This is a genomic window from Chryseomicrobium aureum (assembly GCF_043182735.1).
GTDB classification, from domain to species: Bacteria; Bacillota; Bacilli; order Bacillales_A; family Planococcaceae; genus Chryseomicrobium; species Chryseomicrobium aureum.
Genome location: NZ_CP171117.1, coordinates 340837 through 396432, shown reverse-complemented (window position 1 = coordinate 396432; position 55596 = coordinate 340837). Strand labels below are relative to the sequence as shown.

General features: G+C 39.4%; 67 protein-coding genes, 2 pseudogenes and 1 riboswitch (2 of these 70 cut by a window edge). Of the genes and pseudogenes, 23 read left to right on the top strand and 46 right to left on the bottom strand.

Translation table 11 applies throughout. The annotated features are described in order from the left end of the window. A protein-coding gene (locus tag ACF3OH_RS02235) for an SIR2 family protein (RefSeq protein WP_392455595.1) crosses the window boundary here: on the bottom strand, window positions 1–669 show its start. 684 nt of this gene lie to the left of the window's left edge; the window shows 669 of its 1353 coding nt (coding positions 1–669); the start codon lies at window positions 667–669; the stop codon falls past the left edge of the window. Between the two features lie 281 nt (window positions 670–950). Here ACF3OH_RS02235 and ACF3OH_RS02230 point away from each other — a divergent pair, with 281 nt between their 5' ends. From ACF3OH_RS02230 to cax, 5 genes and pseudogenes are all read left to right on the top strand, one after another. Further along, window positions 951–1847, top strand: a complete 897-nt coding sequence (locus ACF3OH_RS02230; RefSeq protein WP_392455594.1) for a GIY-YIG nuclease family protein — start codon at window positions 951–953, stop codon at window positions 1845–1847. A 100-nt stretch (window positions 1848–1947) separates the two neighbouring features. After that, a complete protein-coding gene (locus ACF3OH_RS02225) occupies window positions 1948–2136 on the top strand; it encodes a hypothetical protein (protein ID WP_204590446.1) in 189 nt (62 codons plus the stop codon). Between the two features lie 112 nt (window positions 2137–2248). Continuing rightward, window positions 2249–2800 (top strand): sigma-70 family RNA polymerase sigma factor, encoded by a 552-nt coding sequence (locus ACF3OH_RS02220; RefSeq protein ID WP_392455593.1) that lies wholly within the window; start codon window positions 2249–2251, stop codon window positions 2798–2800. Continuing rightward, entirely contained in the window at window positions 2785–3702 is a 918-nt protein-coding gene (locus ACF3OH_RS02215; protein ID WP_392455592.1) for a hypothetical protein, read from the top strand. The genes ACF3OH_RS02220 and ACF3OH_RS02215 overlap by 16 nt, the downstream gene beginning before the upstream one ends. A 164-nt stretch (window positions 3703–3866) precedes the next feature. Next, window positions 3867–4460 (top strand): annotated as a pseudogene (gene cax, locus ACF3OH_RS02210) (calcium/proton exchanger); the annotation flags it as partial. A gap of 579 nt (window positions 4461–5039) precedes the next feature. Here cax and ACF3OH_RS02205 read toward each other — a convergent pair. The 10 genes from ACF3OH_RS02205 to ACF3OH_RS02160 form a co-directional block, all read right to left on the bottom strand. After that, window positions 5040–5915, bottom strand: coding sequence for a fumarylacetoacetate hydrolase family protein (locus ACF3OH_RS02205; RefSeq protein WP_392455591.1), 876 nt, complete (start codon window positions 5913–5915; stop codon window positions 5040–5042). Between the two features lie 75 nt (window positions 5916–5990). Then, window positions 5991–7025, bottom strand: coding sequence for an Ldh family oxidoreductase (locus tag ACF3OH_RS02200; protein WP_392455590.1), 1035 nt, complete (start codon window positions 7023–7025; stop codon window positions 5991–5993). Next, window positions 7025–7774, bottom strand: coding sequence for a FadR/GntR family transcriptional regulator (locus ACF3OH_RS02195; protein ID WP_392455589.1), 750 nt, complete (start codon window positions 7772–7774; stop codon window positions 7025–7027). The genes ACF3OH_RS02200 and ACF3OH_RS02195 overlap by 1 nt, the downstream gene beginning before the upstream one ends. Window positions 7775–7827: 53 nt before the next feature. Then, window positions 7828–8982 (bottom strand): M20/M25/M40 family metallo-hydrolase, encoded by a 1155-nt coding sequence (locus ACF3OH_RS02190; protein ID WP_392455588.1) that lies wholly within the window; start codon window positions 8980–8982, stop codon window positions 7828–7830. Window positions 8983–9016: 34 nt separating this feature from the next. Further along, a complete protein-coding gene (locus ACF3OH_RS02185) occupies window positions 9017–10288 on the bottom strand; it encodes a TRAP transporter large permease (protein WP_392455587.1) in 1272 nt (423 codons plus the stop codon). After that, entirely contained in the window at window positions 10285–10773 is a 489-nt protein-coding gene (locus ACF3OH_RS02180) for a TRAP transporter small permease (RefSeq protein WP_392455586.1), read from the bottom strand. The genes ACF3OH_RS02185 and ACF3OH_RS02180 overlap by 4 nt, the downstream gene beginning before the upstream one ends. A 14-nt stretch (window positions 10774–10787) precedes the next feature. Further along, entirely contained in the window at window positions 10788–11783 is a 996-nt protein-coding gene (locus ACF3OH_RS02175) for a DctP family TRAP transporter solute-binding subunit (RefSeq protein WP_392455584.1), read from the bottom strand. Between the two features lie 12 nt (window positions 11784–11795). Continuing rightward, window positions 11796–12548, bottom strand: a complete 753-nt coding sequence (locus ACF3OH_RS02170) for an HpcH/HpaI aldolase/citrate lyase family protein (RefSeq protein WP_392455583.1) — start codon at window positions 12546–12548, stop codon at window positions 11796–11798. A 748-nt stretch (window positions 12549–13296) separates the two neighbouring features. Continuing rightward, window positions 13297–13674, bottom strand: coding sequence for a hypothetical protein (locus tag ACF3OH_RS02165; RefSeq protein ID WP_392455582.1), 378 nt, complete (start codon window positions 13672–13674; stop codon window positions 13297–13299). A gap of 20 nt (window positions 13675–13694) precedes the next feature. Further along, complete coding sequence (locus ACF3OH_RS02160) at window positions 13695–14156, bottom strand: hypothetical protein (RefSeq protein WP_392455581.1); 462 nt, start codon at window positions 14154–14156, stop codon at window positions 13695–13697. Between the two features lie 273 nt (window positions 14157–14429). Here ACF3OH_RS02160 and ACF3OH_RS02155 point away from each other — a divergent pair, with 273 nt between their 5' ends. Further along, window positions 14430–16103 (top strand): DUF2207 domain-containing protein, encoded by a 1674-nt coding sequence (locus tag ACF3OH_RS02155; RefSeq protein WP_392455580.1) that lies wholly within the window; start codon window positions 14430–14432, stop codon window positions 16101–16103. Window positions 16104–16490: 387 nt separating this feature from the next. Here the strand turns inward: ACF3OH_RS02155 and ACF3OH_RS02150 are convergent, their stop codons facing one another. Further along, a complete protein-coding gene (locus ACF3OH_RS02150; RefSeq protein WP_204590440.1) occupies window positions 16491–17483 on the bottom strand; it encodes a YcjF family protein in 993 nt (330 codons plus the stop codon). Window positions 17484–17734: 251 nt separating this feature from the next. On the opposite strand from ACF3OH_RS02150, the gene ACF3OH_RS02145 reads away from it, so the two are divergent. After that, entirely contained in the window at window positions 17735–18322 is a 588-nt protein-coding gene (locus ACF3OH_RS02145) for a peroxiredoxin family protein (RefSeq protein ID WP_392455578.1), read from the top strand. Window positions 18323–18388: 66 nt separating this feature from the next. On the opposite strand, the gene ACF3OH_RS02140 is transcribed toward ACF3OH_RS02145, so the two are convergent. The 8 genes from ACF3OH_RS02140 to ACF3OH_RS02105 form a co-directional block, all read right to left on the bottom strand. Beyond that, window positions 18389–18730, bottom strand: coding sequence for a hypothetical protein (locus ACF3OH_RS02140; protein WP_392455577.1), 342 nt, complete (start codon window positions 18728–18730; stop codon window positions 18389–18391). 281 nt (window positions 18731–19011) lie between these two features. Next, a complete protein-coding gene (locus tag ACF3OH_RS02135) occupies window positions 19012–20133 on the bottom strand; it encodes a hypothetical protein (RefSeq protein ID WP_392455576.1) in 1122 nt (373 codons plus the stop codon). Between the two features lie 125 nt (window positions 20134–20258). Then, entirely contained in the window at window positions 20259–20711 is a 453-nt protein-coding gene (locus ACF3OH_RS02130) for an NUDIX domain-containing protein (protein WP_392455575.1), read from the bottom strand. A 73-nt stretch (window positions 20712–20784) separates the two neighbouring features. Beyond that, window positions 20785–21258: a hypothetical protein gene (locus ACF3OH_RS02125; protein ID WP_392455574.1), complete on the bottom strand. Its 474-nt coding sequence runs from the start codon at window positions 21256–21258 to the stop codon at window positions 20785–20787. Window positions 21259–21282: 24 nt separating this feature from the next. Continuing rightward, entirely contained in the window at window positions 21283–22287 is a 1005-nt protein-coding gene (locus ACF3OH_RS02120) for a serine hydrolase domain-containing protein (RefSeq protein ID WP_392455572.1), read from the bottom strand. A 49-nt stretch (window positions 22288–22336) separates the two neighbouring features. Continuing rightward, window positions 22337–23044, bottom strand: a complete 708-nt coding sequence (locus tag ACF3OH_RS02115) for an alpha/beta fold hydrolase (protein WP_392455570.1) — start codon at window positions 23042–23044, stop codon at window positions 22337–22339. Then, window positions 23045–24319, bottom strand: coding sequence for a S41 family peptidase (locus ACF3OH_RS02110; RefSeq protein WP_392455568.1), 1275 nt, complete (start codon window positions 24317–24319; stop codon window positions 23045–23047). Between the two features lie 13 nt (window positions 24320–24332). Further along, window positions 24333–25076 carry an alpha/beta hydrolase gene (locus ACF3OH_RS02105; protein ID WP_392455566.1) on the bottom strand — a complete coding sequence of 248 codons (744 nt, stop codon included), beginning with the start codon at window positions 25074–25076 and terminating at the stop codon, window positions 24333–24335. Window positions 25077–25232: 156 nt separating this feature from the next. Between ACF3OH_RS02105 and ACF3OH_RS02100 the strand changes: the two genes are divergently transcribed. After that, on the top strand, window positions 25233–25763 hold the full coding sequence (locus ACF3OH_RS02100) for a GNAT family N-acetyltransferase (protein WP_392455565.1): 531 nt from the start codon (window positions 25233–25235) through the stop codon (window positions 25761–25763). Further along, a complete protein-coding gene (locus ACF3OH_RS02095; RefSeq protein ID WP_392455563.1) occupies window positions 25744–26454 on the top strand; it encodes an alpha/beta fold hydrolase in 711 nt (236 codons plus the stop codon). Before ACF3OH_RS02100 ends, ACF3OH_RS02095 begins: the two co-directional genes overlap by 20 nt. Window positions 26455–26627: 173 nt before the next feature. On the opposite strand, the gene ACF3OH_RS02090 is transcribed toward ACF3OH_RS02095, so the two are convergent. The 4 genes from ACF3OH_RS02090 to ACF3OH_RS02075 all read right to left on the bottom strand — a co-directional run bounded on the left by ACF3OH_RS02090 (window position 26628) and on the right by ACF3OH_RS02075 (window position 27762). Continuing rightward, window positions 26628–26840: a hypothetical protein gene (locus tag ACF3OH_RS02090; protein WP_392455562.1), complete on the bottom strand. Its 213-nt coding sequence runs from the start codon at window positions 26838–26840 to the stop codon at window positions 26628–26630. Between the two features lie 65 nt (window positions 26841–26905). After that, window positions 26906–27379, bottom strand: coding sequence for a hypothetical protein (locus ACF3OH_RS02085; RefSeq protein ID WP_392455560.1), 474 nt, complete (start codon window positions 27377–27379; stop codon window positions 26906–26908). A 24-nt stretch (window positions 27380–27403) separates the two neighbouring features. After that, entirely contained in the window at window positions 27404–27589 is a 186-nt protein-coding gene (locus ACF3OH_RS02080; RefSeq protein WP_392455558.1) for a hypothetical protein, read from the bottom strand. Beyond that, window positions 27586–27762: a hypothetical protein gene (locus ACF3OH_RS02075; protein ID WP_392455556.1), complete on the bottom strand. Its 177-nt coding sequence runs from the start codon at window positions 27760–27762 to the stop codon at window positions 27586–27588. The genes ACF3OH_RS02080 and ACF3OH_RS02075 overlap by 4 nt, the downstream gene beginning before the upstream one ends. 201 nt (window positions 27763–27963) lie before the next feature. On the opposite strand from ACF3OH_RS02075, the gene ACF3OH_RS02070 reads away from it, so the two are divergent. After that, complete coding sequence (locus ACF3OH_RS02070) at window positions 27964–28137, top strand: hypothetical protein (RefSeq protein WP_204590418.1); 174 nt, start codon at window positions 27964–27966, stop codon at window positions 28135–28137. Window positions 28138–28364: 227 nt separating this feature from the next. Here the strand turns inward: ACF3OH_RS02070 and ACF3OH_RS02065 are convergent, their stop codons facing one another. The 11 genes from ACF3OH_RS02065 to ACF3OH_RS02015 form a co-directional block, all read right to left on the bottom strand. Continuing rightward, window positions 28365–29072: an ABC transporter permease gene (locus tag ACF3OH_RS02065; RefSeq protein ID WP_392455555.1), complete on the bottom strand. Its 708-nt coding sequence runs from the start codon at window positions 29070–29072 to the stop codon at window positions 28365–28367. After that, window positions 29069–29920, bottom strand: coding sequence for an ATP-binding cassette domain-containing protein (locus tag ACF3OH_RS02060; protein ID WP_392455553.1), 852 nt, complete (start codon window positions 29918–29920; stop codon window positions 29069–29071). The genes ACF3OH_RS02065 and ACF3OH_RS02060 overlap by 4 nt, the downstream gene beginning before the upstream one ends. A 145-nt stretch (window positions 29921–30065) precedes the next feature. After that, entirely contained in the window at window positions 30066–30986 is a 921-nt protein-coding gene (locus tag ACF3OH_RS02055) for a LytTR family transcriptional regulator DNA-binding domain-containing protein (protein ID WP_392455552.1), read from the bottom strand. Between the two features lie 99 nt (window positions 30987–31085). Next, the gene (locus ACF3OH_RS02050) at window positions 31086–32396 is read right to left on the bottom strand and encodes a 2-hydroxycarboxylate transporter family protein (protein WP_392455551.1); all 1311 of its coding nucleotides are present in this window, start codon (window positions 32394–32396) and stop codon (window positions 31086–31088) included. A gap of 151 nt (window positions 32397–32547) precedes the next feature. Then, a complete protein-coding gene (locus tag ACF3OH_RS02045; RefSeq protein WP_392455550.1) occupies window positions 32548–33255 on the bottom strand; it encodes a response regulator in 708 nt (235 codons plus the stop codon). Next, window positions 33252–34850, bottom strand: coding sequence for a DcuS/MalK family sensor histidine kinase (dcuS, locus tag ACF3OH_RS02040; protein WP_392455548.1), 1599 nt, complete (start codon window positions 34848–34850; stop codon window positions 33252–33254). The genes ACF3OH_RS02045 and dcuS overlap by 4 nt, the downstream gene beginning before the upstream one ends. Before the next feature lie 40 nt (window positions 34851–34890). Further along, window positions 34891–35358, bottom strand: coding sequence for a 6,7-dimethyl-8-ribityllumazine synthase (ribE, locus tag ACF3OH_RS02035; RefSeq protein ID WP_392455546.1), 468 nt, complete (start codon window positions 35356–35358; stop codon window positions 34891–34893). Further along, the gene (gene ribB, locus ACF3OH_RS02030) at window positions 35355–35999 is read right to left on the bottom strand and encodes a 3,4-dihydroxy-2-butanone-4-phosphate synthase (protein ID WP_392455545.1); all 645 of its coding nucleotides are present in this window, start codon (window positions 35997–35999) and stop codon (window positions 35355–35357) included. The genes ribE (ACF3OH_RS02035) and ribB overlap by 4 nt, the downstream gene beginning before the upstream one ends. A gap of 12 nt (window positions 36000–36011) precedes the next feature. Beyond that, window positions 36012–36656, bottom strand: a complete 645-nt coding sequence (gene ribE / locus ACF3OH_RS02025) for a riboflavin synthase (RefSeq protein WP_392455543.1) — start codon at window positions 36654–36656, stop codon at window positions 36012–36014. A gap of 354 nt (window positions 36657–37010) precedes the next feature. Beyond that, a riboswitch (FMN riboswitch) is annotated at window positions 37011–37157 on the bottom strand. A 51-nt stretch (window positions 37158–37208) separates the two neighbouring features. Beyond that, window positions 37209–37496, bottom strand: a complete 288-nt coding sequence (locus ACF3OH_RS02020) for a hypothetical protein (RefSeq protein ID WP_392455542.1) — start codon at window positions 37494–37496, stop codon at window positions 37209–37211. A gap of 51 nt (window positions 37497–37547) precedes the next feature. Continuing rightward, window positions 37548–37937 carry an immunoglobulin-like domain-containing protein gene (locus tag ACF3OH_RS02015; protein WP_392455541.1) on the bottom strand — a complete coding sequence of 130 codons (390 nt, stop codon included), beginning with the start codon at window positions 37935–37937 and terminating at the stop codon, window positions 37548–37550. A 95-nt stretch (window positions 37938–38032) separates the two neighbouring features. On the opposite strand from ACF3OH_RS02015, the gene ACF3OH_RS02010 reads away from it, so the two are divergent. Then, window positions 38033–38275, top strand: coding sequence for a hypothetical protein (locus tag ACF3OH_RS02010; protein WP_392455540.1), 243 nt, complete (start codon window positions 38033–38035; stop codon window positions 38273–38275). On the opposite strand, the gene ACF3OH_RS02005 is transcribed toward ACF3OH_RS02010, so the two are convergent. Both ACF3OH_RS02005 and ACF3OH_RS02000 read right to left on the bottom strand, forming a co-directional pair. Beyond that, window positions 38267–38539 (bottom strand): hypothetical protein, encoded by a 273-nt coding sequence (locus ACF3OH_RS02005; RefSeq protein WP_392455538.1) that lies wholly within the window; start codon window positions 38537–38539, stop codon window positions 38267–38269. The genes ACF3OH_RS02010 and ACF3OH_RS02005 overlap by 9 nt on opposite strands. 10 nt (window positions 38540–38549) lie before the next feature. Beyond that, window positions 38550–38978 (bottom strand): hypothetical protein, encoded by a 429-nt coding sequence (locus ACF3OH_RS02000; RefSeq protein ID WP_392455537.1) that lies wholly within the window; start codon window positions 38976–38978, stop codon window positions 38550–38552. 145 nt (window positions 38979–39123) lie between these two features. Between ACF3OH_RS02000 and ACF3OH_RS01995 the strand changes: the two genes are divergently transcribed. Continuing rightward, complete coding sequence (locus ACF3OH_RS01995) at window positions 39124–39978, top strand: GNAT family N-acetyltransferase (RefSeq protein ID WP_392455535.1); 855 nt, start codon at window positions 39124–39126, stop codon at window positions 39976–39978. A gap of 76 nt (window positions 39979–40054) precedes the next feature. Continuing rightward, complete coding sequence (locus ACF3OH_RS01990) at window positions 40055–40372, top strand: hypothetical protein (RefSeq protein ID WP_392455534.1); 318 nt, start codon at window positions 40055–40057, stop codon at window positions 40370–40372. 23 nt (window positions 40373–40395) lie between these two features. Here ACF3OH_RS01990 and ACF3OH_RS01985 read toward each other — a convergent pair whose 3' ends face one another. After that, the gene (locus tag ACF3OH_RS01985) at window positions 40396–40839 is read right to left on the bottom strand and encodes a hypothetical protein (RefSeq protein WP_392455533.1); all 444 of its coding nucleotides are present in this window, start codon (window positions 40837–40839) and stop codon (window positions 40396–40398) included. Between the two features lie 321 nt (window positions 40840–41160). On the opposite strand from ACF3OH_RS01985, the gene ACF3OH_RS01980 reads away from it, so the two are divergent. Then, window positions 41161–41517, top strand: a complete 357-nt coding sequence (locus ACF3OH_RS01980; protein WP_392455532.1) for a hypothetical protein — start codon at window positions 41161–41163, stop codon at window positions 41515–41517. Beyond that, complete coding sequence (locus ACF3OH_RS01975) at window positions 41514–41699, top strand: hypothetical protein (protein ID WP_392455531.1); 186 nt, start codon at window positions 41514–41516, stop codon at window positions 41697–41699. The genes ACF3OH_RS01980 and ACF3OH_RS01975 overlap by 4 nt, the downstream gene beginning before the upstream one ends. A 515-nt stretch (window positions 41700–42214) precedes the next feature. Here ACF3OH_RS01975 and ACF3OH_RS01970 read toward each other — a convergent pair. Continuing rightward, window positions 42215–42616, bottom strand: coding sequence for a hypothetical protein (locus ACF3OH_RS01970; protein WP_392455530.1), 402 nt, complete (start codon window positions 42614–42616; stop codon window positions 42215–42217). Between the two features lie 141 nt (window positions 42617–42757). Here ACF3OH_RS01970 and ACF3OH_RS01965 point away from each other — a divergent pair, with 141 nt between their 5' ends. Both ACF3OH_RS01965 and ACF3OH_RS01960 read left to right on the top strand, forming a co-directional pair. After that, a complete protein-coding gene (locus ACF3OH_RS01965; RefSeq protein WP_239584909.1) occupies window positions 42758–44038 on the top strand; it encodes an RNA-binding domain-containing protein in 1281 nt (426 codons plus the stop codon). Between the two features lie 68 nt (window positions 44039–44106). Beyond that, a complete protein-coding gene (locus tag ACF3OH_RS01960) occupies window positions 44107–44406 on the top strand; it encodes a TIGR04104 family putative zinc finger protein (protein ID WP_392455528.1) in 300 nt (99 codons plus the stop codon). Window positions 44407–44418: 12 nt separating this feature from the next. On the opposite strand, the gene ACF3OH_RS01955 is transcribed toward ACF3OH_RS01960, so the two are convergent. Continuing rightward, window positions 44419–44946, bottom strand: a complete 528-nt coding sequence (locus ACF3OH_RS01955) for a DNA topology modulation protein (RefSeq protein WP_392455527.1) — start codon at window positions 44944–44946, stop codon at window positions 44419–44421. 288 nt (window positions 44947–45234) lie between these two features. Here ACF3OH_RS01955 and abc-f point away from each other — a divergent pair, with 288 nt between their 5' ends. Then, entirely contained in the window at window positions 45235–46683 is a 1449-nt protein-coding gene (abc-f, locus tag ACF3OH_RS01950; RefSeq protein ID WP_392455526.1) for a ribosomal protection-like ABC-F family protein, read from the top strand. Between the two features lie 345 nt (window positions 46684–47028). Here abc-f and ACF3OH_RS01945 read toward each other — a convergent pair whose 3' ends face one another. The 3 genes from ACF3OH_RS01945 to ACF3OH_RS01935 all read right to left on the bottom strand — a co-directional run bounded on the left by ACF3OH_RS01945 (window position 47029) and on the right by ACF3OH_RS01935 (window position 48588). After that, complete coding sequence (locus ACF3OH_RS01945; RefSeq protein ID WP_392455524.1) at window positions 47029–47538, bottom strand: hypothetical protein; 510 nt, start codon at window positions 47536–47538, stop codon at window positions 47029–47031. Window positions 47539–47605: 67 nt separating this feature from the next. Then, entirely contained in the window at window positions 47606–47932 is a 327-nt protein-coding gene (locus tag ACF3OH_RS01940; protein WP_392455523.1) for a GNAT family N-acetyltransferase, read from the bottom strand. Beyond that, window positions 47929–48588 carry a hypothetical protein gene (locus ACF3OH_RS01935; RefSeq protein WP_392455522.1) on the bottom strand — a complete coding sequence of 220 codons (660 nt, stop codon included), beginning with the start codon at window positions 48586–48588 and terminating at the stop codon, window positions 47929–47931. Before ACF3OH_RS01935 ends, ACF3OH_RS01940 begins: the two co-directional genes overlap by 4 nt. A gap of 178 nt (window positions 48589–48766) precedes the next feature. Here ACF3OH_RS01935 and ACF3OH_RS01930 point away from each other — a divergent pair, with 178 nt between their 5' ends. From ACF3OH_RS01930 to ACF3OH_RS01920, 3 genes are all read left to right on the top strand, one after another. Continuing rightward, window positions 48767–49429, top strand: a complete 663-nt coding sequence (locus ACF3OH_RS01930) for a phospholipid phosphatase (protein ID WP_392455521.1) — start codon at window positions 48767–48769, stop codon at window positions 49427–49429. 145 nt (window positions 49430–49574) lie between these two features. Further along, window positions 49575–49829 carry a DUF3221 domain-containing protein gene (locus ACF3OH_RS01925; protein ID WP_392455520.1) on the top strand — a complete coding sequence of 85 codons (255 nt, stop codon included), beginning with the start codon at window positions 49575–49577 and terminating at the stop codon, window positions 49827–49829. A gap of 17 nt (window positions 49830–49846) precedes the next feature. Then, window positions 49847–50272: a hypothetical protein gene (locus tag ACF3OH_RS01920; protein ID WP_392455519.1), complete on the top strand. Its 426-nt coding sequence runs from the start codon at window positions 49847–49849 to the stop codon at window positions 50270–50272. A 97-nt stretch (window positions 50273–50369) separates the two neighbouring features. Here the strand turns inward: ACF3OH_RS01920 and ACF3OH_RS01915 are convergent, their stop codons facing one another. Both ACF3OH_RS01915 and ACF3OH_RS01910 read right to left on the bottom strand, forming a co-directional pair. Beyond that, complete coding sequence (locus ACF3OH_RS01915) at window positions 50370–50519, bottom strand: hypothetical protein (protein WP_392455517.1); 150 nt, start codon at window positions 50517–50519, stop codon at window positions 50370–50372. A gap of 383 nt (window positions 50520–50902) precedes the next feature. Further along, window positions 50903–53404 (bottom strand): TIR domain-containing protein, encoded by a 2502-nt coding sequence (locus ACF3OH_RS01910; protein WP_392455516.1) that lies wholly within the window; start codon window positions 53402–53404, stop codon window positions 50903–50905. Between the two features lie 442 nt (window positions 53405–53846). Here ACF3OH_RS01910 and ACF3OH_RS01905 point away from each other — a divergent pair. Next, window positions 53847–54107 (top strand): annotated as a pseudogene (locus tag ACF3OH_RS01905) (DUF6431 domain-containing protein); the annotation flags it as partial. Between the two features lie 67 nt (window positions 54108–54174). On the opposite strand, the gene ACF3OH_RS01900 reads toward ACF3OH_RS01905, so the two are convergent. Then, the gene (locus ACF3OH_RS01900; protein ID WP_392453993.1) at window positions 54175–54357 is read right to left on the bottom strand and encodes a hypothetical protein; all 183 of its coding nucleotides are present in this window, start codon (window positions 54355–54357) and stop codon (window positions 54175–54177) included. A 39-nt stretch (window positions 54358–54396) separates the two neighbouring features. On the opposite strand from ACF3OH_RS01900, the gene ACF3OH_RS01895 reads away from it, so the two are divergent. Further along, on the top strand, window positions 54397–55596 hold the 5' portion of the coding sequence (locus ACF3OH_RS01895; protein ID WP_392454610.1) for a DDE-type integrase/transposase/recombinase. The gene runs 159 nt beyond the window's last position; only the first 1200 of its 1359 coding nucleotides appear in the window; its start codon is at window positions 54397–54399; its stop codon lies off the right edge, out of view.

The following is a 55596-nucleotide window of genomic DNA, read 5'->3' as shown; positions in this document are numbered from 1 at the left end:
TTCAGCAAAAAAAGTAAGTAATTTAGCGCTTAGGTATTTCTTTTTTTCAATAAACATCAAATAGTCATTTTCATTAAAAACTAAATCATTTGGTAATGTTATACATCCATGAATTTTAAAGATTTCACCTATAGACATAGTATCCGGCCTTAAGATTTGCTGACCAATAATAGGTTGATAGTCTAAAAAGATACTTTCAAGAAAAGTGTCGTAATTAGTTGTTATGACTGCATGTGGTTGGATATTTCTTAATAATGATAGTTCACTTTTCAATTCTACTCCGCTAACACTTTCAATATTATTAGGAGTTATTTCACTAAAGAACCTGCTAATCTCATATTTAATATACGCATCTTTTGGAATACCAGGTTGAAATAGATAATCAGGAAACTCTTGTTTATTATTCCAAGCCCATTTTCGGTAGTGTTCCGTGAAAATTGTACCGATTTGTTCTAAAGATTTTCCATCTTGTATATAATATCCAACCTCGTGTTCAATGTCCGAACATTTTTCTTTTAAATACTCTAATAGTTCAACCCAATTAGGAGCACTAAAATATCTCTTGGATAATCCTGAACCTACAAATAAGATAGGTTGTGTACCCATTTCGTCTAACACATTTTTAATGTCCTCAATGATTTCGTCCTGATATTTAATATAGTTTGTCAAACTGTTCCCTCCTAATAGATTGTATGTTTTAGAGATTTAATTGTATTAATAGAGTTATCCTTAAACTGATATCCTAAAATTTAAATCATATTTCAAATTTATGAATATCTATCCTTACGTCTATATCATTATATGGTTCCATATTTCAATCCATTTATTTTCATATTTAACCCTCACTGGAAAAAGTGTAAAGTTGTAAAAGAAAGTGAAACCCATTCGTTTCCTCGGTCGTTGTAGGAAGGATTAAAAAAATTTGTAGTAGAAATCACGGAGGTTAGGGAATGCAAAGTCGCGGGAAGAGTATCAATTTATATTTAATGGATGGCAATCCTACAGGACGAATCATCTGTACATTGGCCAACTGGACAGGGATTGCGTTTAAGATTCCACGAACAGAGCTGGAGAATTCGAAAGATCGTGCAGAACTTGCGCAGACAGGCGTGTACTTTTTATTTGGAACAAGTGAAGAGACCAATGAAGATGTGGTGTATGTCGGACAAGCTGGCGTGCGCAGAAATGGCGATGGTTTGCTGAGTCGTTTGATCGAACATAAGCGAAATGCAGATAAAGATTATTGGACAGAGGCTGTGATTTTCACGACTTCGAATAATTCGTTTGGTCCTACAGAAATCAGTTACTTGGAGAATCGCTTCTATCTTCTGGCAAAAGATGCCGGTCGCTACGTTGTGAAAAACGGCAACAATCCGACTCCTGGGAATATCACGGAGCAAAAAGAAAGTGAGCTTGAGGAATTCATTGATAATGCAAAACTGATGATGGGGGCACTTGGTCATAAATTGTTTGAGCCGTTGACAGAGAGACCTGTCGTGACGACGAAAACGGTCTTTTCTCATTCCGAAGAAGATTTGACGCTTTATTTATCGCGCACTATCCGAAAAAGTGGTGTGACGGTTCACGCGACGTGCAAGCAGACCAATGAAGGATTCGTCGTATTAAAAGGCAGCTTGATTGAAAAAGAAGACACGGAGAGTTTGCAACCGAATGTCATTGAGCGCCGTTTGAAGGCGAAGATTGATGAATCGGGAATTTTGCTTGAAGACGTCTTGTTCCCTAGCCCTTCCTTCGCGGCAGCATTTGTCATTGGCGGAAAAGCGAATGGTCTGACGGAATGGAAGACTAAAGATGGGGTTTCGTTGAAGCAAATGGAGATGGATTAAAGTAATTATTTACAGAATTCTCCTCTATGTATAAGATGGAAATAGTAGGCATATTGGTTAAAAAAGGTTTTCATCCTTATCCACTAAAGGGGACTGGCAAATGAACACGCACATTATCAACTGGGGACTCGCAACAATTTTTCTTCTATCTTGCATCAGTTTACTCATTATCTATTTTTCCGATTACACAACGGAGACTTTATCTGCACGCGCTTTACCAGTAGCCATCTTTGCTGGACTATTGGCGATAGCGACAGCAATTGCTTTCCGTAAACCACGAACAGCGTAGATTCACACGAGCGGCCTCCTTCATTTGCGAGGCCGTTTTTTTTTATAAAACTTTGGCGAAGTTGAAAGTATTTCTGCTTCTCAATCGTTATATATGTAAAGAGGTGGAATTCATGGAAGAACTGAGGCAAACGAAAGAAGCGACCCATCAGCAACATCTATGGCATGATGACCTGATGGATACATATGGATTAGAGATGACAAAGCTTGCTTACACTTATGTGAAGAACTGGTCGACCGCGCAAGACATCGTACAAGATGTGTTCGTCAAAGCGTATCATTACTATTCAAAGCGCGAAAAATTGCATTCCGTGCGAGGCTGGTTGATTCGCCTGACGATCAATCAATCGAAAGATTATTTGAAGTCTTCCTGGTTTCGCCGTGTGACTGGACTTGATTCCAAACACTCGACTGAGACAACTCAATCGGCGGAAGATACGCTCACGACGAATTCTTCCAACGCGCAGCTCAGCCAAGCTGTTTTGGCGCTGAAGCAAGATTATCGTGAAGTGATTTTCCTCTATTATTATGAGGAATTAACAGTCCGAGAAATGAGCGAAGTGCTGAAAGTAAAAGAAGCCACCCTCCATACACGATTGCGCCGAGCAAAAATGGAACTACACCACCAGTTGAAAGGAGAGGATTTTGTATGGGGAACGAATTAAACAACCTTAAAGAAGCTATGGATGAAACAGTTTTCGAACAGGCTAAATTTGATTCCACTTCCAAGCAAGCCGTTCGGGAAGCTCTTTATTCTCGTAAGGAAAAGCCCTTCTCCGCTTTCGCTGTTGTGGCTGCCGCTACACTTGTACTGGCGATTCTTTTAGGCACAACTACTTGGTTGCAGGCAACTCTCACATCGGAACAAGCGACAGTTCCGACAAAGCAATCTACCGCTTCTGTCATAGATGACGCTCACATCTTTGAAGGTATGATTTTTCGTGGACAAACGAATCCTGGCGACTCCTTCCAATTTATCAATGGAAACCTGGTCATTGTGACTGATCCTACAATGAGCGCTGTTCGTCCGTGGATCAATCCAGAAGACATGCCGACAGAAGGAGTATCAGAAGTTACCTATACAGATATTGATGTAGAACGGGACCAGTCACTATTTGTCATTTACAGTGCAGGAGAATTAATTTTTGAGCTCTATCAAACGGGACCACGACTGTATGAGGATAGCGAGGGCAATGTGTTTAGCACGGATCAGTATATCGAGGAAGCAGAGTTTTTAGTAGCCCGTGTAGAGGATTTTGAGTATGGATTTCAAATTGACGGTGGCCAGATTTTTGGAAACAATGCAAAAGGAATCATCATTTACATGGGGAATTTGGGAATGCGCGATGGGAATCTATCTGTACTAGATGAGTTCTTGCTTGAACAAGGATATAACAGTACAGATTCCATTTATTTAGAGTTTCCAAAAGCTCAAATCACTGTAGAAAACACCAAATACTTTATTCAATTAAATGACGAAGACTCATTAGAGTTTGAAAAGGTCGGAAAGCGTATCATCAAAGATGCGAATGGTCGAGAGTATTATTTAAATCAAATGCCGGAGTGAAAAAAGCTCCCAGGTAAGATTTCATAAGTGAAGTTAGCTTAATTAATGAGATAACCCCTGGGGTTGTCTCATTATAGAAGTTTACTCTTTATTGAAATCTTCCCTGGGAGCGTCTTTTATGAAGTATAGTCTTTATTGAAATCTTCCCTGGGAGCTTCTATTAATTGAGTGTCGGAATCTCCATTATTATGATTGTCCTTTACTTAGCGGGTCTCCTATTCAAACTCGTTACGCACCGCGGTGTCTATGCGCGCGAAGCTGGTGAAGAAGGCGAAGCACACAGCGAAGAAGAACAAGCCGAGTGGAGTAAATGGAAAGCACTCATTATCTTATTGATAGCCACACTTGCCGTCGCTTACGTATCGGAAAATTTGGTTCATACGTTTGAAGACGTGGGAGAAAGATTCGGTTGGAGTGAATTGTTTATCGGGGTGATCATCGTGGCGATTGTCGGAAATGCAGCCGAACATTCATCCGCCATTTTGATGGCTTGGAAAAACAAGATGGACATTGCGGTAGAAATCGCAATTGGTTCCACGTTGCAAATTGCGATGTTCGTGGCACCGATCTTAGTCATCGTGTCGCTCTTCATGGACACGCAAATGTCTCTTGTCTTTACAGTGCCGGAACTAGTCGCGATGGCGACCGCCGTCTTCTTAACCATTGCCGTCTCAAACGATGGCGAGTCGAACTGGTTTGAAGGGCTGACGTTACTTGCTGCCTATGTCATTATGGGTATTGGTTTTTATCTTCTGTAATCCTGTATATAAAAGGTAAATGGAGCGAGATCCTAGCTCATTTTTGAAGATTTCACTCTAACGTCAAACCTGCACCAAATAACCAAAAATCATCATCGGCCCCATCCCTAATGTACCTGCTGACTGACACAATTCTGCTTTCGTTTAGACTCAATTCGAGGCAGAGCCGAAGAATTGTGGCTGGTAAGAAAGCGCGGGAGAATTGTGGCGGACACAGGTATGTGGATTAGAGCGAAAATCCCAGCTCAATCTAAGATTAAGATATTGCTGCTTGTTACCAGCGATAAAACCAAAAACAGAGTGGCGGACCCTTTCAAAATGGGTCCGCCACTCTATTCTTCTTTTTACTGCCGATCAAGCACAATATCTTTCATTGAATCAAGCTAGTATTGCCACTCTTTTCATGCCGGAAGTAGTAGCCATAATCAGCACAAGCATTCGCTCTCGCCTCTACATGGTTTCTCATAAGACCAACAATCTCGCTATGACAAATGAAAGCGGGACTGCGCCTGCGCGAGGCCCGATTAAATAAATTATTAACCCGTCTATTAATATCAGTCACAGTTGCTAGTGTTCGATCTATTTCAGCGTATTAACCAAGCTTCCTAAACCGCTTATTGAAACTTCAACTTGATCACCTGATTTTAACCAAACTTGTTTTTCCTCTGAATAACCTAAAATTACACCTTCTGGGGTTCCAGTAAAAATGATGTCTCCTGGTTCTAAAGTCACAAACTTTGATATATAACTGATTAATGTTGCACAGCTAAATATCATATTTTTGGTATTACTTGATTGTCTTAATTCACCATTTACTTTACATTCTATATCAAGATTAGTAGGATCTACATCTTCTGCCATAAGCAAGTAAGGGCCTACAGGCGCAAAATCATTTAATGTTTTACCTAATAACCATTGACCACTTAACATTTGCAAATCTCGTGCTGACACATCATTTCCTATTGTATAACCTAGTACGTAATCAAGTGCATCTTCTTCAGAAATATCTTTACCTGATTTTCCCATAACAACTACAAGTTCTGCTTCATAGTCATATTTTTCTGCTACATTTGGAAGCTCAATAGTGTGCTTATGCCCAGTTAAGGTATTATTAAACTTACTAAAAACCACTGGGTATTCCGGAATCTTCATATTAGATTCTTTCACATGTGGAATATAATTTAATCCGATACAAATTATCTTTCCTGGAGAATCTATTACTGGACCAAACTCAATTTCATCCACGTTGAGTAAAGAAGAATTTGTTTCTTCAACATATTTGATTAATTTAATCAGTTGACTTCTTCCCTCATTAACATTCTCTAAAAGCTCACTAATAGTACTAGGAAAAGAAAATTCTGTTTTATTTTGAAATTGTTGAACATCTATTATTCCTTGATTAACTTTTATTCCTAATTTCATTTGATCATTATCTATAAATTGGAGCAATTTCACACGCATTCCATCCTTTACGTAATTTATTTGAATTGTTGTAGCAATCTGATCCAATTACTTTTTTAAGAAACATAATTAAAGTGCAATGCCATTTGTTTTTGAAATTTCTAGTAATTGGTTATACAAATTTTCTTCGATTGGTACACCTTTTTCTCTATTTGCTTTTTCACGTTTGAATTCTATCTCACCTGGCATAAATAATTCACTTGTATGCTCTGCTTTTTTAGAAGCTTTAACAAATGATGTTAAATCATTGACTCTTTGATTATATTCTTCTAAGTCCATAAAGAACGTAGGATCTATGGCCAACATAAAATGAGAGATTGATTGTTTATTTTCAGAATGGTACATAGATTCTATTGTTTTTGAATATTGTCCCCCAGAGATAATACCTGTAAGAACTTCAGTTAATACAGCTAATCCAAATCCTTTAGGACCAGCCATAGGTAATAAAAACCCACCATCAATTACATCATTAGGATTGCTGGTTTCTAGGCCATTTTTGTCTACTCCCCAATCCATTGGAATAGGTTCACCATTTGACTGATAGACCAAAATTTTACCAAGTGGAACATTACTTAAAGCCATGTCCAATAGAATAGGATCATTTCCCCCATTCGGGGCAGCAATAGATATAGGATTATTTCCAATGACTTTATCCGCACCTCCAACTGCAGGCATTAAAGGTTCAACATTGCTAATAACAATTCCAATTAAGTTTTCATTTGTAGCCAAAGTATTGTAATAAGCCGCTATTCCAAAGTGATTGCTATTTTTAACAACTGTAAGTCCTAAACCAGATTTTTTTGCATTTTTAATTGAATGTTGCATAGCTTTTGTTGCTACTACTTGACCCGGTCCAAAGTCACCATCTAGTAGTGAAAGAGCAGGACTGTCTTTTATAACTTCTATGTTCGCTTGTGCATTAATTAAACCCTTTTTAATTCTTTCAAGATAAATCGGTAGTCTTATGAATCCATGACTATGAATACCTCTATAATCTGCTATTAGCATTGTCTCAGTAACTAAAGCAGCATCTTCTTTGTTTAATCCCGCTTGAACTAAGCTCTCTACTGAAAAACTTGTAATTTTTGCTTCCTCAATATTCATTAGTAGTTCCCCTTTTCGTTTTTTAATACTTCCCTAATATAATTATCTTCTTTGTAAATTTTTTTGATTCGATTATCTACATCACTCAAGTGATTTGTTAAAGCTTCTCTAGCCATATTAGGATTTTGAGTTTCAATGGCATTAAGAATCATTTTATGAAATTGTAAAGACTCTTTCATTGCATTATCATCAATTGCCACTATTCTTTGTACTTTAATAATTAATTCCGAAATTGTACGATGTAGGAAGAGCATAACAGAATTGTTTGCAGCTAAAGCTATTTCATTATGAAAGGCTATATCAGCTTCAATATAAAGATTTCTATCTTTCATGCTTAGTGCATTTTCCATGACTTCAGTAAAACCATTTAACTTCATAATGTTTTCACGAGAACGATTCATAGTTGCCAGTGTTACAAGCTCCCTTTCAAGCATTAAACGTGTTTGATGGATATCTTTATAACTATTTTGGGAATTTAGGATTATCTGTAAAGTGAGTGATTCTTCAATGATTCCACCAAAGCTAGCTTGAACATAAGTGCCAGTCGTGTTTCTAATAAGCAAACCTTGAAGCTCTAAAACTCTTAAAGCTTCTCTAACAGACGTTCTACTAACATCAAACATTTGACATAGTTCACGTTCGTTTGGTAGTTTGTCACCTATCTCTAATTCTCTACGTACAATCATTTCTTTTAATTGTGCTACTACATGATCTGACAAATTTTTCTTCTTAACAGGTTGAACGTTCATAAAAATCATCTCACTTTAATTTATTCTCGAAACTCTATATTGATAAGTCGCTGTTATAACTCACGGATTAAATTTGCTGCTAATTTTGTTCTTTCGTAAAGTGAAGATACAATTATATGTTCTTCTACTGTATGAATATTAAACATGTAGGGTCCTAGACCATCGACAGTAGGCGTGCCAAAGTCTGCATAAAAATTACAATCTGCAGGCGATTTTGACATTTCTTCAGGTAATTCAATATTTAATTTTGCAGCAATATCTGAAATTTGTTTATGTAACAAAATATTTTGTTCGCTACGTTCCATTGGCGGAAATAACAAATTTAATTCTGTAATAATTTCACTTTCTGAATTTGCTTTTTGATTAGGTAAGTCTTCTAATATATATTTTTTAATTTGTTCATAAGCTGCAAACGATTTAAATGTTACCCAAAATTCACCTTCTGCCTTATCAGCAACTACACTTGGGCCTCTACCTCCGCTTATTGGAGATACATTATAATGAATTCCGTTAGAATCATCATCTTGTTTATTTAAATTAATAATTACATTAGCCAACTCTACTATTGCATTTACGCCTGGCCCATTATCCAAACATGCGTGGGCGCTTTTTCCACTCACAACAATTTTTCCTTCTGCCAAGCCATACCTACTAGTAAGGATGCCATTCCTTTTTCTTCCTGGCTCAAAAGATAAAACAGCCATTGCATTCGTAGCCTCTTTTTTAAATAATTCTTTAGAGGAGGGAGATCCGACTTCCTCATCACAATTAAAAATTATTACTATTTCTTTCTTTGGCATTAAATTGGCTTTTACTAAAGTTTTTAAAGCAGTTAAAATTGTCACTACGCCACCCTTACAATCTGCCACTCCAAGGCCGTAAGCGAATTCTCCATCAACTCGAAAAGGATGTTTTTTGGCATCGCCTTCCTTAAAAACAGTATCTAGGTGCGCAGCTAAGATCAATTTCTCTGAAAATATTCCCTTGTTAATTCTGGCTAGTATATGCGTACCGTAATACGGATTATATATTTCTTCAATTTCAGCACCAATCAACTGTAGTTGTTTCTTAATAATTTCTACCAGTTCTTTATTACCCTTAATATTTCCACTACCACTATCAATATTACAGAGTTCCTCTAGTAAATTTAATTGTGTAGACTTATTATTTTCTATTGTTTCACAAATCAACTTTGCATTAATATCCAACGTCATATTCACCTCTAATTTTTCAAAGAATCGATTACTCTAATGAATTAGGAATCCATAATGACAACCCTGGGAATAATACAATTACAACATAGCCAAATATCATTATTGCAAGTACATATAGTACATCTGGGAATGTCTTTTCAATAGAGATGTTTGCAATTCTAGCAGAAGTAAACAAACCAACAGCTAATGGTGGGGTAACTCCACCGATTGCTAAATTGACCATCATTAATACTCCAAAATGTATAGGATCTATACCCGCTTGTGTAGCTATAGGAAATAATATTGGAGTCATTATAATAATGGTTGCAATTGTCTCCATAAAGGTTCCCATAATCAATAAAATTAAGCTGATTAATATAAGAATGACTACATCATTTGAACTGAAATTTGTAATTATCTGCGCTAATTGGTTAGGTATTTGTTGGGTAGTTAATATCCAACCAAACGGCGTTGCTGCGGCTATAATAAAAAGTATTACTGCACTACTAATAGCAGAGTTTTTTAAAACTCTTAAAAAGTTTTTAAAGTTCAATTCTTTATACACCAACGAGGCTAAAATCCATGCATAAACCACTGCGACCACTGCAGATTCAGTAGGTGTAAAGATACCAGTCATTACTCCACCCAAAATAATTACTGGAAGTAAGAGGGGAAGTAAAGCACTGAAGAATGAATTGACTAACTCTTTAAAATCAAATTTAGCAGTATCCACTCCATAGCCTCTTTTCTTTGAGACAACAACACCAAATATCATTAATAACAATGCCATAAATAAACCTGGTAAAATTCCTGCTAAGAAAAGATCGCCAATAGATACACCAGCCCCAACTCCAAAAACCACCATTGCCATACTTGGAGGTATAACCATACCAAGTACTCCAGCTCCGGCAATTAATGAAGCAATAAACCCTCTTCCATAACCTTTTCGTATCATTTCGGGCGTTACAACCGAACCTATTGCTGCTACTGTCGCTACTCCTGATCCAGAAATAGCTCCGAAAAAGGCAGATGCTGCCACCGCCACTCCTGCTAATCCCCCTTTAATAAAACCTAATAAAGCATTAGCAAACCTCATTAAACGAGGGGTAGTTCCATATACCATAATATTTCCTGCAAGTAAAAAAAACGGTAACGCTAATAAAGGAAAAGAATTGATTCCACTAAACATTTGTTGTGGAATTATGCTCAGCGACACTGATGTGTCTTGCAATATTAAAAATATTACACCAGACATACCAATCGCTATACTTACAGGCAATCCAATGATTAAAAAGATAGCTAAAGCTAGAAAAATAATCATACAATTTCCTCCTTAGCTATACCGTATTTTATTAAATCTACAATTTGAATTATTAGATATATGATCATTACTATTCCAGAGAACGGAATGATTAGTTGTATTAATCCAGTTGGGATCTGTAATGCAGGAGTCATTAACTTTAAACTATTTTCTAAAGTTAAAATGGTATACAAAGAAATTATCAACATGAAAATAATCATTATTATTTTGTTAATTATTTCGATGATAACCCGTCCTTTTAAAGGTAATAAATTTATAAAAAAGTCTATCCGAGTATGCTCTGAATACTTAATTCCAACAGCAGCTCCAAGAAATGCTAACCACACCATTGAAAATCTAGAAAATTCATCTGCCCATGAAATATTCATTCCAAAACCATATCTCAGCACCACTTGACTAAATACAATCACAGTCATAGCAATAAAAATGAGAATAATAAGTGAAGTGAGAAGGCCCTCACTCCACTTGTAAAATATTTTTTTCATAATAATGCTCCAATCTATTCGGCATCAATTATCAAATTCATCAATTCATCGCCATTCTTTTCAGCAAATGATTTCCATAAAGGTTGAACTGCTTCAACAAATGCATCTCTATTAACTTCATTTATTTCCATACCAGCATCAGCCAATTTTTGCTCTAATTCTTGATTCTGATCATCGAGAGTTTTTTGTTGTTCAATTTTCAATTCTTCCGCTAAAGAAAATAGAATCTCTTGTTGGTCTTCTGATAATTTTGAAAGACTGTTAGTACTGATAGTTAATGGTGCCGAGTTATAAATGTGACCTGAAATTGAAAGATAATCTTGAACTTCATAAAATTTTGATGCATCAATTGTTGCCAATGGATTTTCCTGTCCGTCTACAGTGCCTTGTTGTAACCCTGTAAATAACTCATCAAACCCCATAGAGATGGCATTAGCATCAAGAAGTTTAAACATTTCTAATCGTAAAGGAATTTCTGCACTACGGAATTTAATACCACTCATATCACTAGGTTCTACAATTGGTTTTTTATTATTTGTAAAGTGTCTAAATCCATTTTCCCAAAAAGATATAACCTCAAAGTTATATTCCTTAGCCATTTCTTTTACTTTATCCCCATATGCTCCATCGTGTGCATTTCTTGCATGCTCGACATCCGAAAAAATAAATGGTAATTCTTCTACTCCGAAAGCAGGATCAAAATTTTGAAAATTAGATGATCCATACAATAAAGCCATATCTAAGTTTCCAGCTTGCATTTGTTCCATTTCTTCCGCTTCACTACCAAGTACTGCATTGTGATTGACTTGTAGCGTAACTTTTCCTTCAGTTTCTTCTTCAAGCCTTTCAGCTAATTTATCAAGATAAATTCCACCTGGATGAGTGTTTGGGAAGATATGTGCAATACTAAGTTTTACACTACCATCCCCACTCGCATTTGATGAATTGTCTGAGCAAGCGCTTACAAGTAAAAGAATTCCAATTAATAATAACAACAATAATTTTTTCATTAATAACAACTCCTAGATATTATTTTTTAAATTTGCTACATCTGAAAAGATTTTTGAAAGAAACATTTTATCAATGCCCGTCATTACTTTATATATATTGCGTTCTTTCCATGATTTAATTGAAACTGCAATATCATCAGTTTCATATGAAAAATCTAAGCCAATAAATTCTTTCCCATTAGAATTTGCTATCTCAGCAAATTGCTTGTAAGTATCAGATATTAACTCATGAGATATTTGCCCGGGAATACCCAAAGACACAGATAAATCAAACGGGCCTACCATATATGAATCAATACCTTCTACATTAATTATTTCGTTAAAATTTTCTATACCTTTCAGCCCTTCAATTAAAGCAATAATTTTGACACGCTTATTGCTCTCTTTAATAAACTCAGCCCAATTTAAATTCCAATGACCCGCTTCACGAATACACGGACAAGATCCTCTATTACCATGTGGCGGAAACTTGGAAGCTTTAACTATTTTTATTGCTTCATCAACTGATGACACATTCGGAAATACAATTCCATCAACTCCAAGATCCAATACCCTTGATATTAGAGAGGGGTTATTCTCATTGACTCTGACATAACTCTCTAATCCACTTTGATATGTAGCTCGTAACAGATTCTCTAAACTTTCTAGAGAAATATTACTATGTTCCAAATCAATTACTACAAAATCAAATCCACTATTACCAATTATCTCGACAACTGTTGAATTATTAATTTGAACCCAAGTTCCTAATTCTAATTTTTTCACAAACCCACCTCCATAAAAAAAATCTGAGGAAAAAAGCGCTTACATTTCAATAAAACTTAATATATCACCCACCTTTGTTGTTTGATGGTCTGACCATCATAACACTAATCTAACTTATTATTTGATATTTGTCTATATTTAAAATATAAAGAATATTATAAAATGTAGGAACTTGAAAAATAGTTCTTAAATTTTTAGATTCATTTGCTATCGGCTGAGTAGTATTACTACAACTTTTCCAAGATACATTTTAAAAATAAATAAAATAAAGAATACACTGCCAAATCAATAAATTGATTTTTCAGTGCATTCTTTAGGCATTTATTATTAAAACTTTAATTCTATACAAATGTTTATAGTCTAATTATATTTATACTTTAATCTCAGACATTTATAGCATCAAAACTAAATCAGTAATTTAGTTTCTTAAAATATAGATGCACTGCTTTAGATTACTGCAGATTAAGCACATTACTTTTTGTTAAATGTACCCTTTACTTCAATACTCAATGATAATTAACTTTAAATAATAACTAGTATAAGTACTCGCTGCCTCTTTTAAAACGTATTACCATTCCTCTAATCTAATTCTTTGATCCCTCAGAATAGCATAAACATAAGAGGGTCCTTGAGAAAATTGCTCCCAGGGAAGATTTCATAAATAAAGTTAACTCCTTTAATGAAATCTTCCCTGGGAGCGTCTTTTATGAAGTATAGTCTTTATTGAAATCTTCACTGGGAGCTTCTATTATTCTAGAGAGCTTTTCAAAAACGCTTCCACTTCCTCATTCACTTCAATCACACGAATCACTTCGAACTTCTCTAACCCCGGAGATGTTTCAATCAAGAGAGGTTGCAATCGACCAGTTAGCTCAACATACGTGAGCTGCTTGATTTTACTAGGGTTATTCGAATCATAAATATTTCGAATTTCCTCAGCCGTTTTGCCGGTGCTAGTTAGGAAAATTTCGTCATCCAGTGATGCTAGATTTTCTTCATTCAGTAACCAACTATGTAACTCTAAAGAATTGCTAGGGTATGTAAATACCTGCATGGATACTACTACAATCAGTGCAATTGCTAAAATAATGCTTAAAATTTTGTATTGAGCTTCTTGACTTTTCATCGTTTTACTCATACCCCCTTCTATTCACCCAGCGTAATTTTTAGTTCTTGTTCTCCCTGTCCTTCCTCTTTCCAAAGGATAGTTGTAGTCAGCTTTGATAAAATTTGGCGCATTTCTTCTTCATCCACTCTACTTGTATTCGACAACCCTACATATTCTGAGCTACTCGCAAGTTGATTTGTAAACGTTATATGGTCCAAACTTTTCATCTCTATACGACCTATTTCGTCGGAGCCAAGGGTTGGCGACTCTGTATACAAAATGAGTTCTCGAACTTTAACCTCGCCTCTACTAAACAGGAATTGATCAAGCTGCCAATCCTCTTTCCCCTTTTTAGTGACTTCATACTTCAGCACCCAAGGCCCACTCGTAACTGAATTTGTGAGCTTATAAGACTGAGAGGAAGCAATAGAGTTAGTGGTGACTATAAACACAATTAAAAGAACTGGTAGCAACACAAAAACATATTTTACTTTCTTCAAGTGGTTTTTCCTCCCCTTCACTAATTCTTATCGAATAAATCCCATCTCTACTCTTATTCTAGAAAAAGTCTCAAAATCCTTTTATCTCCAATTAAAAAATTCCCAGGGAATATTTCATTGCAAGAGTTTACTTATTTATGATATAACCCCAGGGGTTGTCTCTTTTAAAAGTGTACTCTTCATTGAAATAACCCCTAGGAGCATTCTTATATCCTTCTTTACCCGAAACTTTTTTTCAGCTTATTCGTAAATAAAGGGAAGAGGTGATGACGAATGACAAAAAAGCTACTCCTTCCAATCCTATTCGCGCTACTCATGACGGGGCTATTCCCGCTCCAAGCCTTAGCTATTGATTTTGAAATTGACACGGTATTGATCGATGTTCAGTTAGAAGAAAACGGAACTGCACAAGTCACGGAAACGTTCACCTATACATTTGAAGACGACTTTAATGGAATTACGCGCTCCTTGATTGCCAAAGAAGGAACAGCGATTGAGAGTTTCACAGCTTCCGAAAATGGAACACAATTGCGTACGGAGTTCGAAGACGGAGAATTCCGGATCTACCGGGCAGGTAATGATGGCGAGACCATTAGAATTGATTTGTCGTACACAGTAGAAAATACTGTAGAGAAGTTTGAAGACGGCGCACAATTCTATTATGCGTTTTTTGATGACAGCAACGAGTCGGCTTATGAAGACATGACGATTGTCGTGACGCCACCACAAACGTCGACTGACACGGAAGCACTCGGGTATGACGAAGCCTATGGGTCTGAGCGAATTGTGAGTGACGGCAGTGTGCGGTTCGAGATGGGCACTGTGCGTGACGGCCGAAACGGAGACGTCCGCGCAATTTTCGATGCGGAACTATTCCCAGGGGTTGCAGCTCAGAATGGGACTATTCGAGACGAATTGGCAGCGGACCGGACAAAACTTGAGGAAGAAGCAGCCGCGTTTGCAGCGAATCAGCAGACAGCTATTTCAGTGGGTGTACCAATTATTGCTGGTGCCGGTACGATTTTATTGATTGGCTTGTTCTTTGCCTGGTTCTCAGCATTTAATCGAAAGCGAGCGGCTACGAGCAATGTGAATGGCTTCTTCGTTCCAAAAGAAACATTGAGCATTCCAGGAACGTTGTATTTCACGAACTCCCCTTTCCTCTCTCCGCATGTCACAGCTGCGGCAATACTTGATTTGGTACGGAAAGGGAACTTAACGCAAGTATCTGAAGACGAGTTTGTACGCGTGAATCGAACGACAGAACACGACCATGAAGCAACATTACTAACGCTTCTCGTCGACCGCATTGGGGATGGCGAACGGTTCACCTTATCACAAGTAAAAGAGTTTACGAGTAAAACGATCAATCATTCGGCCTATAACGAAGCCATTGCGAAATGGACAAAAGGCGTTCGTGCAGAAGTGCTCTCGCATGATTTTTATGAAAAACGCCCAATGGTTCGTTGGATTGCTGGGGCTCTTTCTGCTTTATTTGTTGGAATGGCAGTATACACAGGCATCTATGAAGTCTATCCATGGATGGCCGCTTCTATCTTCTTGGCATCCGCGGCTTTCGGCTTCGCACTTCTCTATTCTCCGATTTCAGTGGAAGGTCACTTGATCCGTGGAGAATGGCGCGCGTTGAAGAAATCTCTTCCGGAAGTAACAAAAGATGAGTGGAAAGCATTGACGGAAGATGAGCGAAAACGTGCCTATGCGTATTTGCTAGGAAGTGATTCGAAGACAGCGGAGAAGAAAGCAGAAGCATTTACGATGGCAAGTGCAGTGAGTCAAGATAACAACTTTGTGATGAACCCTGTGTTCTTGACGACAATCTTTGTCGCAGCCAACACATCGACTAGCGCAAGTGCGAGCGGTGGTTCCGTCAGCTCTGGCGGGGGCGGCGGAGTCGGTGGTGGTGGCGGAGGGTCGGGGGCATTTTAGATGTAGAGCCGACTGTTTAGAAATTGTGCAAGATGACAGCGTGGACCGTGAAGTGCTTTTGCTTCATGGGCCGCGATGGCTTCTTGCGGGATTTCTAGGAGGCGCAACTCGATTTCACTAGATGTGGAGAACGCCACTCTAGAAACTGAGCGGGCGTTCTTCGACCGAAACCAAGATTTATTCTGCCGAAATGGACATTTATTCTACCGAAACTAGATTTGTTCTACCGAAGTCGTATTATGGAAACTAATTCAACACCTAAACCCTAATGTCTCAAGCCCTTCCTAGCAAGGTCTTGGGCATCCTAAAATCACAAAAGCCCTCTGGACGCATGTTCCGGAGGGCTTTCTTCATGGACACCATCACTCTTCGCAAGATGGTTTTGTCTTATGTGTTTGGATTCTTGTCTTTGAAGTTGCTTGCGAAGTTCTTTAAGAACTCGACATTCAACTCAATATCGTTTTCATACGCGTACTTGATTCCGTATCCAAGCGCGAGTGTCAGAGATGCTGCGACGCCTCCACCGATTGCAGAGCCGGCGCCTGGTACGACTTTGACTGCTTGGCGGAAGATGCTCTTTCCGATGTTTCCGGTCAAAGTAGCAATCGCCAGTTCTCGTGCACGTTCTTTCGAAATCGGCTTGTCATAAAGTGTTGCCAGTCGCACCATCAAACCAACCTGTACGCCTGTCAGTGGCACGATGTCTGCCCCAGGGAGTGGAACAGCGCCAATGACTCCTGCTGACGTCGATGCTGCGATGATCCACCTATTTGCGACTGCGGATTTTGCTTTTAATTCTTTCGCGAAGAGAAGGTCCTTTTTTTTCGTCTGCAAAATATCCAAGATCGCATCACGCAATTGCTGCATGTTCTCCCCCGTGCGCGACGAGATCGGCACAACTTTGAATTCGTTGTTGGTATTCGTTCGAATGTACTGGACGAGACCCGGAATATCATCGGCTGCGTCAATCTTGTTCAGCACAAGAATGATTTCCTTGTTGGTCTTCTTCACGTCTTGAAGTGCCTTCTTTTCCCCATCTGACAGAACAGTTCCTGCTGCGTTCAAGAAGAACAACACAACGTCTGCTTCTTTGTAGTATTTCAGCGTCTCCTCGGAATTGCTCTTATTGATATCATCGAGCCCTGGTGTATCTGCAAACACAATTTTGTCTTTGTATACATATTTCTTGATAGCCGTCGTCTCTCCAGGTTGCGCGCCAACTGACGCCACATCTTCCCCCATAATTTGATTTACAGTGGACGATTTCCCCGCGTTCACGTCCCCAATAAGAACAAAAAGAATTTCGTTATCGAGTTGTGCATTGACCTCGCGTATCTCTTTATCATAAATGTCATTGAATTCTTGTTCATTAAATTGCATGTTTCCTCGCCCTTTCTTCGATTGGTCTTAGTAGTTTTACGTATGAACTTCAAAAAAGTTTCCGAGAGCAGCTGCTTGCTTATTGCTTAGGTGATGCTTAGGTGACAGGCACCAAATGGGAACAGATGGCATTTGGTGCCTGTCACCATTTAGGAGTTCCCTGGAAATTAGTGACTCTTTCAGCAATATGATATACACTTGAATTACAGGTATTTACAGTATAAACATTCTAAGAAAGTAGTCGATTGAGTATGAAGATTGTTCGAAAAGTAGCGGCAACGCTCAGCATCGTTCTGCTCGTATATTTAGTGGTAGTCATGATTCAAACGAATTTCGGTGAAGATGAATATCCAAGTGGGATGGTTGCAGACCAAAGTGGAATTCTACCAACGGAGTCATTTAATGATGGCATACAGACCGGCAACCAAGCTCCTGATTTTGTGCTAGAGACACTCGACGGGGATGTTGTTCGTTTGTCTGATTTAAAAGGGAAGAAAGTATTCTTAAATTTTTGGGCTTCTTGGTGTGGACCTTGCGAAGACGAAATGCCGCATATGCAAGTGTATTACGATAACTCTGCAGAAAAGTCGAATTATGAAGTTGTCGCTGTCAATATGACGCAACGAGAGCGTTCTAACCAAGATGTCGTAGACTTTGTAGACGAGTATCAGCTCACTTTCCCAATTGTTCTGGATCCAAACGGGGAGGTAGAAAAACTCTATGAAGTTCTTGCCTTCCCGACTTCGTATATTTTGGACGAGGAAGGCATTGTTTTGCATTCATTCAAAGGACCAATCGCAAATCCGGAAGAATTGGATGAGCTTTTGAATGCGTATTGAGTATACCTTTGTAATATAGAAAATCTAAATAAAGACTCGGCCCTCGAATGTGAGAGCGGAGTCTTTTTATGCTAGAAAATAAATCCCAATCCAGCTACCGAAATAGATCAAGCAACCGGCTAGAAAAGTGGCTGCAGAGTATTTAGCTACTAAAACTTTGATTGAGCCATCACCTTCTGCATTTTTCTTCGCAACCGTGTAATTAAGAGGTAAGAAAATGAGTGCAATCGGCAAACCAAATACTATCCCTGAAATGAGTAGTACTCCAATACCACTTAGTTCAGGAAGTATGTAAAGGGGTAGCCAAAACCAGAATAAGGCTGTGAAAAATAAAACGGTCAGAGTAATTAAGAGTAGTGGGAAATTCTCGAAGCGGAATAGTGTTGTAAAATATCTTGGGTTGGTCATGTCGCTTACCTCTTTTCTTGAAGTTTTCTCTAGGGTGACAACCACCCCCACCCTCAATCCCCACAAAACAGCCAATAATCAAATTGATCAAAATCGAAGTTTATAAAATGTGTGAAAATCTTGTTATTTGAAGGGGTGATTTTGAAAGCTCCTAAAACTGGATGTTCACTAGACAATCCGAAAATTTTTTGGAAATCCTCACGCGAGAGTTTAGGAAGTACCGCTTCTCCCTCTACTAGGTAATCGGTGCCTGTCACCTTTTAGGAGGTTGATGGAAAATTTTATTCTTGTACGGGTTCTTCCTTTGCCTTTTCCTCTTCTGCCTTTGCTAGATAGTATGCTTCTTTCCCTAGATCACCTACTTTTTTTGCATAGCCTGCTGCCAACTGATAATCAATTGAGTCACGTTGTACGTAATTCATCCGATATTCGGTCAACTCTGCCATCTCTAGCCATTTTTCGTCCGTTTGATACATTTGAGAAAGTATATTCGTCACCAATTGCGCATTGTAGTAATAAGGTTTCTTTCTTTCGTGGAAAGCAAGAACTTCCGCTTGGAACTGCTCGTTGCCTACTTCTGCTTCCGTTCTATACATCAAGTCTTCTACCGCCTCATCTTCTGCTGCTAAATAAGCTTTCAAATCTGTGTATGTATAGTTCAATTGCTCTTCCAAGACTGTTTCAAAATCAGAGGATTTTGTCAGGTTACTCAAAACTGTATGCACAGCTTCTTCACCCTTCGCGTATAGAAGATATTCTACAAGATATTGGCTCATAATGTATTCGTCACTTATCAAGCGATCCGTCGCTTCTTTTTCAAAAAACGTATCGACTTCCCAAGTATTTACTACCTCATCAAAAGGAAGCGGCGCAAAACGATGACTGAATGCTTCTGTCACTCCTTCATGGAACCACATCGGCACTTCTTTATGATTGACATCTAGCTCTTCCAAATAGTTGAACATACGGTAATGCGCATATTCGTGGGTATACCCGTGCAGGATTTTTTCGTCATCCAGATTCATGTTCAAAAGCATGATTTGACTGGATGGAATATACATGCCATTCGCACCCCTTAGCATACTATTCATTGCTAAATTTGGTTCAATTGCATAAACCGTTACCTCAGGATAGTCTTTCGAAGCGGGTTCAAACCAAGCACTTGAGAGTTGGTCGATTTCTTCTAGGTTTGGTTCAAATAGTTCCATAATGCGTTCTGGTTGATCTGTATATATGGTTACATGGTCGTAGTGGAAAGTCTCCAGTTGTTCTTTTTCGTCACCTAACGAAAGCTCAAATATAGTTTTCATCCACCAGGATTGTACAGGTTGGGTATTCATTAGTGTCCATGTGATAAAAAATGTGGCAAACACCACGACTAGCTTAAGAATAATCTTCTTCATAATAGCCTCGTTTTCAATTATGTATTTGGGTGTAAATGGCAAATGGTGACAGGCACCTTTTGGAAACAGATGGTAAATGGTGACAGGCACCTTTTGATCAAAGTCCAAGACAAATCTTGGACTTTTTAATTCACATCCCCTAAATAAACCTCAGTCTTCTCTGCTCGTTGTAACACCTCTACTATCGCTATAGGATATACACGAGATTTATGTAAATCAGTTAGTGGAATCCACTCAACACTAATCTGATCCGTATCAGGTTGTATAGGGGCGCCATTCACATTTTCACGAACTATACTGCATAGAAAATAAAACTCAATTTGATGAACGTCCTTATCAAAGTGAGCAAATTCATGGTTTTCCCCGATGTATTCTCGAATATGAATCAGTTCGTGTATTTGAACAGCCGCATCTAACTCTTCTAGACACTCTCGAATCACTGCACTTTTAAGGGTTTCTCCTTTCTCTTGCCCTCCACCTGGAAAGATATAAAAGAAACCCTCTTCATCGTATTTCTTTATAAGCGCTATTTTGGTATTTTTTACAATGACTGCTTTTGCCGAATTTCTTATTCCCATCATGTTCTCCTATTACACTTGTTAGAATTTTCCATTGTTCTTTCGTCCTTTGAATGTGATAGATTCAACTTATTTAGTCGTCTGTTTTGAGAGTTTTGATTTCGCCTGTTTTTGGATTTATCATAAACTCTTGTATCTGTTCTTCTTCACCAGCAGCCACTCGGTAATGTTCATAATTTGTATCTAGGATTTGAATCGTCTTAAAATGACTGTCACGAACGGCTAGTGAATACTCCGCTTCCACACGCTGTTGGGCTTCTTCGTAAGTGTATGCTGGCTTATAGAGTTCATAACTGACTAGAAATACTAAAATAGTTAGAAATGAGATGCTTGCAAAACGAATGGCTGCTTTCGTTGTGACTTTATCTTTTAGATAGGGGGCTGCACCTACATACGTTAGGACTCCCGCTACTATAAAGAAGGCAGATGAAAAATGATGAAGTCCGGATATAGTCAAATACTCTTTTGCATCTAGTATCAAATAAATGTAACAAGCTAGAGAAAATAAAATATGGCCCATCAGCACACTATAATACTTTTTCTTCATCACGCATCCTTCTTTCAACAGGTATTAAAGAAACGCCTCTTCTAAAATCTCGAGCACCGGATAGGCCCCTTTGGATTTATTAGAGCAAACCGTTATCGTCAATTCTTGGCATGGATAGTAACCGGAATGAAAGCTGACACCAGGGTCATAGCCCATCACATGATATTTCTTCGCACCAATCGAATCGCTGTCGATCCACACACCATAGCCATATGCGGTTTCCTCGTCTTCCCATGCATGCGGCGTCAACAAACGATCTGTCCATTCTTTAGATAAAAGTTTGTTCGCCATGAGGGCTTCCCAGAAGGAATGCATGTCATCGGCTGTAACAAATGCACCTCCATCTGCTCCTCCTTTTACTGGAACTGAATAGATATTGGATTTCCATTTGCCGTCTGGTAGATCGATATAACCAAGAGCTGTCGAGGAAGGAAGTTGATCGAATTCGAAGTATCCCGAGTGTCCCATTCCAGCTTGTTGAAAAACATGTGTTTGCACATAGTCCGCAAACGGCATATTCGCTAATTTTTCCACCACTAATCCTAGAAGAATATAGCCTGTATTGTTGTACTGGAATTTCTCACCTGGAGCAGAAAGCATTTTTTCATTCTCAAAGAGTGGAATGAAATCACCTAACTTTCGCATGTGATACATCGGATTTTGAATCCAAAGTTCTTCAAAGTCATCCATCACTTCTTCATTGAAGTAATCTGGAACGCCCGATGTATGCGTCAACAAATGATGAATTGTGATATCTTGTGCGAAGTGTGGGAATGTATGGTCTAGCAAGTCGATCAATTTCGATTCAATCGATAATTTTCCTGCTTCGACCAACTGAAGGATACTGACTGCTGTGAAGATTTTGCAGCCTGAAGCAATCCCAAAACGTGTGCCTGTATGATTTTGAATTTGCTCAGAGCGGTTTGCATAGCCATAACTCTCCTGAAGAACAGTCCCTTCTTCAGATGTGGCTAACAATGTTCCTGAAAATTCATTGGAAGTGATTGAGTTTTGTATGGTGTTTGTCATGGGATGTGTCCTCAACTTTCTTCATCAGTTTTTTGTATTCGCTCATTGGTTAAACACTGTCATTTAAAAATCGAGTAACACTCTGCGTATAAAGCTCGGGTTGCTGCTGGTGCACTAGATGACCCGCGTTAGGCAAGATTTCTACCTGTATGTGTTCTACACCTTTGTATATTGCGTGACTCGCAGTTTCAGAAGGAAGTTGATTTCCTGAAATAATTAATACCGGACATTTATTATCTTTTAGCTTGCTCGTTTCCTCAAAGGGATACCAGTCTTCATCTTTAGCTAAAGTTAGAAATTCACGCCAATCAGATTTATGAAGAGTGTTAAAATAGTTTACGGTTTCTTGATTTTCTAACAACATCCTTTGATTTTCCTTCTGTCTTAAATGAAGGTCATTCCAGTTTTCCGGTTTCGTTGGTGTAACTCCCGAAATGATTAAACTCTTCGTAACCCTTGCGTGCCGGTTCGAAAAGTAAATAGCTACAAGAGCTCCGAGAGACGCACCGACTAAATGAATCTGCGTTACCCCTATTTCCGAAAGTGTTTCAAAAAGATCTTGTACACTGTCTTCAAAGAAATTTGAGAGGTTCGTCGACTGTGAATCTCCGTGGCCTCGTAAATCAAAAGCTAGTACTTTATAAAATTGACTGAAGTATTTCTGTTGATATATAAAATCTGTTGAGGAAGTTTCTAAACCACTATGTAAAAATACAAGCGGTTCTCCACTACCTGATTCTCTATAAGCTAATTTCATTTACTTTCCACTCACATTTCCAATGAGTTCAAGTGCTTTTTTCATGTCAACATCAGCTTTTATATGTAGTGGTGTCCATGGAATAGAGATATCTGGTAATACGCCAATTCCAGTCATTCCATTATTCTTGTCAATTCGGGAAAGTCGGGAAGTAGGGTACATAAATTCAAAACCCTCTTCCCACATTACGCTTGATAGGTTGGCATAATCATTTAATCCCATTGTTGCCCGTCCAATGACAGTGACCTTAGAAGACATTTTACAAAGTTCCACAAACGATTCTCCAGAGCTACCACACATATAATCTGAAAGTACAATGACATGCTTCGGATTATCCGTTCCTTTTATAAAGAGGTTTGGTAAAATATCGCTGAAATCAAATTCAACAAAGCCTTTCCCTCTATTTGTTGTCCATTCGCGTTTAAATACCTCAAGAAAATGTCGAGCCTGCTCATCTTCTGTTTCAGCGAGTTGTTGCTCGAGCAAACGTAATTCTCTTTTTGCACTTGCTTCTGTACAATTGAACAGCATTTTTTCGTCTGTATTAGTAAGGTCTACTCCTTCAGGGGGCATTATGTAGGGAAGCAGAGGAAAAAAGCTGCTGTCACTTCCGCCATAGTTTACACGCACATCAACTATCCAAGCATCTACTGTTTCTAGTAACAAGCGATTGTCCTCAACTAATTTCACAACCGCATCAGGATTTAAGAAATCTGTAAGTGTAATGAAGGCTATTCCGCTTTCTACTTTTATTTCATAAATGGATTTTCGAGTTTGTTTCTCAAATTTAGTAAGTTGAAATTCCTTAGTTTCATGCTCAAGCGTGATTAAGTTAACTTTAGTTGCACTTAAAAGAACTTTATTCCAGTCCTGTCTCTCATGCAGATTTTCTTTAAACGTTTTCTTAAATTTCTCTGCCAGAGTAGGTATTGTCAGCCCATCAATCGACTCAATCTTCATACCAACTGTAAGCTTTTGTTCTTGTGTAACCGAAGTTATATATAAGTGGTCTTCATAGCGACGAACTTGAAAGCCTACTTCTTTTTGGCTTTGTTCAACTTTGTCAGTCTTACTAAAGAACATATGCTTGTCTTCAAAATCACTTAAATATTCTTTAATTAGTTCTTCAAAATCTGCATCGGACATTGATTCATTTGCTTTCAGCTCAGCTAATTTCTTTCGGTAGATATCTGGTCGGTCCCACCCTTTTTTGTCCTGGAAACCGGCATAATCATTATGCATAATTTCAATAATTTCTTCTAAAATGTACTGCATCTAATTCTCCTTTTTAAACCTGATCTTCAAAAAACGCCAATGTCTTTTGAATAATAGTTTCTTGATCGTTATCTAACGTCGCCACATGATAACTTTCCAGAAGCTCGACTAACACTTTGTCACGTGAAGCGATAGTATTTAAGATTGTCTGGCTATTTGTAGGCGGGACAACATGATCTTCTGGTGCCACGAAAATAATCGTTGGGCACTGCACACTTGAAAGTCCAGATTTCACTTCTTCCATAAAAGTGAGTAATTGTTTCACTGCAGCAACCGGCGTCTTTCCATACGCAAGTTCCACCACACCTGGCTTTTTGATATCGGAACCGATTGCATCCAAAAAGCGCACTTCTGCAGGAAGCTGTTTAACCCCTTCCATCGCTGGTACTTCAATCGCTGCATTGATCAACGAAATCGCCTTTAAGTCCGGATGATGTTGCGCCATATAGAGCGTCAAAGTCCCTCCCATGGAAAGTCCCGTCATATAGATAGTGTCGCAGCGTTCCGATAGCCAAGCGTAAGCTTCTTCGATTGAATCAATCCACTCTTGATAAGTCGAAGTTTCCATTTCTTCATGGTGCGTCCCGTGCCCCTTCAGTCTCGGCATCGAAACTGTATAACCCGCTTCAACGAAAGCATCAGCAAGTGGCTTCATACTTTGCGTTGTCCCTGTAAACCCGTGGGAAACTAAAACACCTTTATTTCCACCTTCGTATGTAAATGCTTCTGCGCCTTTAAGCACTTCAAATTGTGTCACGTTCAATTCCTCCCCTAAAAATTGCGTGAATTTTCGTTCAATGCCCTTAAATCCATCATACCTTTTCATCGGTGTTGTTACAATATATTTCCAAAGATACTAGTGATACGCTAATTGTTTTGGTAGGATAGGAAAAAGACGAAAGGTGGTTCAAGCATGCACATACGAAAAGCTACGTTAAAAGATGCTGAACAAATCGCAAAAGTACATGTGGATTCTTGGAGAACAACCTATGAAACAATCATCCCTCAAGCTTTTCTAGATGGCCTAAGCTATTCAAAGAGAACTCCGCTTTGGGAACAGAATTTGAGTAAGCCTGATAATTATGTACTCGTTGCTGAAAACGAGGAATCTATAATTGTTGGATTTGCAGATACAAGCAAGCGTGCTGAAAATAAGTATCGAAATTCTCTAGATCTCACTTCAATTTATTTGCTGGCAGAGTATCAAGGACAAGGGATTGGCCGCGCCTTACTTGAAGAATTATTCGCCTACTACGAAACTCAAAATGTAGAAAAAGTGTTTGTGGAAGTTTTAGCGGACAATAAGACGAAACATTTTTACGAGGCATTCGGAGCAACGCATGTGCGTGATAGGGATATTCAAATTGCAGGAAAAGTTCTTATAGAAAGCATCTATGTATGGGATTTGGGAAAGGAAGAAACAAATGATTTTACATACAACTGAAGAAGGACAAGGCACTGCTATCGTACTACTTCATTCTGGTGGGATGACTGGGGATTCGGAGTATGAAGAACAAAGTAGCTATTTAGCAGAAAGAGGGTACCGCGTGATTCGGCCTGACTTGAGAGGTCACGGAAAATCTGTTGGACCGTTTGATCAGTTTTTTAATCGTACTGTAGAAGATCTGAAAGAAACTGTACTACATCTAGGAATCGAAAAATGCCATGTTGCTGGGGTTTCAATTGGTGGCGTTGCAGCAGTTTTGTTTGCTAAAAGATATCCTGAACTAGTAGTATCCGCTACATTTTCAGGAATTTCACCGACTATGGGAGAAGATTATTCGGAGCGATTACAAGAAGAGCAAGCACATTATGAAACACTTTTTAAAGACGAGGAAATCTCTCGTATCTTGACTGAACTGCATACCGACAATGATTGGAAGGCTCTGCTGACTTCATTTAATACATCAGATTTTTATCCTTACGAGCAACTAAAGTCAGTCGCCTCTATGGAAACGCCTATTTTTTGCATAATGGGAGATGAATTACTACATGAAGTGGAGGCCGCTGCGGAATTCAAGCGTCTTCAACCCGCAATGCAACTTGTAATCCTCCCATCCGCTGGCCACCTTGTTCATCGCGATCAACCAGAATTGTATTCACTTCTAATTGAGAAGTTTATAAGAGAGATTTAAAACAAACAAAAAACCAAGTACGCTTCCTATTCTTAGGACGTACTTGGTTTTTAATTTGCTCTGCGTCGCTTACAGATGATTTTGCCGACAAAATAAATGCTAGCAATAACAATCATCAAATATAGAAATGTAACTACTACATCTCCTACGTTTATCACAGTTGCTCCCACAATTTAATCTCCTTGCTTCACATTTTCTTTCATATCCATTAACAACACACCTAAAAATACTAAAACACTAAGTGAAAATATACCCGCTAGCAATTTAAAATCACCAAATGTCGCCTTCAAAAAATCGGCGTACCGTGGAATTCCAAGTGATGTGATGAACGGCATTACAATCAGTGCAGTGGCAAACCCCATTAGAAAATACCATTTCTTCTTCATCTCATTTCCCCCTCATTTGGTCCAATTCTCCCCCTATACCCGAATTACTCAACTCCTTATCCTATTTACTCACTGATCTCCATCAACTGATGATAATTCTTCTCGAAAAAGTTTTCTAAATGATCATGTAGCGGTGGGTCAAACGAATGATACGCTTCATCGGCCGCTGCAATTCGCTCATAAAAAACCTCTTCAAACTGCATGTCTTGTTCAAGTTGTGTATAAACTGTCCATAATTCCAACCCATGATGTTTCAAATTAGCCGCATGCTCCATAGCTCCGATTTTTTCTAAAGCTTCAACGGTATTTTTCAGAAAGGTCTTCGCACCAAACTCTTTAAAGCGATAGTCAAAATGATAGAGGAATGCTTCATGCCCACCTGACTCTAACTCAGAATAATAAGCATATGCATGCCATGCGGTGTTTGTAATCTCAGAATCCCCAGGCGTTTCATTCTCTACTATCGTTTCAATCGATGCATTCCATTTCTCTTCTGGCGTTTCAAGTTGATCTTTTCGAAAAGCTAACTTTGTCCACATGTGCATAACTCCCTTCATTTTCTACTACTTTTTCTTATAGACTTTCGAATCCCATCCCCAGTCCAGATAGGCTGTAAAAGCAAAGAGTAAAAAAACTATAAACATCGCGTCAAAAAGAGTCTTCTCTGAATCTAATAACATGTAAAGTGGAACCAATAGTAAATACAAGACGACATTTCGTACTAGTCTATTTCTCAACAACTTCGTCATTTAATCGCTCCTGACAAAATGAAATAATCCACTAGAAACACTGACCAATACAAGCCACTCATCACAAAGAATACGATAAAGAAGTTCGCCAAAGGCTTGGGAATCCGGTTATGACTATACAGCATAAATAAGCCAACAAATAGATGGATTAGTAGAAAGACTGTTATTGACATGGACTACCCTCCTCATTTTCTTCTTTGGAAGATGTCAGTGAAAACAGCAATGATTATAAAAGCGATTATCGCAATTGCTAAAAAGACCATCTGATCATACCTCTTTTCTTGTTGTACGGATTATTTCCATTTAAGTTCCCAAAAACCTTTTTATTTCTCAAAAAATGGTATACTGAAGGAAAGTAGGAAGGAGTGCATTTCATGTATATTTTAGGATTTCTACTCGCTGTACTGACTTTTGGCGTTTTGGCTGACCTACGCCGCGGAAGCTTCAGGTCGCGAAAAGCACATGACACCAACCCGAACAGTGTACACTCACCAAATGCTGCAAACTCTGCACACAATACTTCTCACAACGAGATGTATATTCCGTAACTATGTTTTTTATTATGGCTATGCTGGTGTCGTTTGTCTTCTTGGTTTCACTAATTTCAGCTTTACTATATTTAGCCTTTCAGTTCGCCAAAGGTCCAAAAACGCCTATTACTTGGTTCACTATAACACTTCTCACCCTTTTCTTTATAATGACGATTTGGAGTACATTTGGCAATGCTAGTTTGCACTAAGAAACACGAACCCTACACAAGGATTCGTGTTTTTTTCTATTCGTCACTCATACGTTTTTTAAATAGTACAGCTGCTACAATTACAGCGACTACTGCCCAAACCGCTAGTACCACAAGAGACACAACGATATCAGATGTTGCTCCCGCTACACTATACTGCTCAAGTAGAAGCAACTGTGCACTTGGCAACCATTGAAATACTTCTAGAACCGGATAACGATCCGCAAATAACAAGACAAGGGGTCCAAACGAGAATACAATCATGACAGGAAGAATTCCAACTGAGGCTTCCATCACTGTCTTCGTATATAGACCTACAATCAATCCCATGGCCAAATAGAATAGTGTAGATAAGACAAGGGCAACCCCCATCGCAGCTAAATTGGCAGGTGAGAACTCTAAAATCCACATGCACATACCCAATACGACCACCGTGATGACAAATACTAAAGCACTCTTTCCAATCAGCACATCTGCTATAGATGCCGGAGACAACAGCAAGCTACGTAGGGTATTATGTTCTTTCTCCTCAGCAATCAAACAACTCTGGATAAACGCAGTAATCATCGCAAATGTTAAATTGATGGGCATGAACAAACTCTGAAGATCCATGTCCCCTGTCATACTATAGATAAATGCTAGTGCTAGTGGCATAAGCACCATCGTCGAGATTGCATAATTTCGATAGAACTCTTTATAATCTTTTACAAAGATTGCTTGGATTCGTTTAACAGATACATTCATGATAATTCTCCCCCCGTTACACGCATAAATAAATCACCTAATGTTGGTTCATTGGAATGGACACGACGAATTCGTTGTGCCGCCGCCCACTCTCTCATTTTGTCCATTGTCGCTACTTGATTTACTGGTAACTCATGTGATTCGCCACACGTCAATTCCACTTCAATCACATCATTGCGGTACGCATCTTTTAATTCTTCTGGAGAACCACTCTCTCGAATTTCTCCTTCGTGTAAAAAAGCAACGCGGTGGCACAGCGCTTCTGCTTCATACATATCATGTGTCGTCAGTAAAATCGTTGTGCCTCTTGCATTCAACTTTCGCAATCCCTCATGAATATGATGCGTGTTCACTGGGTCAAGCGCTGATGTTGGCTCATCTAAAAACAAAAGCTCTGGCTTATGAAGGATAGCACGCGCCAATGTGACACGCTGCATCATGCCGCGAGACAACTCTGATACTTTTTTCTTCTTACTAGAAACCAAATTCACAAACTCAAGTGCCTCATCCAATGCCGATACCGGAAGATCATAGAGGTCACAGTACATTTTTAGGTTTTCTTCTATAGAAAGTCGTTTATATAAGCCGCTGTTATCCGTTAAGACACCAAAGCGCTTACGGGTCTTGCTTTGCTTCACTTGTTCACTGGATTCACCGAAAATCATCACAGTTCCTGATGATGGATCCAGTTGACCCGTCAAGATTTTAATAATAGTGGATTTCCCAGCACCACTCGGCCCAAGCAAACCTAAAATCTCACCTGACTGAATTTCCAAGTCTACATTTCGTAGTGCTTCAAACCGACTAAAACTTTTCTTTACATTTTCCATTTTAATGGTAACCGACATATAAATGGCCTCCTTTGTTGTTTTCCTACACTGAGTGTATGAAAAGATAGGGAGGCCCGCAGTAGATTAGCGGTGAATCGTTTCCGAAATTTGCTGAATGGTGGAAATTTCGACATGAATGGTGCCGATTATTTCCCAGGAAATATTATGATATGCTAAGAAGTTCTTTTAACGGACTTAATTTGGCACGAGATAATGGAACCAATGTCGTTTTTTCGACATCCAACTTGATACTATAGCTATTTTTCGTCCAACTGACTAGCTCTCGTACTTTTTGCAAGTTTACAATGTATGACCGGTGACATCTATAAAATCCATATGGCTGTAACCGGACTTCCAGTTCCATTAATGTCAAAGGACTCGTATAAGCAACACCTGCAACATTGATATAAACAGTACCATCTATACTTTCTATATAGTCGACTTCTGGTGGATTGAACAACAATGTTTTGTCTTGGTGTTTCACTTGAATTTTATTGACCTTGAACTGTGCTGGCTCTTCATTTTGAGTAGCTGTCTCATCTTTAAATTCCAATTTATGGATTCCTCGTTCGTCCATTCGATAAATCTTGTCCGTCACCGGCAAAAGGTCTTCTAAATTGCTGCTAAGCAAAACTAGAGATTTTCCTTGTCTCTCAATACCTTTTAAAATTTGGTCTACTACATGACGCCCTTCTAGTTCGATCCGGTGGAACGGTTCTTCGATAACTACCCAGTCATGACGTGCACAGTAGGGTTTGATTAGAGTCAATGTGTTGCGTTTTGTTTCGGATAATTTCTTCACTTTGGTACGTGCTTCTGTTATAAGATCGAATGTCTTCAGTAATTCTGGTACGGTCCATTCAACTTCAGCTAATTTTATATAGTAGGCAATGGTTTCTTGTACAGTCAGATGGGGATAATGCCCATCCTGCACTTGATGGACATAGGCAGACTTTTCAAATTGGCGCATGACAGATGCTGCTCGTTTCATATCAACTAACAACCCTGTCACACCTTCTGTGAATGTATACTCTGGAATCCACACACGATTTTGCTCTGTCACTGCGGTAAGCGTTAAAGTCATATCCTGTCCTCACTTGTCGGTCTGTCTGATAATGCAAGCATACCATGAGAAAACATGCAAAAAAACACGTAACCCCGAAGAGATACGTGTTTTTGTAGATTAAAATAGCAAAGGTATAATTAAACCGGCTAATAGAAGTATGAGTGCACCACCAAGTCGAGATGAAATCTGAGCAAACGGCATCAACTGCATACGTTTTGCAGCTGAGAGAACGGCTACATCGCCTGTTCCACCCATGTTTGCCATACAAAGACCTGCTGTAATTGCAGACTCAATCGGATAAAATCCTACAAGGCGTCCGACAAGCGCTGCTCCTAGTACCGCCCCAAGTACTACACCAAAAACAGTGACGACATAAGGAATAGTTAATGCTGCAAGAACCGTTTCAAGGTCCGTGTATGCTACTCCAATTCCAAACAACAGTGCTAACGTCCAGTTTTTCGCAACAAATTTGTACCATTGGTTTGCTCCATCTAATACGCGTTCTGGTAACCATCCCGCAATTTTCGCTACTGCTACTGCAATAATCATGAGAGCGTAGGCATGAAGAGGAATAAAACTTGCTAGTAATCCTCCGATTGCAAAGAACGTAATAGCGATTGCTAACCCAATCCCCATCTTCTTAATATCGAACGGAGTTTCTTTTTCCGTGAACTCGAATCCTTTTAATAGTTGACCATTTCCCGATAACGATGGACGTTTGTTCCCTACGATATTCAGTACACTCGCTAAAATAATGGCAAAGACATTTCCTAACGCCAGAGCCGGCACGAGCATCGAGATATAGTAACTCGGTGTGTTCCCCATCATCTCACTGTAGATCTGACTCATCGGAACAGCGCCTGCTCCCATTCCGCCGCCCATGATCGGCATCGCCATGACAAGTACTGCCTCAGAAAGGGAGAATCCAACAAGCATTCCGAAGAGAGCAGCTAAAATGATGGCGCCGATGACTGCTCCAAAGATCGGAACAAAGTACTTCAGTCCAACTTTCACTAACACTTCTTTATCCATTCCCAAGATACTGCCTGTGATCAGTGCCGCAATATAGAAATCTAAAAAGCCACCTGTAGTCATGAAGTCATTGATCATCGTGACGGTTGATGCTGGAATCAAATCTGCATAAACCATATACGCCGACCCAAAAATAGCGACAATCGCACCTCCACCCAAGTAAGTGCGGACGATTGGTAACCGGTCCCCTGCCCAACCGAGTAGTTCTCCTAATACCATCATGACTAGTAAACTTCCAATCATGCCACCTGGAAGATTTCCAGTATACATGCTGACCATTGTAACCGCTGCGAGTACCCCAAACCAGACAAGCGGCAATCCGAAAATCGTAATGCTTTGTTTTTGCTCTCTCGCGTGTGACAGAGAGACACTTTGATTGCGTGCTGCAATTGTCATTTCCATTCACTCCTTCATCCTCTTTGTAAAGAAAACGCTTTCAATAAGTGTGTTTATCATACTGAATGCTTTCTCAATCGCAAAGAATATGAAAGTAAAAATAGTATTGTAAGTAAAAAAAGTAGAGGCCCTCGTTATGAGGTTCCCTACTTTATATAGAAAATTGGTCGTTTTTCATAGGTTTTGCCGTGCGCTTGTAGTAGTAGACAGGCCGACCTACCCCGTACTCCAATTGCTCGTCGAGAAATAGATGACTTGCTAAGAATTTCAAATACTTTCGAATGGACACCCGGGAGAGGGAAGCTGCTTCTGCCACTTCATCTGTCGAGAACCGCCTCCCGCCAAATGTCTTAATAACGTCTAGCACATGATCGAGCGTTGTTTTTGTAAGCCCTTTAGGTACCAAGATTTGCGTCGATTCTTGATGAGCTTCTGTATGAAGAAGCGCATCAATGTCCTGTTGACTACTTTGACCACTACTCTTGATAAATGTATGATGGTGCTTGAACTTTTCCAGCGCTGTGTGTAACCGGTCAAACGCGTATGGTTTGATCAAATAATCGATTGCTCCAAGACGAAGGGCCTGTTGAATCTGTTTCGTTTCAGAAGCTGCCGTTATCAAAATCACATCTACGCTTGCCCTCTCTTCACGCAATTCCTGTAAATACGAAAGGCCATCTTGACCGGGCATGTATACATCAAGTAGTACGAGGTCTATTTGGTCGTTTGCAAGAAAGCTTCTCGCTTCTTTAGGTGAATGGGCGACTCCAACGCAGGAAAAATCGTCTGTTCGCTCTATGTAGGAACGATTCAGCTCTGCCACCATCGGGTCATCCTCTACAATCAGTACGCGAATCATGTTTCTTCCCTCCCTTCTATCGGAATTATGACTTGGATAGTTGTTCCGTTTCCTACTACTGAATCCACTTCCAGTGAGCCATGAAGGCTCTCAACACTGGTTTTTACAAGGTACAATCCGTAACCACGTGTTTCTCCTTTTGACGACTGCCCTTTTTCGAAGAACAGGTCAATTTCATCGGATGCCATTCCTGGGCCATCATCTTCGACAGTCAAGGTGAGTAAGTCGTCTACACATGACAAGTCGACCGTCACGTTTCCTGGAGGTGTTTCCATCGCTGCTTCTAATGCATTGTCCACCAAGTTCCCAACAATCGTCACTAAGTCGTGGGCCATCGTTCCGTCTGGCAATACCGGAATATCCGTCTCACAAAATACAGCTAGCTCAGCACCTTGTTCACGTGCAAAACTGATTTTCCCGAGCAGGAATCCTGAGAGGATAGGGTCATGAATCTGTTCAGTAATACGATCAGTTTCCTCGATCTGATGTGCCGCAAGTTGTGTGATGTAGCGCTTCATATGCTCTGTATCGCCTATTTCTGCTAACCCTAGCAACACTTGCAATTGATTGCGGAACTCATGCGACTGCGCGCGTAAAGAATCTGCGTACAAGCGAACACCCGTGAGTTGCTCCGCTAAACGATTGACTTCTGTCTTGTCCCGGAACGTCGAGATGGCCCCTACCACTTTGCCGTTCACCTCTATCGGAATCCGGTTGACAATGATAGTCGTGCCGTTCAACTCTTGTTGCTCATCGTATTCGGCCCTCCCTGTCTCCAACACAAGCTCTAGACGAGAGTGTGGAAGATAGGAGGAAATCAATAAACCTACGGGATTGTCACTTCGGATACCCGCTTTTTCAAAAATATCACGAGCAGAGCGGTTCACATATGTGATGATTCCGTGTTCATCAATCGCGACAATGCCTTCTCGGACGGTTTGGAACATCCGGTCTCGTTCTTGATAGATGCGAGCAATTTCAACGGGTTCAAGTCCGAGTAGGCTTTTTTTGATGTAGCGGGCAAGTAAGATAGCGCCGATGATTCCAGCTAAAATCCCCACTGCAGAACCTAATAGAATCATTTGATGATTTTCAAAAATCGCTGCATCCACTGCATCCAGTGAAATCCCTGTAGAAACAGCACCGATTTGAACACCATCTTTATAGATGGGTGCAAATGCACGCACAGAATAACCTAGCGTTCCTTCTGAAATGGAAATATACTCTTCTCCTGCCAATACCCGCTGTTCGTCTCCACCAACAAACCGGTTCCCAATCTGCTCTGGATTCGGGTGCGATTGCCGAAGACCGGTCATGTCCATCACGACAATAAATAAAACATCACTCGCTTGTTGGATACTCGACGTATACTCTTGAATCGTCCCTTCAATTTCATCCGTCAGTAACTCGTCTTGGACAATCGAGGATTCTGCGACTGTACGTGAGATGATCCGCGCTTTTTCTTCAAGCTCTTCTTGCGTATCTTGGCTCGTTTGGACTGAAATCAAAATATCGGTTACGAGAAGAGAGACAGCGACGACCGCTATGACAAATAAGCTGATCACTGTCGTCAATTTCCATTTAGGCCGTCGCATACTATACACCTCTCTCGTTTTTCTTTATAGTAGCATACTCTTATGCCAAGCTTTTGTAGACGTTGGCCATTTCGATCGCCGTGATAGCCGCTTCTGCTCCTTTGTTCCCTGCTTTCGTGCCCGCCCGTTCAATTGCTTGCTCGATGGATTCTGTTGTCAACACACCAAAGACCGTTGGAATACCGGACTGCAAACTGACAGCCGATACGCCTTTTGCCACTTCTGCACAGACATAATCAAAGTGTGGTGTAGCACCTCGAATGACTGTCCCAAGCGTGATGACTGCGTCGTAATTCCCGCTATCCGCTAACTTTTTCGCTGCAAGCGGAATCTCAAATGCTCCGGGTACCCACAGAATCGTGATGTCTTCTTCTTTTACTCCGTGACGACGTAATACATCTTCTGCCCCGCCTAATAGTTTGCTCGTAATGAACTCATTAAATCGTGCCACAACGATGGCTACTTTTAAATCCGTTCCAACTAAATGTCCTTCGATAATCTGTTTCATGAAAATTCCTCCTGTAGGTGTAAGATAGTGTCCAGCTTTTGTTGGTTCGTTTTCAGATAAGCTTGCAGATGTTCAATTGAAATTAGCACCAGTCCATGTTTGTCAGCTAATCCTTCAAGCTCCGGACGTCGTGCCATCGTGCCATCCGGATTCATAATTTCACAAATAATGCCGACTGGCGCTGCCCCACATAGTGTTGCGAGGTCTACGGCTGCTTCTGTGTGACCAGGTCGCTCTAACACGCCACCCGGTTTTGCAATCAGCGGAAAGATATGGCCTGGACGCACAAAATCACTAGCTTTCGTTGCAGGATCTGCAAGCAGTTTGAGTGTCTCTGCGCGCTCGTGTGCACTGATTCCAGTCGTGGATTTCACAGAATCGATGCTGACAGTGAATGCCGTGCCATACGGATCTTTATTAGTAGCAATCATCGGTGGAAGCTCAAGACGCTCTGCCAGCTCCTTTGATACAGGTGCACAGACAAGGCCTCTTCCTTCTGTCACCATAAAGTTGATGAGTTCCGGTGTCGCATAGTCTGCTAATGCTAAAAAGTCGCCTTCGTTTTCACGGTCCTCGTCATCGACCACGATGATCGGACGCCCTTTTTTCAGTTCTTCTAACGCCACTTTGATTACTTGCATGTCCATTCCTCCTCACGCATAACCGTTCTCTTGCAGAAAACTGTGCGTCATCGTTGATTTTTTTGGACGTTCTTGTTGCGCTGCGCCAAGGACATATTTTCCGAGGACATCAAACTCCAGGTTGACGAGATCGCCTGGTTGTTTTGTGTGTAAAATGGTTTGTTCGGCCGTATGTGGAATCAACGAGATCATGAGAGTATCTGCTGTGAGACCGAAAATGGTCAAGGATACCCCGTCCACGCTAATGGACCCTTTCATAATGACGTAGTTCCGGAAAGACTCCGGGAACTGAACCGTGATCTGCAATGCATTTTGGTTCATCTGCCGGTTTATGATTTCTCCAACAGCGTCGCAGTGACCGGTTACGAAATGTCCACCGAACCGACCATTCGCTGCCATGGCTCGTTCTAGGTTTACGCTTTGGCCTCGGTTCAATCGACCGATTGTTGTGGCTGCATATGTTTCTGGCATGACATCGACTGTAAACTGATGGTTTGTGAATCGCGTAACCGTCAGACAGACTCCATTGATGGCAATGCTGTCCCCCAACTGGACGTCAGTCAGGATTTTTTCAGCAGAAATCGTCAGTTCCATGGCCTCGCCTGTCTTTTTGATGGAAAGGACTGCGCCAAGTTCTTCGATGATGCCTGTGAACATTCGTGTGCCTCCTTTACATATTTAGTTGTGTACACCTAAGAAGGTGCTTGTCCATATTGAAAAAAATTAAAAGTGTGTGAAAGTGTGCTCTGAATTGAGCATAATGCGAATGGGATTGTATCCACCCCGGGGTCGTCGGGTGGTGAGAGAAGGATGGTTGTGAAGGATGGTTTGTCTGCATAGTTCTTCTGGTAAAGAGAATTCAAGTTTCATGTCATCATAATCGTTCATCATAACCTCCTTGTTGTTTGACTTGTTTTTGTCATGCACAAAAATACCCCCACCTTTTGAAAGGTGAGGGAGAAAAAAGCAGCACAAAAAAGCGTTTAAAATCGGTTGATTTTGAAACGTTGTGTTTTCCTTCTCCCATCCAGACTTTTACTGTCGGCTTTGGAGTTTCACCAAATCCACCGCTTTCTTTTCACAGAAACCGGGTCACGGACTAAGAGGCCATGCCTCATCACCGCCGGTTGGGAATTGCACCCGACCCCGAAGGAAATCCTATTCACGCCCTTACTATACCAAAATCAGATTTGTCTGTATACAGAGAGGTTATTTGACACTATCTCTTTTTTTCAAACTAGTCTTTGATTGAATAATTTTCAAAACGATTAAAATCACTACGAAAAACAGGAAGGAAAACCCTGCGTACATTAGCGCTGATCCTAAAGGATAGTTTACTGCATAGTCTAATTGCGCCTCTTTCATTTGTTGTTCTGTTAGTAAATGAAAGTCCTGAATTGGAATGAGTAATGCACGCAGAAAGAATCCAATGATCAGTAGCATCAAAGCGATAGTTGCTGTAGTGACAAGTGTGCTTTTTTTAAACAGAACTTGCATAGACTCGCCTCATTTCTCCAATGTTCATAAGGATTTAAAAGAATATAAATTCTATTTAGGAATTTGAAATTCGGTAGCTAGAGTGTAGTCTTCTAGTTCATTGTTAACATCAAAAAGAACCCGGTAATCGCCGGCATCTAATTCTCCGTAAATCCCTCTCCAGTCAATCGCCATGTCTGTACAGGAATTCTTATCTGTACCTAGCCCTTCGTCCGTAAAAGCGAATCTTCCTCCGACAACATCGTTCACCACATACCAGCCCCCCTCAATCTTTCGTTCAAGAGAGAAGGATCCGTTGTAGCCAACAGAATGTTCAGCACCATTGATGAGATGAAGTGTTAACCCACTTGGAGTCAGTGTGTCGTCGAGAACTTCAAGGCTGACCTCATCCAAAGTGTTCACTTCAGTCACATCTGATTTCACTTGTTTTGTTGGCGGCACGTAAGAGGAGCAACCAGTTAGTAGGCTGAGAAGAAGAACAAAAAGCAGTAGACTATGCCGCATCCTCATCTTTCCTTTCTGGTTTAGAGCGTAGTTTGACTAAAGCGACGCAAATTTGCAATCTAGCGTCGATTCGGACAATTCTAGCGACGAAAACGCCAGTTTCAGCGATGAAAGCGAGCATTCGCTTATCTACAGCGACGAATATCTCCAATCCAGCGTCGATTCCGACAATTCTAGCGTCGAAAACGCCAGTTCCAGCGACGAAAGAATTATTTCACTGGCGGAGAATAGAAAATACGCATAGTAATCCGTTCATCCATGGCAACTTACTTTAAGCGCTCCTCATTGGCCTCCCAATACCGTTCCAACTCACGTGCAACTTGTTTCGTCTGAAACCCTTCCAGTCGTCGCTTCCCAATATTCTCAAACGCGACTTCATCTTCGATTTGAATATACGTGCGATCAATCTTTCGGAAGACATACATATTGCCTTCATACTCACCACTGCGAAAATTATCTAAAGTAATGAAATCATAAAGAGTTTTGTATGTTTCCGCATCCATTAGTTCATCTTCAAATACTTGCTCCAAGTAGTTCATCGGCTTCCTCCTATCGAATCACCTTTCGAATCTCATCTGCATCTTTTGCAGAAATCTTATATACTTCCTCGTAATTCACTGTATAAGTCACTAATGCTTCTTCCCCTTCTTCCCCTAACCACAGATGCAGTGGATGACTTGGAAGACCATTTTGATACTCGACCATCAAATCATACTCTGGTGTAGCTTCTGGAAGTACGCCACTCTGCAACTTGGCATTTCGCAGAGCTGCTTCTAGAACGGCAATCTGCTCTACCTCTTCGATAGCTACTACACTTTCTTCATTGTTCAGGCCAAGCCCCGTAGATTTCGAAACTCTTATGGTCTCAATTTTCTCGTCGAGGAGTGCAAGACGTTCTCCTCCTGCTTGATACATTGCGTACGTCGCAACAGCTACAACTCCCGCGGCCACTAATGCCCCTAGCAATTTCTTGTTCATAGTTTTCACCTTTTCTCTTTAGACGTTATTAATCTAGAGGATGTTACTTGGAAGCCCTTCTTTTTATTTACAGGAACTCTCACTTTCTTCATACTACTAGATAGCAGGAAGAGAAGAAATACTTTTCACAGAACGGAGCGGTAACATGACAACTTATGTACGACTAGCAGCATCTCAATTAGAGATGGCAGCCGAGTGGTTGGCAAACATCAATAGCCAAACGACGTCTCATTCCGGTTATTGCGGCACTTCAAAAGAAGAGATTTTAGAGAGTTTACATGAAGATTTTGTTGAAGGCGAGTTGACATCACTGGTTGCGGAGCTTGAAGGCGAGACAATCGTCGGGTTGATTGGATTTGATTACGAGGAGGATTTTGCGGAAGTGTGGGGACCCTTTATCCTATCTTCTAATCCAAAAGAAACTCTAGCCTTATGGAATTTCGCTACGAATGAATTTCCGCAGCTTCAAACATTTTCGTTTTTCATACATAAGGACAACAGAACGCAACAAGAATTCATGGACACACTTCAAGCAACACTTCGCGGAAAGCATTTGTATTACAGACTTCATCAACTGACCAAGACCGCATCACACAAATTAACTTTCGAGATATATTCCAATCAGGACGTTCAGGAATTTGTGGAACTCCATGACACTGAGTTTCCTGATACGTATTATGATGCCAAAACGATTCTGGAGCGTTCCCTTCAACAAGGCCATACACTCTACTTCGCTTATTTCGAGAAGAGCTTTGTCGGGTATTCCTATTTCGAGGAAGGAACAGACTCTATTCATTTAGAATATTTCGCTCTCAATTCAGGTTATCGCGGGCAAGGTCTTGGGGAAGAATTACTGCGCGTGACTCTTGATCAAGTCACCTCTGCGGGGAAATTAGCTTCGGTAACATTGACTGTAGATTTATTAAATAATGCAGCCAATCCTTTATACGAAAAAGTTGGATTTCAAGTTGAGAACGAGCTTTGGCATTACAGGCTATAAATTAAATAATTCTTCTATTATTCCCAATATATTCATGATACAGTTGTAAGAAAGTGAGAGACAAAGGGGAGTATATATGAAGAATTTAATACGCGGAATTGTGCTTTTTGGAGCGGGCACTATTTTGATGAGCGCGACTTTGCTTGCTGCTACAATCTACGCAACGAGTACTGAATCATGGTCAGGAAATTCTAAAGTGGGCTCTGTCTTATTCGGTGGTAGTTATGTAGATTCAGAGCCACTTTTATTAGGATTTCCGTTTGTCGTAGGTGTCTTATTATTTGTTTTCGGAGCTACAATTATTTTCATGCAGTGGTACAAAGAATGGTTAAAAGAAGCTGATGTAAAGCTTGAGCTTGAGAAATTGAAAGCTGCAGCACCTCATAAAAGTTAGGATTCCCTGACTTTTATGAGGTTTTAACTCACCGTCCGCCGATCAAACTGAAACAGTGCCAATAAACTCATACTTCCCACGTAAGTTGGAAGAGCAACAATCATCGACACATCGAGCCACTCACCAACCGGTTTAGAAAAATCACCGAGAACGGCAAAATAGATAATCGTGACAAGGACAGCTCCAAATCCTAACGTCGTAGCGGACAATTGCCATTTTTCTCTTGCGAGGAACGTAAAACTGATTACAGAGAAGAGTAACGCTGCTGCTACACATATATACCAAATCATCATCTGTGTGCCATTCGTGGAATCCATATTTCCAAGCATCACATTACTAAATAGAGCACCAACGCTACCTAGTATCACGAAATTTATAATAGCCCAGACTTTTCTCTTCAAATACAAAAAAATAATGGGACTTGCCACAGCAAGTAGCAATGAAAAAACTATAAGTGTATCCGTCACGCTTCTCCCTCCCCCCTGGTCAATCCGGCTTCAAAAATTTATACGACAGCCATATACCTACAGCTGTCAGTACTACTCCAAGCACTACTAATCCTATCAGTAAATTTCCTATAACCATCTTCCCCACTCCTTTCTACTACATACGAAATAAATTGGTAATTAGTTTCATATAAATCAAATTTTACATACGCGCAATCATTAATGATATGTGAAAGATGAAATTCACTGGCGAATTGTACATTATAAATGTACATTTATTGAATATAATATGTACACATGATAAAATGGAGGTGAAAGTAATTGAGACGGGAGGAGAAAAAGATGGCAGCTACAACTGGTTCTATTGATGTGAAGCAAATAGAAAAAGAATTACCAAATCGAAATCGTCTAATCGCTTCAGAACTCCGCTACAGTAAAAAATGGCAGGCACTATTGGACCAATATGCTACTGTTGAAATTATGTTAAACGGAGAAACTGTTGCACAATTGAGTAATCCTACTGTCATTCCCGCTCTACTTAATCGAATTTACGAATTAGAAAATGAATTAGAGCAATTACTGGTTGAACAACTATATGCAGAGCGCTTAAATGAAACAGATCGCAAATCTGGTGATGAGTTAAAGCAAGGGGCTGAAGACATACTGCTCCACTACATTGACTCTGGAAAAACTGAATGAATATAAATACAACTCTAGTCAAAGATGCTATCGCTCAAATTTCAGCGATTCCTAAACTCTATATGGATCCACAACATTTAGTCCTTGATTTGTTAGCACTTACTAGTGTAGAAAGTTTTGATAGAGATGAAAAATTCTCCTCTGTTATTCGAACATTAATTCACTCTTTGGAAATAATTTAAAAATTCCCAACTCTGGATCATCGGTTTCGGTCACAGGTACTTACCATCTGACATTTACGAGAAAATTAGAAGCACTAAAAGACACGCACCTTACTAGTTGCTCTTCAAAGAGAAACTTATACACTTTATAAAAGAGGCCCGGTGAAATTTTTTCACTGGGCCTCCTTCCATCATTTATTGATTCTAACTCGCATAGACTCAACCTTTTTTAAGAAATATATAAGACAACAAGAGTCCTCCAACAATTGTTACTACACAAGGGATTAATAACCACATCAACATACTTCCCATAGTCATGCCGCCTCTCATTTTAAATTTCTTTGTGAGAAATTAATTACGAGTTATTTATCAAAGCACTTACCTTTTGAGTGTTATCTTTACTCCCATCACTATCATAACAATACCTGTTACTATACCGATTCCGATTAGACCAAAGATTAGAATATCTGCCATACATTAATGCCTCCTTCTTACTACATAGATAGCTCTTCAAACTTTAATTAAGTATCTTGGCTTTACGTCAAATCTATAAACTTCTTATCATACGAAGCGCGCGTGTGAAAATCTGCTCGCCATTCTTCAACTAAATCTTCACGTCCAGCATATCGAAACACATTTAATATGTTTTGGAGTACTTTATGATACTCGAATTCCTTCTCTTTGACCAACTGCAACGCCATATCATAGCCAGTAGCAGCACTTGGCGCATCCCCTTTTTCCTTGAAGCGACTTGCCATATAAATCAATAGATCCGCTTTGGCAGGATTGGAAAGCCAACTTGCATCCAGCTCAGCAGTCACATATGGGAATAGTTCATCTAAACGGTCCTGCTTCACCAGTCGATCCGTCTGCTTTCGGACCTTTTTTAACATTTTCTCTTGGTACCGGGAATACTTGATTTTTTCAATCCATTTCATTGTGAATACCCTCGCTTCTAACTTCCTACATTGTACTACGAGTATAAATTAAAATCGTTTCATTTGTATGTATTGATTAATCGATTATAATCGATTACTATTGATTATAATATAAGTAATCAATTAGTGAGGTGATTGGCTTTGAAATTCGAAGAATCATTAACATTAGAATTTAAAAGAGAATTAACAGAAGGAATAAAAAAAGAAATTATTGCCTTTGCAAATACCTCTGGCGGAGATTTATATATAGGAGTAGACGATGATGGATCAGTAGTTGGATTAGATAACCCCAAAAGAATTTTAGAAGATGTTTCAAACATTGTACATGATAGTATACAACCAGACATACTGATGCATACAACATTATCAATAGAAACAATTGATGACAAAGATGTAGTCAAAATTTCAGTTAGTGTAGGTAGTAGACGACCTTATCATTTAAAAGGTAAGGGTCTCCGCCCTTCAGGAGTTTTTATTCGCTATGGGACATCAGTAACAAATGCATCTGAAGAAAACATTCGTCAAATGATTATTGAAACTGACGGCACAAACTTTGAAACCATGAGGAGCATGGAGCAAGATTTGACATTTACGGATGCAGAAGCAATATTCAAAAAAAATGGACTAAGCTTACTAGAATCCAACATGCGCACATTGGGAATCATAAATGCTGAAGGTTATTATACCAACGTTGGTTTGTTACTCTCGGACCAATGTGAACACACAATTAAATGTGCTCGTTATGTAGGGGTGGACAAATTAGAGTTTCAAGATAGAAAGGAATTTACTGGATCGCTATTGAAACAGATTGAATCTGCTTTTGAGTACCTCTCTCTACACAATGAAAAAAACTCTGCATTCAAGGGACTTCAAAGAGTTGAACAGGAGAGCTACCCTTCATATGCATTACGTGAAGCATTGATTAATGCAGCCACACACAGAGATTATAGTTTTTCTAGCAGCACACTAATCCATATATTCACAAATCGAATCGAACTAGTTTCAGTTGGTGGTTTAGTAAAAGGTTTGACTCAAGAAGATATTGAACTTGGGATTTCTCAAAGTAGAAACACAAAACTAGCGAACATTCTTTATCGCTTAAAATGGATTGAAAGTTATGGAACTGGTCTACAAAGGATTCTGGAAAGTTATAGTAAAAATAGCGTTCAACCATTTTGGTCAATTGGCCCAAACTCGTTTGTTGTTACACTCCCTAAAAAGGATCAGACTACAAGAGATGAAATTGATGAAAGCTTAAATAACTTTTTAGAAAGCAAGTCCTCATTCACTGCTAAAGATTTAGAAATAGCCCTTAACAAAAGTAAATCTTCTGTTAGAAAGTTATTAGCGGAATTAGTTAACCAAAATATTATTAATCGGATTGGCAATGGTCCAGCAACTCGTTACAAAAAAAGCCATTGATTGAACCTACTCCTCCATCATGTTAGGGTAAAGATATGCAACCTTCCAAAAATAAGGAGGTGGATTTTATGCCTGTCTGCCAAACATGCGGCCACACCTGGAGTCTTGGCGAAACACTAAAGCGCTCGTTTTCGATTTGGCCCGCTATGAAATGCCCGAATTGCGAAAGGGATCAATTCATCACAGCAAAGTCTCGGAAACGTTCAGCTATAGTTTCCGGTCTAAGTATCGCACTTGTCATGCTGTTTAATATTTTCTTTGGTCCTACAGCGTACACATTCGTACTGTTCGGTTTAGTTCTACTAGTGGTTATGATCACATATCTGCGGATGATTAAGCTTTCGAATACCGAAGAGCATATGTTTTAACAGGCACAGACATCATTTCTTCTGTGCTTGTTTTTTTATTAAATTTGCTAAAAACCGTTCCACATCACTCGGTTTTCTGAAATGCACGACGCGCTTATCCGATGGAAGTTCGCGCAACCGATTGATAATATGCGGCGTTTTTTGCTCAGGAAATTTCCAAATGTATTTGAAGAACTCAAGATCAAAATGTTCAGGGCACCCTTCCGCCATATCCGGTCGCACGGTGTTGCGGTACTTCATCACTCGTTTTGCTGCTCGCGTGATGCAAAGTAGCCGTGGGAAATCAAAAAAGAGAATAGTGTCTGCTTCTTCCATTCGCTTAGAAAGCGTTCCCCCATAATTCCCGTCGATGATCCACTCATCCTTTTCAAAAATCTCATCTTGAAGTCGTATCTGCTCGTCCCTTGATACTTCTTCCCACCCTGCTCGCCAATTCAGTTGGTCGAGATGATAAACCGGAATGGAGAGTATTTCCGTAAGCTCTCGGGATAGGGTGGACTTCCCTGCTCCACTCGAACCGATCAATGCTATCTTTTTCATACTGCCACCTCCACTTAGTAAATAACTTGAAAAAAGCGTTATCCTGCTCTATACTCGAACTAACTTACTAGAAGGGATGATGAATGGTCAATGATTTCTTAATTCTATTTTTTCACGTTAAAATGTATACGCATTTTTACGAAAAGATAGGATGAGTCTGACCATTTATAATCCTTTACGGCTTCGTAAAGTTTATTTATGTTCGTATACTTTTCCTTCCACGACTTCGTGGGAGGTTTTTTTGTAGAATGCGTGTGCATGCAACTCGATTAGTAGGAGGTTTTTTGCATGCCGATAGAACTTAGACACGTAACGTTTGCCTATGATTTACTAGATGCACCATTATTTAAAGATGTTTCATTGACTCTGGACACATCTTGGAAGCTTGGCCTTGTTGGACGAAACGGACGGGGAAAGACGACTTTGCTCAAGCTTCTCATGAACAAACTTGACTATCAAGGAGAGGTACTCACGGATCACGAATTCGTCTACTTCCCGTTGACGATTTTACAACCCGACCTTCCCGTTTACTTTGCAATTGATGAGGTCTTTCCTACTGAACAATGGAAGCTTGAGCGGGAATGTCATTTACTTGGAATGGACAAAGATATTTTGTGGCAGCCTTTTTCTCAACTCTCCGGCGGCGAACAAACACGTGTGATGCTTGCTGCGTTGTTTTGTGAAGAAAATCGATTCGCTCTGCTAGATGAACCGACAAATCACTTGGACATTCGAGGAAGACACCATCTTGCTTCGTACTTGAGTAAAAAAAGTGGCTATATTGTCATCAGTCATGACCGGAAATTTTTAAATGCTGTGATTGATCATGTGCTCGCAATTGAGCGTAGCCAAGTCATCCTCTACAAAGGTGACTTTTCAACGTACGAGACACAGAAGACACAGCAAGATCAGTTCGAACTTGAAAAAAACCATTCGCTGAAGTCTGAGATTGCGCGAATTGAAAAATCAGCGCGTGAGAAAATAGACTGGGGGCTGGAACGAGAAAAACCTTCAGGCAATGACCCGTTTGGTAATGCGATTGCAAAACGTATGATGAAACGAGGAAAAGCGATTCAGCAACGGACGAATGAAAAAATCGAAGAGAAAAAAACTTTACTGAAGAATATCGAAAAAGTCGATGATTTGACCATTCAAGTCATGAAATCTCATCGAAATCCAGTGGTGCGTGTGAAGGAATTGACTTTGTCCTATGATGGAACCCCCTTGTTCGAGCCAATTTCGTTTGAACTCTATCAAGGTGAACAAATCGCAGTGGTCGGAGCAAATGGTTCAGGAAAAACTACGCTCATGAATTTTCTTCAAGGTTCTCCTGCTGAAGTGAAAGCAGAAGGAGAAATTCGTTTATCCGAGCACTTAGTGAAGAGTCATGTTTCTCAAACCACTTCCCACAAAGGTACGCTAAAAGAGTTCGCAGATTCGCACAAACTAGATTACACATTGTTCCTAAACAATTTACGTATTCTAGGCTTCACTCGCGATATTTTTTCAGTGCCCATCGAAGAAATGAGTGAAGGCCAAAAGAAAAAAGTTGAGTTTGCGAAGTCTCTCTGTACGCCTGCAGAACTCTACTTATGGGATGAGCCACTCAATTATTTGGACGTCTACAATCAGAACCAAATCGAGAAAATGATAGCTACTTATAAGCCTACCTTACTGTTTATTGAACATGACCAGGCCTTTGTCGAGCGAGTAGCTACCCGTATTATCAAACTTTAATATTTTTTTGATGTAACCCCTGGGGTTGTTTCATTAAGGGTGTTTATGAAGAAAGTATTCCCTATCATTTCCTTTATTTTTTTACTTCTTGGATACAGTATCCTTTTTTCTATGTCGCAAGAAAACGTATTGGCTAGCGTGCTTACATTCCACACAGCCGGTCAGCCATTTATAATCATTTTTATGATGTACAGTGTTATCGCGTTTATCTTTGCATTGCTAAGTACTAAAAACACTTATAAATTCGTACTTGTTTCCGCAAATGCACTACTTCTCATCGCTACAGGTTTACTAAGTTTTGTTGCTATTTTCGGTTTTCAGTCGCCTTGAAGCTTATTTTCAGCTTCAGGGCTCTTCACTAACTTCTACAGCAAACGCATAACTAGCTGTTCCTTGTTCCCAATGGGCTAAAACTTCATAGATGAAAACACCTGTCTCATTTAGATCTACTTCTTTTGTTTGTCTAACAATCGTGTACTCTTCATCCCATATTCTCAAAATATAATTAGTAGGCGGCTCTTCAAAATTAAATTCCACAGAGCTGTTAGCTGTAAGTTGTAAGGTATTCTTTCCTGAGATTAGATCCGGTGGAGCATCCGAATCTACCTCAATGCTTTCTGCTGTCCCGTTTCCATTGTCAACTGTCCAACTGTGTGTGCCAAGGATTGGGTGAATCGTTTTCTCTCCCGCCGTTATAGTGAATTCTGGGGGTTCTAGAACTGTAGCCTCTGATGATTGGGTAGTCTGAACAGTGCCGTTTTCTACTTTCACTTCACTAGTTGCTTCATTTTCATCTGAACAGCCCACTACTACTAAAAAGATGACCAAAGTTAAAATACTGCCTAATCGCTTCAACTGCATCACTCCTCTTTATCTAGTAGACGTTACTTTAGAGAAAGTGTCTCACATTTTTAGCCTGCCCCTAAGCTAGTTGCCCACCATGAAACGAGAATAAATAAAAGTCGTCTTGGTCCGTCATTGTCCATCCATCGAAATAAGCACTCGCATGAAGAATTAGCTGCTTCCCTAAACCTTTCCCCTGCCAGCTCTCAGCGACTGCAACATTCATCAGCTCGATTGTCTGAGGTGTTTTTTCTTGGAGTACATAAACACCTCTACATGCACCTTCATATTCAGCAAGATAACAGTGACCTGAGGAAACGTAGGAATGAATCTGCTTTTCAGACGGGTCAGCCAGTAACAGCAGCTCAATCGGAAGTGATTCGTCTTGATATGCTTTACGTATCATTTCGTCTCCACTAGTTTCGCAGTAAGGGCTTGATTCCGTTCCACAAATTCCGTCACCCAAGCGATATCCACTGGACCATTTAAAACTTGATAGTAATCCATATCTCCATAGTTAATCAAACGATTTTCATAAACCGACCCGCCTGTCCAGTTATCTTCGAAAATTAGACTTACCATAAAGCCTTGCTCGTTCGATACATCTGCGTTCCATTTTCGATCATTCATTTTCTTTACTTCATATTGATTCAAAAATGTTTTCCATTCTGCAATGGCTTGTTTGTCTTCAATTATGTACATCTCACCAGCTAAATCGACTTGCAAATGTAACGCTTTTTCTGGTTGAAAATCAAAAGCGTGATCCAAGCTTTTCACACGGTACTCATCATAAAGACTAAAAACGAGTGAAGCACTTGTGATTACAGCTAGACCCACAGCCATGACTGTATACCACTTCTTAGTTTTTTCTGATGTTACTTTTTCAAACTTTCGGGCTAAGGTGCGAGCTACTGGAATCACTAAAACAAATAGTACGACAATGCTCAAAAACAACGCTAGAAACGGTGCTCCATTCAAGTAGTTGTAAGCTCCAAAATAAAATAGAATAGACAATGCAATTCCTACGCTTGCGAAAACCAACCAATATCTTCTTTCTCTCATCCCATAACCCCCCAATTAATAATTGCACTATTCTTTTAATTCTTTTTATACGTTTTAATTGTACCATTTAGTTCCATCTTTCCTAGATGTTTGATACATTTTTTCTGATAGTTCGAATTAAGTTATCATCATTTTTTTCAGGGTAAAGAATAAATATAAAAAAGGAAAGGATGATTCTGTGGATCCACTAATTTTTGGTTTGTTTGCAGTAGCCTACATAGCTAGTTTAATCTTGGGATTCAAGAAACATTCAAAGACTGCCTCTGCTATTCTCTTCCTCACTATAATCGGACTCATTTACGACAATGGGGTTTTGGCAATCGGTCATTTGATTGGTGAGGGCACACTTCTTGAGAACTTAAATCTGGGTCGTTTCTGGATTCATGCGTTGTTCACACCGACACTACTTCTTTTTTCTTTATTCATCCTACGTGAAGCGGGTATTCATATAGCGTTTAAAACATGGTTTGTTGTGAGTTTTGTGGTTCTTTGGATTGTGGCTACGATTGTAGAAATTATTGTGGAAATCCGAGGGCTCGAATTAACTGTACAGGAATCATATGGCGTCTTGAGCTACGCAGCAGTAGAAACTGCGTCAGGACCACCTCCAATGATTCTCATTGTATTGATCGGCTTATTGATTGCTGGAATTTTACTTGCGTGGAAGAAGAAGTGGTGGTGGATGCTCGTTGGAACTATCACTATGACAATTGGCAGTGCAGTGCCTTTTAATATCGGGAGCGACGCTGCAACCAATGCATTTGAATTGTTCTTGATTATCACTTTACTATGGACAGCGATTCGGTTTTCAAAACAAAAGTCTACTTACTATTTAGAATAAAGCACTCCACATGGTAGACTTTTCCTAACTTAACAGTTCTATTCCTTATACCTGTAACACCAATGCTATGTTGTAAAGGAGCGTTAACTTGAGGATTATCAGAATATCTATTTTGCTATATTTCCTTCTGCTCTTAGTCGGATGCATGGATGAAGAGCAAACAAACATGTCTCAAACAATAAATGAAGATTTTAGAGGTGAAGTAATAGAGCTAAATGAAGATTCATTTTTAATGGAATATGGTGCAAATGACTTTGCTTTATTGATAGCAGATACATTCATCCTTGAGAAGCTCACTATAGGAGATATAGTCATTGTAGAAATTGATGGCGGCATTAATGAATCCGATCCATTAAAAGCGGCTGCTAAAAAAGTCGAGATTGTTGATTCTGCCAATTAGACATGAGGAGTAAGCATATGAAAAAATCTATTTTGATAGGTATTGCTGGATTAATTGTAATCGGTGCGCTATGGATTTATTTCAATCAAAATCGGGATACGACTTTCGGGGAAGTATATGAAGATGTATTTAGTGGTTCAGACATATCTGAAGTCGTAATTGAAGAAAAACTAAAGAACAAGTTCAATTCAGATAATGAACAGGAACTTAATGTTACGAGATTTAAAGAAATTATAGAGCAATCTAGTGATATGAAACTCAAAGAATCTGATTTGCCACCACTGACTACTTATGAAATGACCATCTATTATACTCACAATGGTGAAGAGAAAATAACGGCGATTGTAGTCGGCTACAATAATACTTTACAAATGGCGGATGGTAAATTCTATACCATTGAAACTCGAAACCATCTATTCGAAGCGATTTATCGTGAACTATAAAACAACTGTCCACCAGCTCCTACTAGCTAGTGGACAATTATTTTATTAATGAGTTTTATTAGAACTGGGGTACTCAGTTAGTCGTTTTGCAGACCTTCTAACCCTTTGTTGATGTTTCTAATTCACTCAACCGCGCTTCAACAGTCGCTAGTTTTGCGTTTGCCTGCGTGGCAAGTGTGAATCCGATAATGCCAAATACGAAACCTGTAGTTGCGAATGTAAATGCCATGATTGTGAAAGCATCCATGTTCCCATCCTCCCCTTTGTTTAACATTATTCTCTTTTATACGGAGACAGAATGCTAAAAGTTCCGATTTTAGTAAAACTCAAAATTAAATAAACCTTAATGGAACTTATCTTACAATATAATGAATTATTCCCCTCACTTATTTTATGGTTATTTATCTTGAAAAATTTTTAATTTAAGCTTTCAGTTACATAGAGAATGTATCTAGAGCTATCGTAAATTCCTTAATATACTTTTAAGTAAATCATAAATACTCAGTACTCTATATTCTGTAAAATATTTGAACATTGTATATGACATATTTGAACTAGATAATACGAATAGAATTTATTCCAATTTGTAAACAGAATGCGATATATTAAATAGTAACGTCAAGTTAATACCTATTTTGAAACATGCTCATATTTTTCTATCTTGTTTCTCAAGGATCTTTTAGCCACTTCTGAAGTGTTCATATCTCTTACAATTTGACGTGCCTTGATAATATCACCTTCTATAGCTTTATATATAGCTAAACACTTCAGATAATCTCGGTGATATTTACTCTTGGGGTTTACATGTAAGAGTTTTATAGTTTCTAGAGTTTTTTTCAAATTCTCTATATCTCCCAATTTTTCAAACACATCAAAACTTGTTAATAGAACAAAGATATCAGTGGGATACTTAAACGCCTGATCTGTTATTAATTTTTTGGCTTCATTTAAATCATCTTTGAAATAAAGGTTGAACTGAATATCCATTACTAGAGCCATACTTTTTGCCTTATCTGAATCTATTTTTGAAATATCATTTAGTAACTGAGCAGCCTTTACCTTTCGTTCTTCAAAACTTAATATTTCAACTTTCCCATATGAAAGACATTGAAAATATGCTTGTATATGATATTCATTATTTTTATTTGATTCATAATTTTCCTGAGCCAAGTTTAATGCCTTATCGTATTCTTCATTATTATTATATACAAGTACCAATTCTCTCTTTGCTCTTCCAAATTTCTGTCGTTCGGACAATGCTTTTAACAAGCTATTTATAGCATCAGAATCTCTTCCAACATGTCTGTAATAAAATCCAAATAAGAAATTATGCTCTGGCCCTTTTATCTTTTGAACTTCTTCTTTGAAACGATCTTCTTTTAATCTTGCCAAAGATGAACAAAGGAAATATCTAATTTCTCTAGCTATATGATCATCCATAAATTCTTCATTAACTAAAATCCTATCAGCTAAATTTACCACATCCTGGTCTCTATCACGTCTATCATACAATTCTTTCATAGATTTTAAATAATGCGATGGTATTAACATCCTGTTATCTACGTCCCGATTTAAACTTATAGCTTCCCTTAAAGAGAAAAATACGTCTGAAACATCTCTTTCACTTACTGACTCTATATTTTTCATAAATTCTTCCACATGAATTTTTAAAGCTATTCTTAAATCTTTTTCAATTTCAAATTGCTGCCTTCTGACATAGTTTTTAATTGCGGAATTCAAGCAAATATACTCGCCATCTATTCCCAGATTCTCGCATATACCAATTGTAAGAAAATCTTCTATTAACACACTGTAGTCACTATCATTTTTAATAATTTCTTCTAGTAAAGCATAACTAATGAAATCAAATGTAGCTATAAGTGCTAATAAACTATACGCTTTATTATTTCCTTCATAGTTATTTATCATTCTTGAAACTCTTCGGTCTGAAAAATCAGTTATTACAGTTGTATCTCGCTTTAAGCTTCCAATATCATTTTGTTCAATAAACTCCGCTGTATAAAGAATTTCCATAGGTAGTCCTGAAAAGAAGTTGACAGCAAACCTAATATCATCCTCATTCAAATTTAAATCTAATAACCTTATGTATCTTGTAAATAACCTGTATCTCTCATTAGTAGACAATTCGGGAACATGTATTGAAAAAATTGTTGGTGCTTTATCTAAATCTTGGAACCTAGTTCTATGTTTGCTTATTACGCAGAGAGTCATTCCATTATTTTCTTTATTTAATTCATTATTTAAATTAATGAACCATTCACTTATTTCTCTTGTAGGTGAAACAATAGCACCTTCATCTATAATTAACAAAATATCTTTGACTGATTTCATTTCTTTTAGCATTTTCACAGCTATTTGAACTTTATCGTCACGACTTAAAGTCATTAAAGTTTCATTCTCTTCCAATTTATATTCAAAACCTAAATCATTTAACAATAAAATAAAATCCTCAACACTTTGATGAGCATCTAAAGTAACGGTAGGCATGAAATAACTATCTTGAATCACACTAGTTTTAATTAAAGACCTTTTTAATAAAGACCTTCTTCCAATATCCTTTAAACCTGTGGCAATTAATGTCGTTGGAAAATCCTTATTATATGAATCTATACGTTCTTCAATACTGTCTATTAATTCATTTCTCCCTACGAAGAAATTATTCTTATCCTTAACTTTTGGGTTCTTCTCCCAGATTAACTCGATTAGCCTATTATGAATTTTTCTAGCTGCTACTGTTGATTGAGATATGTATCTTATATTATAGGTATCACTCATCCATTTTGGGATTCTAGGATCCTCATGAGTAATACTTTCATCAATTATGATTGGATATATCTTATGCAATTCTTTTTTATCTAATAAATCTTTTGCTTTTAATATTTCTTTTTTTACCCAATCTGACTTTAATGCTGCATCAGAAATAAATAGAACAAACAAGTCTGTATTTTCTAACCATTTTTTTATTTCTTGTGATGTTTCTTGACCCTCCTCAAAAGTTTTAGAATCATAAATAAATTTGTCGCTACCTATAAGACGAGTCAGCTTTGAAACAACATTTTCAATGTAAAACCATTTATCCTTACTACTATGCGATAAAAAAACTCTTTTCATATTTCCACTCCTTATTATCTATGAATACAATAAACATTCGACAAAACTTTATATTATCCCTTCTTTTTTCAAAATACTGCATAACTTTCAAACAATACACATAAAGACTTAACATTTAACACTTAACACTTAACACTTAACACTTAACACTTAACACTTAACACTTAACACTTAACACTTAACACTTAACACTTAACACTTAACACTTAACACTTAACACTTAACACTTAACTGTTAATGCTGATTAAAAACGTCAATTTGTTGACGGTATTGTTTGTCCAGGAATTGACGGATATAATGTCCTTAACAAACCTGAAGAAAGGAAAAGACGCCTCCCATGATGTCGGCCATTACCAGTGGCGCGACGGAAGACGTCCCTCAAACAATATGATTGTTGTCTCTGATTATAGCATAGTCAAATGCGCCGAGAAAAGCGTTTTTTATTAAATGTGCAGAAAAGGTCCCTTGTCCCTGTTGCGAGCATCTGGAGTACAAGGTCATTGGTTCGAGAGAGCGTAAGTTGAAAGATGAGACAGGTAGTGCAAGAACATTTGTGGTCAGAAGGTTGCGTTGTAAACAGTGTGAGAAGATCCATCATGAGCTCCCTGACCTGATGATCCCCTATAAACGTTACGCTGCATCCGTACTTGAAGAGACGATCTTCCAGAGCTCCCACCTGACGGTGGCGGTAGATGAATCGACTCTGTATCGCTGGAGAAAGTGGTTCGATGAGTTGATCGACTACTGGCTGTTCATCCTACAATCCATACTTATTCAATTTCAGAAGAATGAGGCCTCGATAGCCGACCTGTCCAGTCGGCTATTGCCTGTACATAAGCGAGTCGGACAATGGTTCGGTTCAGCACCTGGTTGGCTGGGAAAGATTGTCCATCCGGTTGCGAACCGTCATTTTTGGATACATACCCGTTCTGCGTTTTTGTCCATCCTCCCATCGACTACACTTCAATTATCGACTAGAAGGAGTGTGGAGAATGGGAAGAACAAAAGCAGATGAGAAGGCAACAAATCGGTTTCAGATGATCGCGCCACTATTGAATGAAGAACTAGATCAACAGGGACGAGGAAGGCTCCTCAAGCAGGTCGCGTCACATCATGGACTTTCTGAACGCACCATCCGGCGCTATCTCTCACAATTCAAGACTGAAGGGTTCGAGGGGCTGAAACAGAAGCAATATCGATCAATCCCAGTAGAGTCACAGGACCTGGTGCTCGAGCAGGCCATCTTATTGCGACGTGAGGTGCCGAGCAGGAGCATCGCCTCGATCATCCAGATCTTAGAGTGGGACGGGATCGTAGAAAAAGGTACATTGAGGCGCTCTACATTGCAGGAACGGCTAGCCAAGCGTGGTTATAGTGCGCGCCAGATGAAGTTGTATCATGAGACATCTGGTGCTGTCCGTCGTTTTCAAAAGCGCAGTCGAAATGCCTTGTGGCATTCTGACATCAAATACGGACCGTACCTGCCGATCGGACCAAACGGCACGAAGAGACAGGTCTATATGGTGGCCTTCCTCGATGATGCGACACGGTTCCCATTGCACGTCTCGTTCTATGAGATGCTTGACGCACGGTGTGTTGAAGATGCGTTTCGCGAATCTGTCCGAAAGCATGGTGTGCCAGAGAGTGTGTACTTTGACAACGGCAAACAATATCGCACGAAATGGATGGCAAGGACCTGTTCCAAATTAGGGATACGTCTCCTCTATGCCCGTCCCTACTCGCCTGAATCGACTGGGAAGGTAGAACGTTTCAATCGAACATTTGAGGAGTTCCTACAAGAGGTGAAGCTCGAAAGTCCACAGACCACCGATGAACTGAACAAGTGGCTGGAGGTCTGGTTGGAAGAGCGCTATATCCATAAGCCACATCAGGCGTTAGGTGAGAACACGACGCCGCTCGAGGCCTATCGCAAAGAAGGTACACCGATCCGTCACATATCGGCTGAAGACCTTGCGCATGCCTTTCTGCATTCAGAGAGCCGAAAGGTCGATAAAGCCGGTTGCATCAGTTTCCAGGATGAGAAATATGAGGTCGGAATAAACTTCGTGGGCTGTAAGGTCGAGATCACCTATGATCCACAGGACACCGATGAATTGATCGTAGATTACCCAGGATATGACAGCTGGAAGGCAAAACGATTGGTGATAACCGAGCGGACCGGAAGGCGTCCA

Coding starts and splice junctions, on each gene's coding strand:
- ACF3OH_RS01910 (WP_392455516.1), bottom strand. CDS start 53,404: ATGAAAAGAGTTTTTTTATCGCATAGTAGTAAGGATAAATGGTTTTAC.
- ACF3OH_RS02150 (WP_204590440.1), bottom strand. CDS start 17,483: ATGCAATTTAATGAACAAGAATTCAATGACATTTATGATAAAGAGATA.
- ACF3OH_RS02065 (WP_392455555.1), bottom strand. CDS start 29,072: ATGAATGTATCTGTTAAACGAATCCAAGCAATCTTTGTAAAAGATTAT.
- ribB (WP_392455545.1), bottom strand. CDS start 35,999: ATGCAAGTAATCAAAGTGGCGTTAGAAGAACTGAAAAAAGGGCGTCCG.
- ribE (WP_392455543.1), bottom strand. CDS start 36,656: ATGTTCACAGGCATCATCGAAGAACTTGGCGCAGTCCTTTCCATCAAA.
- ACF3OH_RS02130 (WP_392455575.1), bottom strand. CDS start 20,711: ATGGGAATAAGAAATTCGGCAAAAGCAGTCATTGTAAAAAATACCAAA.
- ACF3OH_RS02110 (WP_392455568.1), bottom strand. CDS start 24,319: ATGCAGTACATTTTAGAAGAAATTATTGAAATTATGCATAATGATTAT.
- ACF3OH_RS01935 (WP_392455522.1), bottom strand. CDS start 48,588: ATGAGAGAAAGAAGATATTGGTTGGTTTTCGCAAGCGTAGGAATTGCA.
- ACF3OH_RS02200 (WP_392455590.1), bottom strand. CDS start 7,025: ATGAATATTGAGGAAGCAAAAATTACAAGTTTTTCAGTAGAGAGCTTA.
- ACF3OH_RS02080 (WP_392455558.1), bottom strand. CDS start 27,589: ATGACGAAGTTGTTGAGAAATAGACTAGTACGAAATGTCGTCTTGTAT.
- ACF3OH_RS02155 (WP_392455580.1), top strand. CDS start 14,430: ATGACAAAAAAGCTACTCCTTCCAATCCTATTCGCGCTACTCATGACG.
- ACF3OH_RS02135 (WP_392455576.1), bottom strand. CDS start 20,133: ATGAAGAAGATTATTCTTAAGCTAGTCGTGGTGTTTGCCACATTTTTT.
- ACF3OH_RS02140 (WP_392455577.1), bottom strand. CDS start 18,730: ATGACCAACCCAAGATATTTTACAACACTATTCCGCTTCGAGAATTTC.
- ACF3OH_RS02125 (WP_392455574.1), bottom strand. CDS start 21,258: ATGAAGAAAAAGTATTATAGTGTGCTGATGGGCCATATTTTATTTTCT.
- ACF3OH_RS01975 (WP_392455531.1), top strand. CDS start 41,514: ATGAATATAAATACAACTCTAGTCAAAGATGCTATCGCTCAAATTTCA.
- ACF3OH_RS02145 (WP_392455578.1), top strand. CDS start 17,735: ATGAAGATTGTTCGAAAAGTAGCGGCAACGCTCAGCATCGTTCTGCTC.
- ACF3OH_RS02070 (WP_204590418.1), top strand. CDS start 27,964: ATGTATATTTTAGGATTTCTACTCGCTGTACTGACTTTTGGCGTTTTG.
- ACF3OH_RS02090 (WP_392455562.1), bottom strand. CDS start 26,840: ATGAAGAAGAAATGGTATTTTCTAATGGGGTTTGCCACTGCACTGATT.
- ACF3OH_RS02185 (WP_392455587.1), bottom strand. CDS start 10,288: ATGATTATTTTTCTAGCTTTAGCTATCTTTTTAATCATTGGATTGCCT.
- ACF3OH_RS01940 (WP_392455523.1), bottom strand. CDS start 47,932: ATGATACGTAAAGCATATCAAGACGAATCACTTCCGATTGAGCTGCTG.
- ribE (WP_392455546.1), bottom strand. CDS start 35,358: ATGAAACAGATTATCGAAGGACATTTAGTTGGAACGGATTTAAAAGTA.
- ACF3OH_RS02060 (WP_392455553.1), bottom strand. CDS start 29,920: ATGTCGGTTACCATTAAAATGGAAAATGTAAAGAAAAGTTTTAGTCGG.
- ACF3OH_RS02225 (WP_204590446.1), top strand. CDS start 1,948: ATGAACACGCACATTATCAACTGGGGACTCGCAACAATTTTTCTTCTA.
- ACF3OH_RS02175 (WP_392455584.1), bottom strand. CDS start 11,783: ATGAAAAAATTATTGTTGTTATTATTAATTGGAATTCTTTTACTTGTA.
- ACF3OH_RS02005 (WP_392455538.1), bottom strand. CDS start 38,539: ATGAACTACTTGGAGCAAGTATTTGAAGATGAACTAATGGATGCGGAA.
- ACF3OH_RS01925 (WP_392455520.1), top strand. CDS start 49,575: ATGGATGAAGAGCAAACAAACATGTCTCAAACAATAAATGAAGATTTT.
- ACF3OH_RS02115 (WP_392455570.1), bottom strand. CDS start 23,044: ATGAAATTAGCTTATAGAGAATCAGGTAGTGGAGAACCGCTTGTATTT.
- ACF3OH_RS02075 (WP_392455556.1), bottom strand. CDS start 27,762: ATGTCAATAACAGTCTTTCTACTAATCCATCTATTTGTTGGCTTATTT.
- ACF3OH_RS02100 (WP_392455565.1), top strand. CDS start 25,233: ATGCACATACGAAAAGCTACGTTAAAAGATGCTGAACAAATCGCAAAA.
- ACF3OH_RS02045 (WP_392455550.1), bottom strand. CDS start 33,255: ATGATTCGCGTACTGATTGTAGAGGATGACCCGATGGTGGCAGAGCTG.
- ACF3OH_RS02020 (WP_392455542.1), bottom strand. CDS start 37,496: ATGCAAGTTCTGTTTAAAAAAAGCACACTTGTCACTACAGCAACTATC.
- ACF3OH_RS01955 (WP_392455527.1), bottom strand. CDS start 44,946: ATGAAAAAGATAGCATTGATCGGTTCGAGTGGAGCAGGGAAGTCCACC.
- ACF3OH_RS01900 (WP_392453993.1), bottom strand. CDS start 54,357: ATGGGAGGATGGACAAAAACGCAGAACGGGTATGTATCCAAAAATGAC.
- ACF3OH_RS02085 (WP_392455560.1), bottom strand. CDS start 27,379: ATGTGGACAAAGTTAGCTTTTCGAAAAGATCAACTTGAAACGCCAGAA.
- ACF3OH_RS01920 (WP_392455519.1), top strand. CDS start 49,847: ATGAAAAAATCTATTTTGATAGGTATTGCTGGATTAATTGTAATCGGT.
- ACF3OH_RS02095 (WP_392455563.1), top strand. CDS start 25,744: ATGATTTTACATACAACTGAAGAAGGACAAGGCACTGCTATCGTACTA.
- ACF3OH_RS02000 (WP_392455537.1), bottom strand. CDS start 38,978: ATGAACAAGAAATTGCTAGGGGCATTAGTGGCCGCGGGAGTTGTAGCT.
- ACF3OH_RS01990 (WP_392455534.1), top strand. CDS start 40,055: ATGAAGAATTTAATACGCGGAATTGTGCTTTTTGGAGCGGGCACTATT.
- abc-f (WP_392455526.1), top strand. CDS start 45,235: ATGCCGATAGAACTTAGACACGTAACGTTTGCCTATGATTTACTAGAT.
- ACF3OH_RS01995 (WP_392455535.1), top strand. CDS start 39,124: ATGACAACTTATGTACGACTAGCAGCATCTCAATTAGAGATGGCAGCC.
- ACF3OH_RS01980 (WP_392455532.1), top strand. CDS start 41,161: ATGGCAGCTACAACTGGTTCTATTGATGTGAAGCAAATAGAAAAAGAA.
- dcuS (WP_392455548.1), bottom strand. CDS start 34,850: ATGCGACGGCCTAAATGGAAATTGACGACAGTGATCAGCTTATTTGTC.
- ACF3OH_RS02120 (WP_392455572.1), bottom strand. CDS start 22,287: ATGACAAACACCATACAAAACTCAATCACTTCCAATGAATTTTCAGGA.
- ACF3OH_RS02220 (WP_392455593.1), top strand. CDS start 2,249: ATGGAAGAACTGAGGCAAACGAAAGAAGCGACCCATCAGCAACATCTA.
- ACF3OH_RS01915 (WP_392455517.1), bottom strand. CDS start 50,519: ATGGATGCTTTCACAATCATGGCATTTACATTCGCAACTACAGGTTTC.
- ACF3OH_RS02215 (WP_392455592.1), top strand. CDS start 2,785: ATGGGGAACGAATTAAACAACCTTAAAGAAGCTATGGATGAAACAGTT.
- ACF3OH_RS01960 (WP_392455528.1), top strand. CDS start 44,107: ATGCCTGTCTGCCAAACATGCGGCCACACCTGGAGTCTTGGCGAAACA.
- ACF3OH_RS02195 (WP_392455589.1), bottom strand. CDS start 7,774: ATGAACGTTCAACCTGTTAAGAAGAAAAATTTGTCAGATCATGTAGTA.
- ACF3OH_RS02230 (WP_392455594.1), top strand. CDS start 951: ATGCAAAGTCGCGGGAAGAGTATCAATTTATATTTAATGGATGGCAAT.
- ACF3OH_RS02055 (WP_392455552.1), bottom strand. CDS start 30,986: ATGACTTTAACGCTTACCGCAGTGACAGAGCAAAATCGTGTGTGGATT.
- ACF3OH_RS01970 (WP_392455530.1), bottom strand. CDS start 42,616: ATGAAATGGATTGAAAAAATCAAGTATTCCCGGTACCAAGAGAAAATG.
- ACF3OH_RS02180 (WP_392455586.1), bottom strand. CDS start 10,773: ATGAAAAAAATATTTTACAAGTGGAGTGAGGGCCTTCTCACTTCACTT.
- ACF3OH_RS02165 (WP_392455582.1), bottom strand. CDS start 13,674: ATGAAAAGTCAAGAAGCTCAATACAAAATTTTAAGCATTATTTTAGCA.
- ACF3OH_RS02050 (WP_392455551.1), bottom strand. CDS start 32,396: ATGACAATTGCAGCACGCAATCAAAGTGTCTCTCTGTCACACGCGAGA.